The organism is Sulfuricurvum sp. IAE1 (genome assembly GCF_004347735.1).
Lineage (GTDB): Bacteria > Campylobacterota > Campylobacteria > Campylobacterales > Sulfurimonadaceae > Sulfuricurvum.
The window spans coordinates 1-57671 of record NZ_SLTI01000042.1 but is presented as its reverse complement, the minus strand read 5'-3'; the positions used below and the strand labels follow the sequence as shown (position 1 = coordinate 57671).

Sequence of the window (57671 nt, the reverse complement as noted above, 5' to 3'; positions counted from 1 at the left end):
GTCACCACGGCCCGATCATGGTGGCCAACCTGATTGCGCAGATGGAGAAAAAAGAGTTGACCCAGAAATTCGACGGCTATACCGTTTGCCCGCTCAAGACGCAGTACGGCAAGATCATCCTCGCCGAGTTCAACTACGAGGGGGCGGCTCCTTCGTTCCCTCTCGCGGTGGGCGAAGAGCGCTGGATCTGGTGGGCGTTCGACCTCTACATGCTCAAGCCGATGTACTGGCACCTGATGATGCGGGGATTGATGTAAGATGGCGCGACGGGTGCTGCGCGAAATGTTCCTGTTCGTCGCCGTCTTGACGATTATGGCGTTGATGCTTCATCCCGATCTTCTCATCGCTCCGGCGGAGCGGTATGAGCGGATGCACGCCTCGGGCAGTTGTTTGCATCCTTTGCTCTATGCGGGGGGAATATACCTTCTTCTCTCCCTTCTCCGCGGCATCCGCTATCTTCTTTCTTCTTTTTTTACCAAAAACGGCTGAAATACCGTCCCATTAGAATCAGTGATGATCCTCGTCGTGGGCGTGCTCGAGAATCTCCTGCACGGCTTCTTCGCTCACTTCGACGATCTCTTCGACACGTCCTTCGAATACAAGATTTTTTCCCGCCAGAGGATGATTGGCATCAAGGGTAGCATGTCCGTCGGCAATGGCAGTGACAACGTAGAGGACCGTGTCGTCGGGATTTTCTTCGATGTAGCCATCAATCTCCATTCCCACTTTGATCTCTTCGGGGAGCTCGTCGAGCGATTCGGTAAGGACGAGATTGGCGTCGAATTCGCCGAACGCCTCGGCCGCGGGGATCTCGACGCGGAAAGTGTCGCCGACTTTTTTCCCCTCCAGCGCCTCTTCGAGAGGTTTGAAAATCTGCCCGTATCCGCCGTGAAGATAGATGAGTTCCTGGCTATCTTCGAGGAGGTTGCCTGAGGTTTCGCTGAGGCGGCAATCGAGGGTGACGATGGTGTTTTTCGTGATGGTCATGGGGTTTCCTTAGGCTCATGGATGGGAAGCAGAATCGGATTGAACGCTTTGGTCGAAATTATAGCGTGTTCCCCGATCGTGAGGCGTGAGGCTTCTTCCGCCGCCGTAACGGTGCGAACGATAGAAGAACCTACCAGCAGCGTCACGACGCAGACGGGGAAATCCTCCTCGATTTTGAGCACTTCTCCGACCAGCTGGAGTTTGCCGCTGAGGGTTTGGGAGCTGAAAAACTCCATCGGCGGACACACCCGGACGATACGGCCCCTCTCTACGGCGGCGAGACGCTCGGAGAGTCTGACCGTCTCGGCGATGTCGTGGCTCACCAGCAGTGTACTGACTCCCATCCGTTCGTGGATCAGGGAGAGTTCGTTTTGGAGTTTGGCACGCATGGCGGGATCGAGCGCGGAGAGAGGTTCGTCCAGCAGCAGGATTTTCGGACGGCGTACGAGGGCGCGGGCGAGGGCAACGCGCTGTTTCTGTCCTCCTGAGAGGGTGTCGGGACGGCGTGCGGCGAGGTTTTCAAGTTCGACCAGCGTTATGAGCTCGTCCACCCCTTTTTTCTGCTCGGCGGTTTCGGCGGCAAAGAGGAGGTTTTCCCGTACGCTCATGGTGGGGAAGAGGGCGTAGTCTTGGAAGACGAATCCCACGCTCCGTTTCTGCGGCGGGAGATTGATCTTCCGGTCCGAATCGAACCACGTTTCGCCCGCTACTTCGATCCGGCCGGTATCGGGAGTTTCGAGTCCCGCGATGCAGCGCATCAGGGTTGTTTTTCCGGCACCCGAGGGGCCGAAGAGGGTCAGGAACTCCCCACTGCCGATCGAGAGGTTGAAAACCGCCTCCATCGGTCCCTCGGCGGTATTGAGGTGTTTGGTAATATTGATCAATATCATCGGATGCCGCCCAGGGATTTTTTGTTAAGGGTGTAGACGAGCAGCAATATCGCAAACGTCACCGCGAAGAGGGTGAGTGCGTATTGGTGAGCCATCGCGTAGTTGAGCGACTCGACCTCGTCGTAGATTGCGATCGAGGCGACGCGGGTCTCGCCCGGGATATTCCCACCGATCATCAGGATCACGCCGAACTCGCCGACCGTATGGGCGAACGCGAGGACAGTCCCCGAAATCAACCCGCTTCGGATCATCGGCAAGACCACCCGCGTCATCGTTGTCAGTTTCGATTTGCCCAGCGTGTAGGAGGCTTCGAAGACGGAGCGCGGAACCCCGGAGAGGGCCGACTGTATCGGATGAACCATGAAGGGGAGGCTGAAGAGGACCGAACCGATCACGAGCCCCTCGAACGAAAATGCCAGCCGTATGCCCTGTTCGGTTAAAAACTCCCCAAGAGCCGACGCGGGGCTGAACGCAAGGAGAAGATAAAACCCCAGGACCGATGGAGGAAGGACGAGCGGCATGGAGACGATCGTCTCGACGACGCTTTTGAAGCGCACGGTGCCGTATGCCAAGTATGCGGCGAGCGGAATCCCGATCAGCAGGAGAATCAGCGTCGTGACGGATGCCAGTTTGAACGTCAGCACCATCGTTTGAAAAAAATCAGCTTCCATGCGTCTCCCTGAGCAGCGAAATTTCAGAGGGCTGAACCATCCAGCCGACGTTATCCCCTTCACGGATATCGAGGGAATGGAAGGTAAGTGTCGGCACCAGCGCACGGACGGTCGTATCGCGGTAGGAGAGGGTAACGTGGGAGAGGATGATTCCCCTTTCGATTGTCCGGACTCTTGCGCGCGCGCGGTTTGCGGTCGAAGCGGCCGTTTCCGGGGAGAGGATGACTTCGGTTTCTTTGAACGCTACGGTGACGTCCGCACCGACGGTGGCGTCGGAGACTTCGGCGAGAAGGAGATGAAAAGTGTCGTCCCCGACGGCGACGCTGAGTATGCTGAGGTGCTCGGAAGCGGTGATGGCGGCAATTTTGGCAGAGAGAATATTCATAACGGCTCGATCCTCACTTTGATATCGGCAGGTTGTGCACTGTAGGGCGATGAGGTGACGATCATATCTACCCCCGTCGCGGCGTACTCGGCGATGTTTTTGGCACTGATCCCTCCGGTGGCAATGAGGGTCATGCGGGGATAATCGGCACGGAGGATGCGTACGGCATCGGCGAGCTTGCTAAGGGGAAATTTTTCCAGCTGGAGAATGTCGGCTCTGAGGCGGGCAAATTTGAGCGCCTCGGCGATGTCGGCGGCTTCGATGACGATTTTCTTTTCGGGATTGGCTTTTTTGGCACGGTTGAGCGCTTCGGCAAATGCCTCTTCCGCAGGGAAAAAGACGCGGTGATAATCAAAGATCAGTATGCTTTCCGAAAGTCCGAGACGGTGAGCGATCCCGCCGCCCGATTCGACCGCTTTGATGGCGATTTTTTTTGTAAACGGGGTCGTTTTGCGGGTGGTGGCGACCACTATATCAGGATTGATACTGCGTGCCAAGAGTACCGCTTCACGGGTATAAGTGGCGATCCCGCTTGCGTAATCGAGGAGGTTTTGCACGGACTTCCAGATACGGTGTATCGATCCGGCTTCGCCGTGCGCTTCGAGAAAAACGCTTTGGGGCGGGACGAGCGAGCCGGATTTGACAAAACCGTCGATCTCCAATCCGTACAGTCCGCACAAACGCACTGCCTCTTCCATGCACGAGACGACGAGAGGACGCTCACGGGTCGCGAAGGTGATGCGCGTGCGCTGGTCATTGATTCCTAATGAAGCGGTGGTCAGGTCACCGTAGGGGACGTCTTCGGCGAGGAGTGCTTCGAGTTCAGCGTCGTTAAGAAGGATCATTTTGAGGTCTCCCATGCGATAAAAGCCCAGCGCACCGGACGCGGCGGACGGTTCTCGCCGACAACGATCCGGTTGTAGTATTCTCTGGCTTTGTCCTGCTGTTCTTTCTCCAGACTTCCGATGCTCCAGATCAGCGATTGGACGAATTCTTCTTCGCTGCCGGCGCGCACGCTGCCGCGTCCGGTCTCGATGTAATCGACGCGGGGGAGAAATCCCGCTTTGTACAATAGCAGGGGGATATACCAGTAGTCGGGTTTTGTTCTGACCGTTTTGCCGATGTAATCGAGGATATTCATGTCGACGAAGCTGCCGCCGACTTTGTAGGTGAGATAACATGCTTTGGAAGCGATAGCGGACATTTTAGAGAGTGCCGCATCCAGATCGGGGACTTCCATCGAGCGTGATGCCACGGCGACGTCGACGGGAGGCAGAGCGCCCCAGTCGTCTTCCCAGCCCAGATGGTAGGTCGTGATGTTGGTGATCCCTTCGCGCGCGGCGTATGCTTCGAGCTCGTCGAGCATGCCGCGCGAAAAGTCGACGGCGATCACGTGTCTGGCCTTTTTGGCCAGCGGTACGCTCAGCGCTCCGGGACCGCAGCCGATGTCGAGTACCGTTTCGTCTCCGTTCAGTTTCATTCGCGAGATGAACTCTGCCACATACGGACTGTTGATCGTCGATTGCGCCATATCTGAGGATTTTTCGTCCCAGTCGCTGCTGCTTTTGGATTTGAAATCGGTGGCGGCTTTGTGCTTGCGGTACATCTGCGCGAAATCGATGGGTTCAAGAAACATTCATGGCCTTTTTTGATATTTTATTATATCGAAAACGATCCGTTACCCGGATAGTCAGTATGGGCATTCTTTAGCCGGTTTGGCGTATTCGGGATTGTTGACGAAGGTCGTATCGCTTAGGACATCGATAAAAGCGATGAGGTCGTCGATTTCCTGATGATTCAAGGTTAGATTGATTTTCAAATCATGTTTCCGGATCGCATCGGCAAGTGTTTTGGCGCTGCCGTCATGCCAGTACGGAGCGGTCAATGCGGCGTTTCGCAAGCTCGGCGTTCGGAAGAAGTTTTTATCTTTCAGATTGCCCGTAACATCGGAAAGACCGTAGTCTTGTATGCGGTTCTCGGGTTCGGGATTTTTGGGCTGTACATCATGAAAATCATCATCACTGAATAGGGGAGCGCTATGGCACGTGTTGCATTTCGCCGCTCCGAAAAAGAGTTTTTCCCCCGCACGAGCCTCTTTTGTCGGCAATGGAAGATTTTTTTTACTCACGCGATCATAGAGTGAATCGTAAGAGATGAATGTTTTTTGAAAGCTTTCCAATGCTCTGGAGACGGTACCGATATGGATTGAGCCTTTTTCTTTTGGGAATGCGCGCAAAAAGAGTTTTTGATAGCACTCGTTTTGACCCAGCCGTTTGCCTATTTCAGCCTCATGGCCGTTCATACCCATCTCGACAGGGTCGGTTCCCCGCATCGGCATCAACGATTGCTCCGCCAAGCCGCTGAGGCGATTGTGCGCCCATGTGAGGTTTTTAAACGCTCCGATGTTGGCGAGTCCGGGGACGTTGCGTTTACCCGGATCGTCCAATGCCCCCGGATGGACTTGGTTACCGTCGGCAAAAGCACGCCGTTGTTCATGACAGGTAGCGCACGACATCGTGCCGTTGATCGAGAGATCCGCTTCGTAAAACAGCCGACGTCCCAGCTCGATTTGGGCTTTGCGCTCTGCGCTCATTTGGGGTGATCGGGCCTGCAACGCCGATTGGGCGGCGAGCAAGCCGATTACGATGGTAATGATCGTTCGTGTCATGGCTGTTGGCTCATTTGAGTTTGGTGACCAAGATGGCACTTGTCGTATCGGCTCCTGCGGAGAGCTGGAGGGTATAGGTGCCCGCTTCAAGTGCATAGTCCACCATTTTACGTATCCCTGAATAATCCGGTCCGTGGGAGTGTGCGACCGATTGTGATCCTTTGGCATCTTTGACCATCTCGATCCACGATGCGTTGGCCAGCACTACACGATAAAGCCCTTTTTCTTTGAGGATGATTTGAAACATCCCACCATAGCTCACGCTTCCCCCTTCGTTGGTTGGTCGGGCTACGTATTCGATTTTCGGAGTCGGGACTAAACCGACAAGCGATGCGGTATTGAGCGTGAGGGTTGCATTTGGAAGCTCTTGGGGATTTTTGGCTGAACCCACATAGGAGAGAGCTTTCCACGCTGAGAGTTCACTCGGCAGAACCGCCTCTTTTGCGAATAAGCTTGTAGCCAACAATAGAATGAGTAATCCGTTTTTCATGGTAATTCCTTGGTTGGATTAAAATTTATAAATCAGGTTTGCGAAAAATTCGCGTCCGGCGACCGGAAAGCCCAAATCGTATTGGACGAATTTGTCCGTTAGGTTTTTTACACCCGCTTCAGCCGTGATCGTATCGGTTGCTTTGTAGACTGCTTTGAGGTCAAAAGTGGTAAACGTAGGGCTGATGACGTAAGAGCCGTTTTGGATCTGGTCGTACGTCCCTTTACGGAATTTCATATCTCCGTAGATCGAAAATCCCGCGCCGAGATCGCTTTGGACATAGGCAAAAATTTGATGTTTCGGTACATCGGTCCGTTTCACGCTTTCATCGGTTTTGTTTTTCACATTGATATACGCGTAATTCCCTCCGGCTTCGAGAGTATCCGTTTTGTATTGAACTTCCAATTCGACGCCGCGATGATCGAATGTTCCGACATTCTGATTTTGCAGTAATCCGGTAGGGGCATGGGTCACGCTCTGGATTGCATCTTCGACACGCGTGAAATAGCCGTTTAGACGCGTCGATACCGATCCAAGCTGTTTTTGATAACTGAGCTCGTAGTGTGTCGCGATTTCATTCTCAAGTTCGGCATTGGGAACGGATGTTCCAAGTCTTCTCGAATATCGGTCTTTCATTGAAGGGAGATAGGTTTTATGGGATACGCTGGCGCGGATTTTCGATGTCGAATCGGGAGAATACACGAGTGCGGCTTCAGGATTGAAAGCGCTTTGCGTTTTGAGAGCCAGCATGTCAAGATACGCGGTATTGGTGTCATAGATTTTATCGGCGGTACGTCGGTCGTAACTGATCCCCCCTAGAATTTGCCATTGGGATGACAGTGTATAGACATCTTCAAGACCGAACGAAACGGTATGATCTTCATAGTTTTCGGTTAATGTCTCCGCTCCCGTTGTCTTGCTGATATCGTAACCGTCATGAACATCTTTTTTATAGTTTGCCGATGCGGTCAGAAAGTTGTTATCCAGCTCCACCCCGTATTCCATGCGGGCTCCCGCACTGTAATCGTCGTATTTGGATTTAAAGCTCGAACCGCCGGTAAAGGTTTGGAAATTCGCATTGTTATAGTTGTAGAGCGAATTTTCAAATTTGTCATAGTAAGCCATGGCTTTTAAATAACTGTTGGAAAAGTTCTTTTGACCCGTAACAAAAATTGACTCTTTGTCCCAGTAGGGCCAATCCCAGTACCGTACCGTATTGTAAACGGGGTTAGTACTTGGCGGTTGTTGTTTCTGGCCGTTTTGGTTGGAGTAGCCCAGTGCGATTTCACTTCCGTCATCGGCGATGTATCCGGTTTTAAAACTGACCTTATAGTCTTCGGCTTCGGAACGGAGACGCTTGCCGGCAGGCTGTGAAGCACTACCCGCATAATCGTCGCTGAGGCGGTAGTGGTTTTGATCGCTGTAGACTGCCCCAAGTTGCGCATAGATATGATCTTGGCGTGTGCCGATGTTGATCGATGCCACGCGGCGTGAAAGATCGCCGTCACTGTCTAGCACCATGCCCGCTTTGACTTCGCCTTCAAGCGCTTTTGTCGGTTTTTTGGAGATGATGTTGACGACGCCGCCCATCGTATTGGCACCGTATGCGACGGAGGAATACCCTTTAGCAACGTCGATTTGGGCAATATCGGCGGTGAGGAAACGGTCATAATCGAAGTTTCCGTCATAGGGAACATAGACCGGGATACCGTCGATAAAGACTCCCACCCGTCTTGCTTCGAAGCCGCGTATGCTGACCGTCGTTTCATTGCGGGCTCCCATCATACCGAGGCTTATACCGCTGATGTTGTCCAGGGCATCGGCTACGCTTTCACTGTTTTGCTGAGCGATTGTTTGTGCCGTCATTGTTTGTTCAAACGGGCTCTCCTCGATCGGAGTGTTGAGGACATTGACCTGTCCCAGCGTAAAAGTGTCGGCCAGAACCGCCGAAGCGGCCAGCGACAGTAGCAGCACGTGTTTTTGCATCATTTTTCCTTGAGTTTTATATTTTGGAATAGCTCAAATTGAACGCGATAGGAATATTCAATTCAACGGTTTTACCCAGGGCAGGGTAATCACCGCTGAGGCTGAGTATCGTATGGAGCGCTTTTTCATCCAGCAGTTTGCTACCGCTCGTACTGCTGATTTTTGCGTTATCGACGGTTCCGTCGGAGTTGAGAATGAAAAAGACCGTCACAACCCCTTCAAGGCGCAATTTGCGTGCAATGGAGGGGTAAACGACGGCTTTTTCGATCATAGCCCGGATGTGTCCCAATGCCGCACCGCTGATGTCATTGCCCTGTGCGGGCGGTTTTGGTAATTCGTGAACGGGTGCAGACAACGTTGGATGAGGAGAATCGATACGTTTGGCAGACGGTGACGAAGCCGGCATCGGGAGCGAAGCTAGAGGCGCGGACGCCTCAGGGGACACCGAAGAAGTAGATGGCGGTGTCCCCTCAAGCGTCTTGGCAAAGATTTTTTGAGTGGGTTGTATGGGTTGCTGTTGGATTTTAGGGGGCAAAATCTCTGAACGACTGCTTTTGGGTTTATCGATATCTTCCGCTTTTTCATTAACATCACTTAATGAGATAACGATACGTTTCTCAGGTTTGTCAAATATGACCGGATGCGACGTCATAAAGTAGGTAACGGCAAAAAATACCGAGGCGTGCATCGCCAAAGAAGCGGCAAACGATTTGGATTTTAATAAGGAATTGTCACATTGTATCATTTTAGATATAACGTATGAATCGGAAAAAAACATCGAGAAATCCTTTGTTAAAGAATCGGTACCTAACTCTCGGGAGAGAGGCAGGTGTGAGCCACACTCCCGCTGGATTGCCTTGCTATCTGTCATGTGAAGATAAGCGGGGCAATCTCTGTTTAGCGTAATAGGATCATTATTTTTTAGGAATACCGTAACCGTTTGCTTTGAGAATCGCTACTGCTTTGGGCGAGCCCATGTAACGCAAGAATTTTTTTGCTGCGATCTGGTTCTCTGGAGTTGCGTTTTTGAGCCCTACCATTGCCTGGTCGATCGTATTGTAGGCTTTGTCGTCCACTTCAACCCATTTGCCGACATTTTTCATTTCGGGGGAGAGGACGATGGATTTGGCCATAAACCCGACATCGACCGATTTGGAGGTAACGTAGGCCGCAACCTGCGAAATTGACTCGGCGGTGATGATTTTGGGAGCGGCCGCATCGGCGACTTTGTAGTACTTCATGGCATTGATCGCTTCGATGCCATAGGGAGCCGTTTTCGGATTGGCGACGGCAATTTTTTTTACTTTCGGATCGGCGACGACGGTGACTCCTTTGGAAAGATCCGCACCGGTATCGCTCCACAATACGAGTGTGCCGTAGGCATAAACCTGTGCCGGAGTTGTCGTATAGGCTCCTTTTACGAGTTTGGAAGGGAATTCGACATCGGCGGAGAGAAACGCGTCGTAGGGCGCGCCGCTCATGATCTGCTGGGTCAGTTTCCCCGATGCGCCGGTGATGATTTTAACATTGATCCCGGTCTCTTTGGTGAATTCGCGGGTGATGTCGTCGAGGGCATATTTGAGGTTGGCAGCGGCGGCAACGGTGATCGTCTGGGCTGCCATCGCCGAGGCAAAAGCGAGCGACGCGAGAACGATTTTGAGTAATTTCATATCAACTCCTTGGTATTCTTAATGATATAACGATAAATCCAGACCGAATATTGCAAAAACGGTTCGCGAAAAACGGGACATTTTCGTTATGTTTTGTAGGATATAACGAATTATAGAGGAATTTTCTTAAACTTTTATGTCATGAAACTACAGTCCGATGATGATATGGCTTGGCGAGATGAGGGCGTAGGCGTTCATTCCTTCGCAGAGTTGGGCGGCATCTTTGGGATTCATCAGGGCAACCAGTTCCGTAAACAGGTCGAGCGAAAAGGTGATTTCGTCCGTTTCATCCTGCGATTCGATACGCGTGATACTCCCCTTGAGACAGTTCATCGTCTCACAGTTTTTCGGAGGAGTCGTGACGATAGTGACATCGCTGGATTTGATGATGGCGTAGAGATCGCATCCTATCGTTAGACCCATGTTCCGGATCGATTTGAGGGTGATGATCGAGCGTATCGTATGGCTTCCGTTCAATGAAAGGGTGAGAAGACCGTTCAGCCCGCGCTCCTCGATCGAAAGGAGAGTTGCGGGAAGCTGGTTGCGCGCGCTGGTGGTGAGAAACGTGCGTCCGAGGATTCGGGCGAGACGTTCGGGGTCGTCCCCGGCCTCGGAAAAGCGGTCGATGAACTGGCGGTGCAGTTCTCCTAAACGGCGAAACGTTGCGATCAGCTCATGCGCGTAGGGGGTCAGTTTTGTCCCGCCGCCCCCTTTGCCGCCCGTGGTCCGCTCTATCAGGGGCTGATCGGCCAGGAGATTCATCCCGTTGATCCGCTCCCAGGCCGCTTTATAGCTCATTTTCATCGCTTTGGCCGCAGCATGGATGGAACCCGTTTTGTCGATGGTTTCGAGCAGTTCGATCCGTCCCGCGCCCAGAAAACTTTGCCCCTCTTTCGTGAGCCAGAAACGTCCGTCGATCTTCACGCTATTCCTCGGTCACAGCTTCTTTGGGAACGTAATTGAGCAGCTTCTTGGCGACGCTGACGGGACAGAAAAAGAAGAGCTCGAACATCGGGGTGATGACCGTCGTGTTCTCGTCGATAATGTCGAATGCCTTGAAACTGAATCCGGCTCCGTCGGCTTCGTTGTTCATCGCGACGGTAAAGGTGAGTGGGGAGAGTGAACGGAGCATATTTGTTACGTTTTTATAATTTTTGTCTTCGCTGGAAGCCATAAGGTTGGCATTTCCCTCTTTGCGGGCATTGAGCCGTGTGCTCAGCAGGGAAAGGTTGTCGCGGTGGATGTTTTTGTTCCACTTGATCAGCCCTTTGGGAAAACGCAGCAGCGCTGTTTTGGATACCAAAGGATGGGGAGAGGTACGGTGAATCGTCTCGAGGAGCTTCAAAAACGAATTTTTTCCGCCGATAGCCGAAGCATAGCCGAGAAGCTGATCGCGAAGGAGAATTTTCTCAGCTTCGTTGAGCTGATGGAGAGGGCACATTAAGAGCCTTTGCATTAAGATAAGCCATTATAGCGGTTTAATACAAAAAACTTTGGCGCATGGCGGGTTCGATCTCTTCGGGCGTATATCGGCAGGCGAGAAAAAGATGATTGGCCAGAACCCCCTGTGCCAGCAGCATGTCCGATCCGTCTTTGTAGGGGAGGCCGCACGATTTGACTTCCCGAAGGAAGGGGGTCTCTTTCCCGTAGATGACGTCGACGGCCGCTTGCGTGCGGGCAAGCAGTTCTCCCAGCAACCCTGCGGGGATCGGCAGTTCGTCATCCGACAGTCCTGCGGAAGTGGTGTTGATGAGCATGCCGTAGGAAGCGGGTGAAAATTCGTCCCACGCGTAGGCGGCGAACCCTTCGTTCCTGAAATATTCCAGTCGCGCTGCCGAGCGGTTGAGAACCGTGACGTCGATCCCTTTGGCACGCAGGGCCACGGAGAGGGCGCGTGCGGTTCCTCCCGCACCGAGAATCAGCGCGGAGCGCACCTCCCCAAACGATTCGATAGCCCGGATAAAGCCGTCGGCATCGGTATTGTAACCGATCAGGCGGCCGTTTTCGAGGACGAGCGTATTGACCGCCTTGACCATTGACGCGATACCGCGTACCTCGTCGCACTGTTCATAAGCCGACTCTTTGTGGGGAACGGTGACGTTGGCACCGCTGAGGGCTTTGGCAAAAAACACGTCGCGCAGCTCCGACCCGTTTTCGAGGCGGGTACGTGTATAGCACGCATCGATACCGAGCTTTTTGAAGACATTGTTGTGCATCAGCGGAGAGCGCGAATGGCTCACCGGATCGCCGAAGATCGTAAAAAGTTTCATCGGGGTTCGAGCAGATCGTCCAGGGTACTGGTGAGGGCACCGAGTTTGTTGGTGACTTCGAGGTATTCGAGCTCATGGACCGAGTCGGCGACGACGCCCGCACCGGCTTGCAGGATCACTTCATCTTCCTTGATGAGGGCGGTGCGGATCGTGATCGCACTGTCCATGTTGCCGTCGAATCCGAAATAGCCGATGGTTCCGCTATAGAATCCCCGCTTAACCCCTTCATACTGCGCGATCAGTTCCATCGCGCGGATTTTCGGCGCACCGGTCATCGTTCCCGCGGTAAAGACGGCGGCGAGGAGGTCGAACATGTCTTTATCGTCGCGGATCGTCGCGTAAACGTCCGAGACGATGTGCATGACGTGCGAATAGCGCTCGACGTGCATCATCTCTTCGACCCGCACCGTGCCTGTTTTAGCAACCCGCCCGACATCGTTGCGCCCAAGATCGATCAGCATCAGGTGTTCCGCAAGCTCTTTGGGATCGGAAAGGAGCTCTTCTTCGAGTTCGAGGTCGCGTTGTTTCGTGCCGCCCCGTTTGCGGGTTCCCGCGATGGGGCGCAGCAGGATCTCTCCGTCACTGAGACGTACCATTACCTCGGGGGAACTTCCGACGATATTGAAATCTTCAAACTCCATCAGATACATGTACGGAGAAGGGTTTTTGAGCCGGAGGATGCGGTAGAAACTGAACGGATCGACCTGCGCATGCCGGATGTAGCGGTTGGTCATAAGAATCTGGAAGACATCGCCGCTTTTGATCATCTCTTTGGACTTGTCGACCATCGAGAAAAACTGCTCTTTGCTAAAGATGAACTCGCCGCCACGGTCATTTCGGATCGGTGCGAGCGGAGTATAGGTATACGGTGCCTTCAGCGCCGTTTCGATTTCGTCGAACCGCGCGATAAAACCGTCGACACAGCTGAGCAGTGTAATCGTCGCGGTTTTATGCGAGATGACAAACGTGAGCTTGGGGAGAATCAGGTCCATGTCGGGGATGTTGGTCTGGTCCAGCAGATTCGACATCGATTCTTCGAGTACGGGTTCGAAAACCTGTACCATGTCGTAACCGATGTAGCCGATGAAACCGTCGATGTATCCTATACCGAGTTCACGCGCCCGTTCCCGGTATGCTTTTTGGTCGAGGGCTGAATAATACTCTTTCAAAAAGGCAAAAGGGGAGGAGTCAAATGTCTGCCGCATACCCGACGTATCGGTATAAACGGTTTTCTTATCGGCATAGGTGAGACGCTCGCGCCCCCCGATGACGATAATCGTGTAATTTCCTTCGCTGCTTCCGGCACTTTCGAACAGAAAACTGACTTCGCCGGGAAAAAGTTTTTTGGCCTTTTCGTATACGGCGATGGGTGCGAACTGGTCAAGCGAAAAACGGCGGGAAGTGATCACATTACCCCTTTACGATGTACGCGCCGGCTTCGATGTTTTTACGGACGGTGCCGATAACGTCGCGTGCCGCTTTTTCACCCTGAAACGGCCCTACGAGTACTTTTGTCGCCGCGCCCGAGGGGACAGTGGTATATTTCAGGCCACTGGCGTTGAGGCGGTCGAAGAGGGCCTTGTTCGGTTCTTTGGTAAATGAGCCGACCTGAATGTAATAGGTGCCGCCGGTTGCGGCGGCTTTCGGCGCATCCGCCGTTTTCGGTGCTGCGGTTTCCGTTTTGTCGGCGGTTTTCGCCGGTGCGGGCTCGGCCGTTTTTGCCGCAGGCTGAGCGGCGGGTTTGGCCGCAGCGGGCGCCGTGGCGGAAACTTTTTTCGCTTCGGCCGCTTTTTTCGGCTCGGAAGGCTTGACGCTTTTGATCGTCGGCGTCGCTACCGTTGCGCTCTTGGCTGCCGGTTTGGGTTCGGCTTTAGGGGCCGCTACGACGGTCGGGGTTTTGGGCTGCGTCGCGGGCGCGACGTTCTGACGTACCGGAACCGCGGGGGCGGCAACCGGAGCCGGTGCCGGTGCGGGAGCTGCCGCAGGCTGGACGGTTTTTTCCTGGACGGGAGCGTTGTCGAATGACTCCTGTTTGATTTTTTGGGCGATTTGACCCAAATCCTGAGCGGGAGCGGTGGTGTTGCTTCCCTCTTCGATCACTTCGACCGGCTCGAACAGCGGATCATCGATGATTTCGGTTGGTGCGGATGGTTCGGGAGGAATCGCGGCATGCGGCGGCTGCTCTTCGCTTTCGCTTTTGAGTGAGTTCATGATAACCAGTACGATGATCAAAACAAGGGTCAGCGTCGCTATCGCGAGCAAGAGCTTTTTGCTGTTTGAACCCGAACCGCTTTTGTTCAGGATGATATCGTTGAGCTCGTTTTTTTCTTCCATTAAAGGTTTTCCTTCTGAGTTTATCGGTTACATGTGCTTCGACCATGAAGCTCCGCGCTCTTTGGCGTAGACCTCATAGGGAAGATTGAGGATATTGTACTCGATCGGTAAATCGAGGGTAGGGAACATCCGCCATTGTTTGGGCTGCTTGGCAGCCAATTTCAGCGAAATCATTTTACCCAGTTGATTGGCTTCTTGTAAAGTTGTGTGCCCCTTATGGATGTAGACGTGAAGATGCCCCGGGGTTTTTGTTTCGAATGCGGTGAAATTGATGAACCCTTCCTCCCGCAGCAGCAACTGCGTACGGTGGTAGAAGCGTTGCGGATCGGTCCCGTTGTAATCGATGACGATGTTTTCTACTTTGTCGAATTTGTTTATCAGTGAATGGGCGACGGTAATCTGCCCTTTGAGGTGCTGATCGATGACAGACTGGGTCAGGGTTTTGTCGATGCGCTCGTATTTGTTGTAAAAAGTACGCCCTTTGAAATCGATTTTATTGACGACACTGTCGTGTTTGAGCCAATAATGGTCCGTAATCATTTTGATGAGTTTCATGTCCATCGAGGTCACAGGGTATCCTTTGTTTACTGATGCGATCGTACCACGGTTTTCTCCCGAGGGGGAGAAAAAAAAGGGCAATTTTTAGGCAGCTTTCTTAATAGGTGGGCTGTTTGTAAATGACGAAGTTTCTCGCCAGCGCCTGAAGTTCAGCTTTGATGGCGGCTTGTTTCTCGGTGTTTTCGATATCGTCGAGAACGTCGGCGATGCGGTTGGCAATCAGCTCGAACTCTTTTTCTTTCATCCCGCGTGAGGTAAGGGCAGGGCTTCCGATACGGACGCCGCTGGTGACGAACGGGGAGCGGGTTTCGCCGGGAACGGTGTTTTTATTGACGGTGATCCCTGCACGACCGAGGGCCGCATCGGCGTCTTTACCGCTGAACGGTTTGTTCAAAAACGACACGAGTACGAGGTGGTTGTCCGTACCGCCGCTGACGATATCGTATCCGCGCTCCATCAATACTTTGGCGAGGACTGCAGCATTGGCTTTGACCTGCTTGGCGTAGGTTTTCCACTCATTTGAGAGATTGTGCTTGAACCCGACCGCTTTGGCCGCGATGACGTGCACAAGCGGTCCGCCCTGAAGTGCCGGGAAAATGGCCGAATTGATTTTCTTGGCGATCTCTTCGTCGTTGGTCATAATCATACCGCCGCGAGGTCCGGCGAGGGTTTTATGAGTTGTGGTGGTGACGACATCCGCATACGGGAACGGACTTGGGTGTTCTCCGGCACATACGAGACCAGCGATGTGGGCGATGTCGGCGAAAAGGATCGCTCCGACCGCATCGGCGATTTCGCGGAATTTTTTGAAGTCGATTTCGCGGGCATAGGCCGAAGCGCCGCACACGATGATTTTGGGCTGGACGATTTTGGCGATGTCCATGACGCGATCGTAGTTGATGCGGCCGTCAAGCTCGACGCCGTATGAAAAGCTGTGGTAGTTTTTGCCCGAGAAGCTCACTTTCGAACCGTGGGTCAGGTGCCCGCCGTGGCTCAGGTCCATACCGAGCAGTTTATCACCCGCCTGAAGAAGCGCGGCGTAGACCGCACCGTTTGCCGATGAACCCGAGTGGGGCTGGACGTTGGCATAATTACAACCGAACAGTTTGCACGCGCGGTCGATCGCCAGCTGCTCTACGCCGTCGGCGAATTCACACCCGCCGTAGTAGCGTTTCGCCGGGTATCCTTCGGCGTATTTGTTCGTAAATACCGATCCCATCGCTTCCATAACGGCCGGGAGGGTGAAGTTTTCCGATGCGATCATTTCAAGGTGATCGGTCTGACGTTCGAGCTCTTGCTCGCACAGGGCATAAATTTCGTTGTCAAATTCTTTGAGGAAACTCATTCTTCTTCTCCGTGTTGGTTTTGATTGTGGTGCAGCGGTTTCATCGCCGGGAAGAGCAATACGTCCCGGATGGAATGCTGGTTGGTGAGCATCATGACAAGGCGGTCGATGCCGATTCCCTGGCCCGCGGTGGGCGCCATGCCGTAGCTGAGCGCCGTGACGAAATCTTCATCCATCTCGTGCGCTTCATCGTCGCCCGAATCTTTGGCGGCCATCTGGGCTTCGAAACGCTCCAGCTGGTCGACCGGGTCGTTGAGCTCGCTGAACGCGTTGGCGATTTCTCGCCCCGCGATGAAAAGCTCGAAACGGTCCGTCAGTTCAGGGCGCTCGTCGTTGCGGCGCGCGAGCGGGGAAATTTCGACCGGATAGTGGGTAATGAACGTCGGGTTGATTAGCTTGTGTTCGACAAATTCGTCGAAAAGCTCGCCTTGCAGCTGTCCCAGGTTCATGGTGGCATTGGCTTCGAGATTATTGGCTTTGAGGAACGACAAAATCGCCTCTTTGTCGTTCACGATTTCCTCGGGGACGCCGCCGATGACACTGAGGCTTTTGACCAGCTCGATTTCAGTGAAGCAGGCGAAATCGACTTCCAGTTCGCCATAGGGGAGACGCTTGGGAAGGTCGAGGTGATCGAAAAGGTATTCGAAATATTCTTTGGTGATGTCGATCAGGTCTTTGTATGTTTTGTAGGCCCAGTAAAACTCGATTGACGTGAATTCGGGATTGTGGGTCGCGTCCATCCCTTCGTTGCGGAAGTTCCGGTTGATTTCGAAAACCGCTTCGAACCCGCCGACGATGAGGCGTTTGAGGTAGAGTTCCGGGGCGATCCGCAGATAACGGTCGACGCCAAGCGCGTTGTGATGGGTGACGAAGGGCTTGGCGTTGGCACCGCCCGCGATCGGGTGCATCATAGGCGTTTCGACTTCAAGGAATCCCTTATCTTCAAAGAAACGGCGGGTAAGGCTGATCACTTTGGAACGGATATGGAACGTCTTGCGCACTTCGGCGTTCATGATAAGATCGAGGTAGCGCTGGCGGTAGCGCATCTCTTTATCCTGGATCCCGTGGAATTTTTCGGGCAGCGGGGAGATCGCTTTGGTCAGGATTTTGAGACTGTCGGCGTGAAGGGAGAGCTCGCCTTGCTGCGTGACGAACGGATAACCGCTCACTTCGACGATGTCGCCCACTTCGACGAGTTTTTTGAACACGTCGTTATAGAAACCTTCGGGAAGATTGTCCCGCGCAACGTAGACCTGGAGCATTCCGCTTTCATCTTCGATCTTCAAAAAGCTCGCTTTACCCATCAGGCGGAAAAGCTTGATCCGTCCGGCGACGGTGTAGTGGCGGTGTTCGTCGCGTTTTTCCTCTTTCTGGAAAAGATCGGAGTTGACGTTATGGTATTTTTCGATCGTCGTGTTGCGCTCGGAGTGATTGGCGTACGGATCGATCCCCAGTTCCCTCAGGGCCTGGGCTTTTTCGATCCGCTGCTGTACGTATTGGTTTTCGAATGCCAATGGTATTCCTTTCTTAGTTTTTGGATTTGTCCTGGCAGGCTTTGCAGATGCCGTAAATCTGCATCGAGTGTTCCTGCATTTTAAAGCCAAGCGCTTCGGCGATTTTTTTCTGGCGCTCTTCGATTTCGTCGTCGACGAATTCGGTGATCGTTCCGCATTGCGTGCAGATCAGGTGGTCGTGGTGGTCTTTGGCCCCCAACTCGTATTTTTTCCCCTGCGCCCCGAACGAGAGCGACGTGACCATCTCCGAATCTTCCAATAGTGAGAGGGTACGGTAAACGGTTGCGATTCCCGTGTTGAGATCAGGATGTTTTTCCTGTATCAGATGATGCAGCGCTTCGGGGGTGAGATGCTCGTCGGAATTGTACAGCATCTCGAGAATCACTTCACGCTGGATCGTGAATTTCAGTCCGTTTTCCTTAAGGAGCTGCTTGAAATCGCTCAAGAGCTTGTTGTATTCGACCGTACGTTCGGTAAAATCGGTGTAAGAACCCATATGCTTATCGCTCCTCGCTGGTTTGATTGGCGTCGACGGTGGCGTTGGCGTCGGTAGTATTCGCATCGCTCGCGTTGCCGTCGAGAATGGCTTTGAGATCGTCGGTTTCGATGTGGAGAATGAAATTTCCCGTCGCCATCATCGGTTCGTAAAAGAAACTCTGCGCCATCTTCTCCTCGAAATTTTCGCGAATTGCCGTCACGCTGAAAAGGGCGTAGACGATGATTGAGAGGATGAAAAAGAATTTGCTGCTGCCGACGACGAAGCCGAGAATCTGGTCTAGCGTTCCCAGCCCGCTAAGGGTGCTGAGACGTTTGAAACCGCTACCGAGCGCTACCATCAGGAGCCAGAAGATCCCGAGTGCGAAGACAAAGCCCATCAGGTTGATCGCCGTGGCGGTTTCGAAATGAAAAACGGTATCACTGAGGAAATGGCCGATGATGCCGCCCAGATGCGATGCGACGAAAACGCCACCTACGATCCCGACCATCCCGAAAACTTCTTTGGAAAAGCCGTTCAAAAGCCCTTTAAGCCCCAGCAGCAAAACGATAGAGGCGACTGCGACGTCGAAATAGTTCAAGTCCATCAAAACTCCGTTTCCAAACGGTCTTTGCCGTTGTTTTTAGCGCGGTAGAGCGCCGCGTCGGAACGCTCGATGATCGCGTCGAGGGTATCGTTTGGAACGATTTGCGTCAGCCCGATGCTCAACGTGACGGCGATCTGCTGGTTCTGAAACAGGGGCTTGTTGTTACGGCACAACGAAAGCAGGCGTTCGCCGACCAGACGGGCTCCCGCTTCGTCGGTGCGGTTGAGGAGGATAATGAACTCTTCCCCGCCGAAACGGTAGACGCGGTCCCCTTCGCGAAGCGCTTTTTTCAAAAGCTTGGCGATAAAAATGAGCACCTTGTCCCCCGCGATGTGGCCGAAACGGTCGTTGATCCGTTTGAAGTCGTCGACGTCGATCATCAGGGCAAAGATATCGTAAGGGGCACTTTCGCGGGCGAGGATCGGTTTGAGATGCTCCTGGAGGGCATAACGGTTGTACACCTTGGTAAGCGGATCGAGCGTTGTTTTCATCTCAAGAGTCTTAACCTGCTCCATCAGGCCGCTGATGACCTGGTTTGCCCGTGAGACTTCGTCGCTGAGATGGGACTGGATGTCGTTGAATTTTTCGGTAATTTTGTCAAAATTGATCAATTCGTCGTCGTTGGTTTCGGCCAGCAGCGAACCGTGGTCGGCCGTGATCTTTTCGAAGTTTTCATTCGTTTGCGAATAGGAGGTGACGCTTTGAAGCGCGAGTTCTTTGTACCCTTCGAAAGTACCTTCCGAACGGTACTGCTGAAGATCGAATTCACCCGATGTATACGATTCGAGCACTTCGTGCAGGGCGGCTTCGGCGAGCTCGGAAAATTCGGAAGAGGCAAGGGTGGCCTGATTGTTGCTCAGGGATTCCAGCCGTACGGAGAGCTCTTTGCAAAAATGGAGTAGGAAAGGGTTGAAACGGCTGTTGTCCATTCTCGGCCTTTGGTGAAATGTTCGATCGGTCAACTCCCGCTTGAGCGGGTCGGCCTGGTGAAAAAAGGCGCTCTTTGACCCTTTTACAAGTCGGGCAAGCCCCCTTTTATAATTCCCGCCATTATACTTTTTCAAACATAAATCTAAGATTTGGTTCTTCCAATCAGTCCCTTTTTAGATTAAAACGATACAATTCACAAAGACAATAGAACCGCGATGCGTAGACGCAGGTACGAGGAGATTAACGAATGAATACGTGGACACGATCCAGCTGGAGAACAAAACCGATCAAGCAGCAGCCGGTCTATCCCGACCAGGCCGCTTTGGAAGAGGTCGAAGCGGTTCTGCGCAATTATCCTCCCCTTGTTTTCGCCGGTGAAGCCCGTATGCTGAAAAAAAGCCTTGCCGACGTGTGCGCTGGAAAAGCGTTCCTGCTGCAGGGGGGCGACTGCGCCGAGAGCTTTTCGGAATTTCACGCCACCAACATCCGCGATACGTTCAAGGTGATGATGCAGATGGCGGTCGTCATGACGTTCGCCGGCGGAGTGCCGGTCGTCAAAGTCGGGCGCCTGGGCGGCCAGTTCGCCAAACCGCGCTCGTCCGATACCGAAACGTTCGATGGCATCACCCTTCCCAGCTACCGCGGGGACATCATCAACGGCGTCGAATTCAGTGCCGAAGCACGTGTTCCCGATCCCCAGCGCATGGTTCAGGCCTATAACCAGTCGGCGGCGACACTGAACCTTTTGCGCGCGTTCGCATCGGGCGGACTGGCCGATTTGAACCAGGTGCATGCGTGGAATCTCGGATTCGTCGGACAGAACGAAATGACCAAAAAATACGATGAACTGGCACGCCAGATCGACGATTCGCTCCGTTTTATGGCGGCATGCGGAATCATTTCCGAAAATTACCGGACGCTTCGCGAAACCGATTTCTATACCTCCCACGAAGCGCTGCTGCTCAATTACGAGGAAGCGTTTACCCGCCAGGATTCCCTGACGGGCGAGTGGTACGACGTTTCGTCGCACATGCTCTGGATCGGTGACCGTACCCGTCAGCTCGACGGCGCGCACGTCGAATTCATGCGCGGCATCCAGAACCCCATCGGGGTCAAAGCCGGTCCGTCGATGGATCCCGACGACCTGGTACGCCTCTGCGACGTTCTGAACCCCGAAAACGAAGCAGGACGGCTGAACATCATCGTTCGCATGGGGGCGGATAAAGTCGCCGAGGGAATGCCCAAACTGATCCGCGCAATCGAGCGTGAAGGGAAACAGGTCGTCTGGAGCTGTGACCCGATGCACGGCAACACGATCACGAGCAACGGGTACAAAACGCGCCCGGTCGATTCGGTCCTGCGTGAGATGAAGCAGTTCTTCCAGGTCCACAAATCCGAAGGGACCTACGCGGGGGGAGTGCATCTTGAAATGACGGGTAAAAACGTCACCGAATGTCTGGGCGGGTCGTTCGAGATTACCGAAGAAAACCTCAAAAGCCGCTATCACACCCACTGCGATCCGCGTCTCAACGCCGACCAGTCCCTCGAACTCGCGTTCCTCATCGCCGATACGCTCAAAGAAGCGCATCGCTGATCCTCTTTTTTCACAGACATGCCGCACCGTTGCGGCACTTCTTTTTTTTTTACATCAAATTGTTGTTTTTTGAAAAACGGTTTTATTTGGCCTGGCAGTGAGGACAGATTCCGGTGATGACTACCGATACATCGTCGGCTTTGTAGCCTGCGATATCGAGTCCCGGATCTTTGAGAAGTGATGCAGGATGCATCGGAATGTCTTTGAGTTCGCCGCACTCTTTGCAGACGACGTGGGCGTGCTGGGCTTTTTCGATTTCGTAACGGGTTTTGTACCCCGCCACTTTCACTTCCCGTATCAGGCTGACGTCCATCATGCTGTGGATGTTTTTGTAGAGGGTGGCAAGCGAGATGGAAGCGAATCTCTGGAGAATGGAATGGTAGAGCTCTTCGATGGTTATATGACCCGCCGAATGCATCAGTTCGATGATGGCAATGCGCTGCGGTGTCGCTTTGAGACGATGACGTTTAAGGAGCTCTTGATGTTTCATAATCCGCGATTATAGAACATAAAAAGGGAAAAAAGGGATAAAGAAGGGAGTTAGGGCAAACTTTTGAAACAAAGTTTAAGGTTTCCCCTCAAAAAGGGGAAAATCACATCGTTCCGATAATACGGAGCAATTCGTCGGGTTTGTTCGAGAACTGGATAGCGGTATCGCGGCTGATGAGTTTTTTGCGGAGACACTCGACGATTTCCTGCGTCTGGGTCGACATGTTGGTCTCTTGCTGGTTGAGCTGCATCTGCGAATAGAGTTGATGGACTTTGTCTTCGCGGATCAGGTTGGCGATTGCCGGATTGGTGATCATTACCTCCTGCGCCGCGATTCGACCGCCCCCGATTTTGGGCATCAGGACCTGCGATATGACCGCAACCAGTGAAGTCGAGAGCTGGGCCCGTACCTGAGGCTGTTCGTCACCGCTGAAAACGTCGATGATACGGTTGATCGTCTGGGGCGCGGAGTTGGTGTGCAGCGTTCCAAAGACCAGGTGCCCGGTTTCGGCCGCGGTGAGTGCGGCCTGGATCGTCTCCTTGTCCCGCATCTCCCCGATCAGGATAACGTCGGGGTCCTGGCGGAGGGCGTATTTGAGCGCGGCGGAGAAGCTGCGGGTGTCGGTACCGATATTACGGTGTGAAAAGAGCGACTTCTTGTTCGTATGAACGAACTCGACCGGGTCTTCGACGGTAATGATGTGGCGAGATTCGGTCATGTTGATTTCATTGAGCATCGCCGCGAGGGTTGTCGATTTACCGCTTCCGGTCGGACCGGTGACGAGTATGAGCCCTTTTTCCCGTTTGATGATGCTTTTGAAGATTTTTTTGGCGTTCAAATCATCCAGCGATGGGATGGTGACCGGGATGATACGAAACGCACAGGCGATGTCTTCCATCGTTTTGTAGTAGTTGGCACGGAAGCGGCCTACGTCGGGGATGACGATCGAAAAATCGAGTTCGTTGTACTCCTCGAAAGTCTTTTTCTGCTTCTCGGTCAAGAGAGAGTAGGCCATCTCTTCGATATCTCGGCCGTCAAGAACGGGAAGATTGAGCGCTACGAGCCGTCCGTCGATACGGATCTGGGGCTCGGAGCGGCTGACAAGGTGAAGGTCGGACGCTTTGTAAGCGACGACGCTTTTGAGGAGTTTGTGGATGTCGAGCGGAGCGCCGTTATTGTCCTGCATGGGCGAAAATTCCTTCGTATTGGGATGGATCGAATCCGACGATCAGCCCCTTGGGGGATTCGATAACCGGACGCTTGATCAGGAGATTATGCTCGCTCATCCAGCCGATTTTACCTGAATCGTCGAGTGCAAGCGATTTGAGCCCGAGGGTACGGTAGGTCGTCCCTTTGGTGTTGAAAAGGGTCGATACGGGGACCAGGCGACCCCACTGGGAAATTTTTTCTTTGCCGACCGGAGCCGTTTTGAAATCGTGAAACTCGTAGGGGACGGAATGCGCGTTCAAGAATTGAAGCGCTTTTTTGACGCTGTCACAGTTTTTGATGCCGAATACGCGGACCATCGGTTACTCGATGATTTTCGGTACGATGAAAAAATGGTCCCGTGCGTGCGGTGCGTGTGCGAGAATGTCGTCGTTGACGTTACGGTCGACGGTACCCGTGTCTTCGCGAAGGCGCGTCGAAACGTCCGACATCGCGAACGTCGCGTTTACCCCTTCCGTATCGAGTTCTGCGAGGTTATCGACGAACGAGACGATTTCGCTAAGCTGGGCGATCATTTCGGCGCGGTGTTCCTGCGGAATTTCGAGATAGGAGAGTTTTTCGAGTCGCTGTAAAAGGGTTTCGTCGATTTGCATGGTTAACCTGATTCGTGATAAATTTATGAAAATAATTGTAGCGAAAAAATCGGTTTACGAAACTTTAACATTGGCTGAGCTATCATTACCTTTTAAGCGAAGGCAAAAATCAGGAGTTATTTTGAGTCTGAAAGAAAACATGGACGCTCTCAAAGAGGAGCTCAATTCCGAAGAGAAGTTTCTGGAAAGCGCGATCAAAACCGAACGCTTCATCAAACGGTACCAAAAACCGCTGATTGCGGGAGTCGTATCGCTTCTGTTCGCGGCTACGGGTGCAATCGCCTATCAGGCATATACGGAAGCAAAAATCGAAAGTTCGAATGCGGCGCTCAATACGCTGTTGCTCAACCCGGGGGATAAGAGCGCCGAAGCGACGCTCAAAAACGACAATCCCGCTTTGTACGACCTGTGGAAGCTCAGCCGCGGAATCGCCCAGAACGACCCGCTCATTCTCTCTTCGCTGAAAAACTCCGAAGCCTTCGGTGTCGCCGACATCGCTTCGTATGAGGCGGCGATCATCAAATCCGATGCGGCCGGATTGGAGAATTACACGAAGCGCCAGGGCGCGCTCTATAAAGACCTGGCACTGCTCGAACTCGCCGTCCACGCTCTCGAACAGGGCAATACCGCGCTGGCGCATCAGAAAATATCCCAGATCGGGGAAGAATCGCCCATCTATCAACTGGGGCAGTCTCTGTCTCATTACGGAGTCAAATAATGAAATTTCCGCTGATTGCCCTGAGTGCCGTTCTGGCCCTATTGTTTAGCGGGTGTTCGCACAAAGAGGTGTACAAACCCGAAGATGTCAAAGGGGAATGGCGCAATGCCGGGCGCCTTAGCGATTCCATCGCCCAGGTGACTTCTACCGCCGCGTTGCTCGAAAACGGAGTTCTCCTTGCCAAAGACGGTGAAAAACGGGTCAAACTCCCCGAGGGATACCGTCTGCTCAACGGCGGCTCGGAATGGATCGTGACCGAAAGCCCCGAGCGCAATCTCGTCCTTTTCTCCTCGGAGGGGGGAGAAGGCAAGGTGACGTTTGAATTCAAGCGGGGAGTCGCCGCCGCATCGGTTCAAGACGACATTCTGGCCGTGCTGTTTGCAAACAACGAGATGGCACTTTATTCGCTGGAATCGAAAAAGTTACTTTTCAAAGAGGCGTCGAACGCATCGGTCGCGGTAGATTCACGCATCGCCAACCCCTATTTTCTCAAAGAGCTGGTACTGTTCCTGACGCTTGACGGTAAAATCGTCATCGTTAATTCCCAGACCAAACAGGTGCTCCGCTCGGTCGTCGTCAGCTCCGAAGAGTATTTCAACAACATCGCCTATCTCAACGTCATCGACAACAACCTCGTCGCATCGACCGGATACGGTGTTTTGGCGCTGTCGCAAAAAGAGGCGCGCGAGAAATACGACATCCGAAACATCGCCTACACGAGTGAAGGTATCTGGCTGACGACGAAGCAGGGGGAAGTGATCGCCCTGTCGCCTTCGCTGCAGTTCCGCGCCAAAAAGAAATTTCCTTTTGCCCATTTTGTAGGGATCAGCGTCCAGAACGACCGCGTTTACGTATTGGAAAAAGAGGGGTACATGATCGCCCTGACCAAAAACCTTCTGGCGTACGACGTGTACGACGTCGATCTCCAGGAAGGGGACCGGATTTTCGTCGGCGACGGCCGCTTTTATTTCGACGACCGCTACATCGCTGTTCAGTAATGTCGGGAGAGCTTGACGCTTTTATCGAATATATCACGGTCATCAAAGCGCTTAGCCCGCGGACGATCGAGGCGTATTCGGGCGATCTGAATGAGATCGAAAAAGCGACGGGCAAAAGCCTCACACAGGTCGATTCCGCCGATGTGTTCGCATTGCTGGGATCGATTCCCAACAAACGGACGCTGAACCGGAAACTTTCGTCATTCAATTCATTTCTCGATTTCTGCCACCGCAACCGTTTCGACTCTCTTTCGTCGAAGTTTTCCCTTTCCAAAATCCCGAAAAATCTTCCCAAATACCTCACCTACGAAACGATACAGTCCGGACTTGAACGGATCGATCGAAGCGACTGGCTCGGACTCCGCGATTACGCGTTGCTACTGTTTCTCTACGCGACGGGGATGAGGATCAGCGAATGCCTCGATGCGCAGGAAGGGGACATCGAAGGTGAATGGCTACGGATCCGCCACGGGAAGGGGGAAAAAGAGCGCTACGTCCCGATCGCCGAGGAAGCGATGAAGGCGCTGCGCGCGTATCGCGACGCCTGCCCGTTCAACCGTCCGCTGCTTTGGCTCAATTACCGCGGCGAACCGCTCAGCCGCGTATCGGCCTTTAAAATCACCCAGAAATATCTGGATACTTCTCCTCATGCCCTGCGCCATTCGTACGCTACGGTGCTGATTCTCGGAGGTGCCGATCTGCGGGTCGTGCAGGAGCTGCTGGGGCACGCCTCGCTGCTGACGACGCAGATCTACACCCATGTTCAGAAACAGAACCTCCAGGATACGGTCCGGGAGTGCCATCCGATGGAAAAGGATTGATTTCCATCAAGCGATAATCGCATGGGTACTGGTATGATCCGCTTAAAAAGGAGTTACCATGCATCTGGCTTCATTTACGTCCGACATCGTTTACGGCGACGCCCAACCCGTCATTACCCCTCTCATCGATAGCGGCTTTACCAAAGAGATCCGGATCGTTTTTCGTGCGGGTCAATCGATGAAAGCCCATAAAACGTCGTTTCCGATTACGGTAATGATCGTATCGGGCAGTATCGATTTCGGGGTGGGCGAGGAACGCTTTACGCTCAAATCGGGAGATGTGATCGCGCTGGAAGGGAACGTCATGCACGACCTTAACGCCCCGGAAGATTCGATTGTCCGATTGAGCCTGCACAAGGGCGACAGCGTCGCGCGGGTGAATTCCGTACTTAAGTTATAATGTCGGCATGATTTTATGCGACGTCGGCAACACATCGGTTGATCTGTATCGGAACGGGAAACGAACCAAGCATTCCGCCGATACGTTCGACCCCTTTTCAATCAGTGAAGAGGTTTATTTCATCAGTGTCAACGCGGCGTTCGATCGGCGGGTAGCGGGTTTGGTAAACTGGCACGATCTGCGTGAATGCGTCGTGTGGACCAAGTATTACCCTACGATGGGAATCGACCGAATCGCGGCGTGCGAAGCGATAGAGGAAGGGGTTGTCGTCGATGCGGGGAGTGCTATCACCGTAGACGTGATGCGCGGGGGAGCCTATCAGGGGGGATTCATCGCTCTGGGGCTCAGGGCAGCGCAGGAAGCATACGGGCGTCTCTCTCCGGCGCTGGACGTGTCATGGAACTTTGAGGTTGATTTGGCTAAAATGGCGAAAAATACCCCGGATGCCGTGACGGCAGGTTTTTTGGCTCCTTTGATCGCGCAGATACAAAGCCTTGGAAAACCGGTTCACCTGTGCGGCGGCGACGCAAAGATGTTAAGCCGTTTTTTCCCGGATGCGGTCGTCGATGAAGAGCTGGTCTTCAAGGGGATGAAAAAGTTAATCGAAAAAGGTAGAGTATGCTAAGTGTCGCACTCCCAAAAGGGCGGATAGCCGATGAAACGCTGGAAATTTTCGAATCGATTTTCGGCAGCGGATTCAAATTCGACGACCGCAAACTGATTCTCCAGACCGAGAATTTCAAATTTTTGCTGGTACGCAACCAGGATGTCGCGACGTACGTCTACCACCAGGCGGCGGATATCGGCGTCGTCGGCCTTGACACCCTCGAAGAGCAGGGGCTTGACGTCATCCGTCTGCTGGACCTTCAAAAGGGAAAATGCCGTATCGCCATCGGGATGCGCTCGGGTGAAAAGCCCGATTTCACCAAAAGCGAGATCAAAGTCGCGACGAAGATGGTCAACATCACGAAGCGTTATTTTGCCGAGCGTGCCGTTGCTGCCGACATCATCAAGCTCTACGGCTCGATCGAACTCGCCCCGCTGGTCGGACTCGCCGACATGATCGTCGACGTGGTCGAAACGGGAAGCACGATGAAACAAAACGGTCTGGAAGTGGTGGAGACGATCATGGAATCCTCGACCCACCTGATCGCCAACAAAAACAGTTTTTTTGAGAAAAAAGACGAAATCCTCGACATCTACGGAAAAATCAACACGCTCCTCTACGGCGAAAAATAATTCACTATCGGTTAACAATCGGGCCGTACAATTGCCCGATAAATCGAACCGAAGGAATTATTCATGTCCATCCCATCCTTTTCCGCTTTTTCATTACCGTTTCTTCTTTGCGGTACGTTGCTTGCATCGGAGAGTTTTTCGACCGTCGAATACGTCAAAGTGACCCGTTCCGCACCCGTCTATGCGACGGTCCAGGAAGAAATACCTGAAGAACGGTGTTATGACGTCCAGGAAGCCGTCGAAAGCGGCGGCGGAATGAACAACGTCGTCGGTGCGGTAGCCGGCGGTGCGCTCGGAGGTGTGCTGGGGCACCAGATCGGCGGCGGAACCGGCAAAACGGTCGCGACCGTCGGGGGTGCCGTCCTGGGAACGCTGGCCGGGCAGAAAGTCGCCGGCAGTTACGGCGGGGGGAATACTACCTCGTACCGTACCGTCCGTAAATGCGAAACGCACAAAACGTACAAATCGCGCCAGGTGCTCAGCGGTTATACCAATACCGCCCTTTTTAAAGGAAAACAGATCAGCGTACAGAGCGATCAGCCGCTCAAAGAGATTCCCGTCACGGTCACTTACAGTTACTGATTTCCCCCCTTCTTTGGGGGTTTCACCCCCTTCCTAACGCTCCCTTTAAACTTTTTTTGTTACAATAAAGCATTATTTTCTTTGAAATCAGGAGTCTCTATGGCACTCAAAGTGGCGATTAACGGCACAGGAAGAATCGGAATTATCGTAGCTAAAATCATCGCAGAACGCAGTGACATCGAGCTGGTCGCGCTCAATACGACCGCAAAACCCGACATGCTTGAGTATCTGTTGAAATTCGACAGCGTCCACCGCGGTATCGATGCGAAAGTGATCGACGACCAGACGATCCAGATCGGCGGCAAAAAGGTCCGTATGTTCAACGACCGCAATATCGACAACGTCGATTTCGGCAGCGCGGGCGCCGAAGTAGTGATCGAATGTACGGGCAAATTCCTGGATCAGGAGAGCTGCGCCAAACACCTCAAAAACGGCGTAAAGAAAGTGATCATGTCCGCACCCGCCAAAGATGACAGCCCGACGTACGTTTTCGGGGTTAATTCGGATCAGTACAAAGGGGAAGCGATCATCTCCAACGCCAGCTGTACGACCAACTGTCTTGGGCCGATCACGAAGGTTCTCGACGATGCGTTCGGAATTGAAAACGGCCTGATGACGACGATCCACTCGTATACGAACGACCAGAACATTCTCGACGTCAAACACTCCAAAGATCCCCGCCGCGCGCGTGCCGCGGCGATGAACATGATCCCGACCTCTACGGGTGCGGCCAAAGCGATCGGCAAAGTGATGCCGCATCTGCAGGGGAAACTCAACGGGTACGCGATGCGCGTTCCGACGCCGGACGTTTCGGTCGTCGACCTTACGGTCAACCTGAAAAAAGAGGTGACCAAAGAGGAAGTCCATGCGGCATTCAACGCCGCGGCGCAAGGCGCTTTCAAAGGGCTCATCGAGATTGACAACGACAAGCGGGTTTCTTCCGATTTTATCGGCAGCACCTACAGCTCGACCTATGTTCCGGACATGACGAGCGTCGTGGACGGCAATACCGTCAAAGTACTGGCATGGTACGATAATGAATGGGGGTACAGCAGCCGGCTTGTGGACATGACGGTTCTCATCGGAAACCGCTGATGCTCCGCTTCGTCAACCACTTCAGCACGAAAAACATCGACCCCTTTACAATCGAAAAAGGGTACGAAGCCCTTCGGTTCGAAGCCCAAAGCGGGGAAGTGGGCTATTACGACCTTCCGCGTGCGTCCCAGCCGCTGGTCGGGGAAGTGGAGGCTCTGCGTCCCGCAATCGATAAAAAATACAACACAATCGCGGTGATCGGGATCGGAGGCTCGTCGCTTGGAATCAAAGCGATCGAACGCCTCCTTCGCCCCGGCACCCCGAACGCCAAAAAAATCGTTTACCTCGAAAACTCCGATCCTATCAGCGTCAGCCAGGTAATTTCTCAGATCGACAAACCCCGGACCCTTTTCATCGTCATTTCCAAATCGGGCAGCACGGTAGAGACCCTCTCCATTTTCAAACGGGTCATCGTTGCGTTCGATCTGAAAGTCGAACATTCCGACCAGGTGATGGTGATCAGCGACGAGGGGTCGGTTCTGGCGCAATATGCGGATGAAAACGGTTTGCGCCGTTTCGTTATCCCCTCCAATGTCGGAGGACGCTTTTCGGTCCTCAGTGCGGTCGGAATCGTCCCGCTCACGCTTGCGGGGTTCGATACCCTCGAAGTCCTCAAAGGGGCCGAGGCGTTTTTGGAACGTTTCTGGGAACGCAAAGAGGATCATCTGCTCCAAAAAGCGGCGTACTACGTCACCAACGCGCAGCGTTTTCCGATGAACGTCCTCTTTGCTTATTCCGATACCTTCGAAGAGTTCGGAAAATGGATGGTGCAGCTGTGGGGAGAATCGCTGGGAAAAAGGAACCGTCGCGGCGAGAGGGTAGGGCTAACGCCCATCGCCCTCATCGGATCGGTCGATCAGCATTCGTTTTTGCAATTGATCGTGCAGGGGCCGCTGAATAAAACGGTCACCTTCATGCACATCGCCGAATCCGAAGAATCGCTGATGATTCCCCAACTTTCGCTTCGCTACCTTGAAAAAAGCGACTTCGTTAACGGTCACTCGTTCAACGAACTGATCAACGCGCAGTGCATGGCGACAATGAAAAGCGTGATCGAAAGCGACGTCAGCGTCGACGATATCGAATGGAAAAAAATCGACGAACACTCCGTCGGGGGGATGATTATCTATTACGAACTGCTTACCTCCGCCAGCGGCGCGTTGTTGGAAATCAACACGTACGACCAACCCGGCGTTGAGCTTGGAAAACAGATTCTGGAAGGGTATTTCAGAGAGTAGAGCGAACGGGCCGTTTTAGGCCAGATTCGCGCGTTTCATCAGGTCGTCTTCGGACTCTTTGATCAGGTTGTCCAGCAGGCCGAAAAGCTCGTGGCTTGCGTCTTCCATCGTTTTGAAATTGTTGAGTACTTCTTCTTGATGCTCGATTGAGCGGTCTTCCCCTTCGATGAACACCATATTGGTATGCACCATTTTGTGTACCACTTCATGCGGCTTTTCCATCGGTTTGAAACTGCCGAGGTGCCCGAAACGGTCATGCCCTACGCCGCCGTCATACCACTGGCCAAGGCGGCAGTTGTGATGATCGGAAAACTCGGTCTCTTTTTCACCGTTGACGATCGATTTGTAAGCGTTCGATTTAAAGATAATGTGGTCGATTTTCGCCAGCGTGACAAACGTCGTATTTTCGATGGCGGTTGCCTGGGTCGCCGTGCTTTGGGCGTCACGATTGAACGTGTAGAGCGTCTGGCGGAACGATTCGATCGAGTGGCTCGATTCGTTGGCGATTTCGTTCATGTCTTCGGAGTTCGAATAGATCTCGGTAGTATCCTGCTGCAGGGTCTGAACGGCGATGGCGATCTCTCCGGTCGCTTTCTGGGTCCGTTCCGCCAGTTTGCGGACTTCGTCGGCAACGACCGCAAACCCCCGTCCGTGTTCCCCGGCACGTGCGGCTTCGATCGCGGCGTTAAGGGCGAGGAGGTTGGTCTGGTCGGCGATGTCTTTGATCAGGTTCACCACCGAGCTGATCTCGCTCGTTTTTTCATTCAGCGAGTGGATCGCATCGGCAGAGGTCTGGACCAGTTCGATCAGGCGGCTGAGTTTGCTGATGATCTCTTCGAGTGCGTTGACCGTCTGCGAAGAGTTGTCGGACGTGGCCTGGCTGATCTCAACGATTTTGTGGAGACGCAAAATCGTGTTTTGCAAATCGTGCTGGATCACTTCGAGCCCCCCGCCGACGCCGGAACCGATTTTGCCCAGGGCACTGTTGAGGATCGATTTCTGGACGTGCAGGTAGTTGCTGTGCATCGCGTCGATCGCTTTGTTGACGAAGGCGCTTGCCTCTTTGAACTCGCCCTGCAGGCCCTGAACGAGAATCCGGCGGTGGAATTCGTCGCGGCTTGAAGCTTCGACGCTGGCGCGGATTTCGCGGATGAACACTTCGGTCTGGTCGAGCATGTTGTTGGTATTCCAGCACAGGTCGTTGAGCTCACCCTGATCGGTGATGTGCGTGATACGGTTTTCGAGGTCCCCTTTTTCGGCGCTTTTGATGACGGCGGCCACTTCATGGATCGTCTCCTGCGCTTTTCGGATGTTGATGAAGACGAACCATGCAAGGGCAAAGTTGAAAAAATTGAGCAGGCGGACCCAGCTCCAGCCGTAGAGTACCATTTCCAATACAAGCGCCACGATAAAAAGAATGATCGACGCGATATTGGCGTACTGGACTTTAGAGAGAGAGGATAAATTCGTCATACGACATTCCTTTGTCTTTGAGGATTTGGTTCAGCGCCGCTTCGGATGCGGCGATCCCTCCGCTTTTTTCCTTTTGAAGAAGGGCCGCATAAAGAGGTTTGATCGCGTCGAGTGCTTTTTGGGTCGGTTTACGGCGGACCGAGTGATAATTACTGATCTGACGACCGGCGTCGAAAGAAGGGGTGACGTGGGCGAAAACCCAGTAATAATCGCCGTTTTTCGTTTTGTTTTTGACGTAGGCGAAAATCTCTTTCCCGGTCTGGATGCGGCTCCACAGGAGTTTGAAAACCACGGCCGGCATCTCTTCGTGGCGGAGAATGTTGTGGGGCTTGTGCATCAGTTCATGTTCCGTATAGCCCGACATTTTGATGAAAAGGGCGTTACCGTAGGTAATTTTACCTTTGAGGTCGGTCTTGGAAACGATAAATTCGTCTTCCCCGAACGTTAGCTCTTGATTGGCCATAAAAATCCTTCTTAAGCATTATAATTTATCATAATTGTCTTTATCAGTCTAACAGCCATAACCTGAAATTTCTCCCTTTTATGGGACGATTTTTGAGTTTTTGGTAAATTTTTTCCCCAAGGGAACGGGGAAGGGCGACGTAGCTCAGGTGATCGAGCTGATCGATCTTTCCGATCTGCTCTTTCGTAAGAGCGCATTCGTGGATGAGGGCTCCTACGATATCGCCGGCGCGGAGTTTTTCTTTGCGCCCGGCATCGATGCACAGTGTCTGCATCGAGGTGCGCGGAAGCGGCTGTTGCGCTGCATCGCCAAGAGGTTGGAGGGGGAGATCGATCCCGATCGCCCGCAACAGCGTTTCATCGTCGCACAGGGTGATCGCAAGGCCGCTTTTCCCAGCGCGGCCCGTACGGCCGATACGATGCACATAGCGCTCTTTCTGGGTCGGTACGTCGTAGTTGATGATGGCATCCAGTCCGTCGATGTCGATGCCCCGTCCGGCAACGTCGGTCGCTACGAGCGCGGTGACGCTACCGTTGCGAAACTGGATGATCGCTTCGTTGCGGTCGAACTGCTCCATATCCCCGTGAAGGGCGAGCGCATGGATGCCAGTCTTGTTCAGCGCATTGCACAGTTCATCGGTCTGGATTTTCGTATTGCAAAAAATCATGACGCCCGAGAGATCATGGGCCGCCATGATCGAAGCGACCGCCGAGGGCCTGTCGCCGGTACAGCGGTAGGCGATCTCGTCGATCCCGGGAAGCTGAACCGGGTTTTCGGAATGGATAAAAACGGGATCTTTGATTATCGTCGAGGCCAGGGAGAGGATGGTCTCGGGATAGGTCGCCGAGAAAAGCAGATGCTGCGCATCGCGCTGAACGTACTCCAAAATCGCACTGATGTCCTCGATGAACCCCATGTCGATCATATGGTCGGCTTCATCCAGTACCGCAGTGTTGACCGCTGAGAGGGAAAGAGCGTCGATCTGGAGCAGTTTCAGAACCCGTCCGGGGGTTCCGACGATGATATGGGCCCCGTGTTTGAGAGAATGGATCTGTCCCCGCATCGGCACCCCGCCGCAAAGACTCAGTACTTTGACGTTGCCGATTTCGGACGCGAGCGAACGGATCGTTTTGGCAACCTGTTCGGCCAGTTCCCGGGTAGGGCACAGTAAAAGGGCCTGGACTTCGAACCGCTTGGGATCGATCTTTTCGAGTACCCCCAGCGAAAACGCAAGGGTTTTTCCGCTTCCGGTCGCGGAGCGGGCGATGACGTTTTTTCCTGCCAGAATGGAAGGGAGCGCATCGCTCTGAATCTGGGTCATCGTTGTAAAACCGAGGCGTGAAAGGGCTTTGAAAAGCTGCGGACGTAAGGGAAGGGAATCAAATGGGGACATGGGTGTGCTTTGCGTACTAGATATGCCATTATAACATATCGGGCTTTCCCTCGGGGAGGGAAAGGGGGGAAGAGTTATACGGCTTTGATCGTGACGCCGTATTTTTCCTCGGCGACGTTACGCGCTTCGAGGTGGTAGTTGTTGATCTCGTTGAAGTTGAGATATTTGTATACGTCATCCGCTTTCCCGGCGAGTTTCTCGGGAACGATGCTCATGTACTCTTCTACCGTCGGGATACGTCCGAGTTTCGCACAAACGGCGGCAAGCTCAGCAGAACCGAGGTAAACCTGGGTCCCTTTTCCGAGGCGGTTGTCGAAGTTACGGGTCGAAGTCGAGAATACCGTCGAACCTTCACGGCTGGAAGCCTGGTTACCCATACAGAGCGAACATCCAGGTACTTCCGTCGTAGCGGCGACTGCTTTGTAGACGTCGTAGTAACCTTCGTTAATGAGCTGCTGCTCATCCATACGGGTCGGCGGAACGATCCAGAATTTCTCGACGCCGATTTTACCTTCGCCGCGCATGACTTCACCCGCCGCACGGTAGTGGCCGATATTGGTCATACAGCTTCCGAGGAAGACTTCGTGGATCGTGTCGCCGGCGACTTCGCTGAGAAGTTTGACGTTATCCGGGTCGTTCGGGCATGCGACGATCGGTTCTTTCATTTCATTGAGGTCGATTTCGATGATTGCGGCGTATTCCGCATCCGCATCCGGTTCCATGAGCGTCGGGTTGGCCAACCACTCTTTCATTTTGTCCGCACGGCGCTGAAGCGTACGCGCGTCTTCGTAGCCGTCTTTGATCATTGCTTCAATCAAGGTGACGTTTGATTTGAGGTACTCGATGACCGGCTCTTTGTTGAGGCGCACGGTACAAGCCGCCGCTGAACGCTCCGCAGAAGCATCAGAAAGTTCAAATGCCTGCTCGACTTTCATGTTCGGCAGACCTTCGATTTCAAGAACACGTCCGTTGAAAATGTTTTTCTTCCCTTTTTTCTCGACGGTCAGGAGCCCCTGCTGAATCGCATAATAAGGGATCGCGTTGACCAGGTCGCGAAGGGTGATGCCCGGCTGCATTTCGCCTTTGAAGCGAACCAATACCGATTCGGGCATTTCAAGCGGCATAGAGCCGGTAACGGCTGCGAACGCAACGAGACCCGAACCCGCAGGGAAAGAGATACCGATCGGGAAACGGGTGTGGCTGTCGCCGCCGGTTCCGACCGTATCGGGAAGAACCATCCGGTTCAGCCAGCTGTGGATAACGCCGTCACCCGGACGAAGCGCTACACCGCTGCGCGTAGAGATGAACGCAGGCAACGTCGCGTGGAGTTTCACGTCGGAGGGTTTCGGATACGCCGCCGTGTGACAGAAAGACTGCAATACGAAATCGGCAGAGAAACCCAGAGCCGAGAGCTCTTTGATCTCGTCGCGCGTCATCGGTCCGGTCGTGTCCTGGCTTCCGACGGTGCTGGTGATCGGTTCACAGTACATACCGGGGCGAACACCTTCCATACCGCATGCTTTACCGACCATTTTCTGTGCCAGAGTGTAGCCTTTGCCCGTATCGGCAGGCTGGATCGGCTGAGCGAAGATCGTTGCCGGTGCCATTCCCAGGGCTGCACGTGCTTTGGCAGTCAGACCGCGACCGATGATAAGGGGGATACGTCCGCCGGCGCGAACTTCGTCTTCGATGGTATTCGGGCGAAGGCTGAAGGTTGCGATCTGCGTACCGTTTTTGGTAATGGTTCCGGCTTTGGTGTCGATTTCGAGCACGTCGCCCGTTTCCATCTGGGTAACGTCCGCTTCGATGGGAAGAGCGCCGGAGTCTTCACAGGTTGCGAAGAAGATCGGAGCGATAATACCGCCGATGACAACCCCGCCGGTACGTTTGTTGGGGATACCTGGGATATCTTCACCCATGTGCCACTGGACCGAGTTGGCGGCCGATTTACGGCTTGATCCGGTTCCGACGACGTCGCCGACGTAAGCAATCTGCATCCCTTTTTGTTTCAGTTCGGCAATTTTCGCGATCCCTTCGGGCATTTTAGCCGAGAGCATCGTCGTCGCGTGAAGCGGGATATCCGAACGGGTAAACGCGGCGCTCGCCGGAGAGAGGTCATCGGTGTTGGTTTCGCCCGGGAATTTGAAGACGACGACGCTGAATTTTTCGGCCAGCGGTTTTTTGCTGGTGAACCACTCCGCATCGGCCCATGACTGGAGAACCTCTTTGGCGTATTTGTTGGTTTTGGAAAGTTCGACGACGTCGTTGAATGCATCGTACACGAGCAGCGTGTGTTTGAGCTGGTCGGCCGCTTCCTGTGCGAGCGCGTCGATCGAGAGAGCATCGATCAGGGGTTTGACATTGTAACCGCCGACCATTTTTCCGAGGATCTGAATCGCAACGATTTTGTGGTCATTTGCGTCGATGTCGCTTGAGTCAGCCAAGAAAGCTTTTTCCTGCCCCTGAACGATCTGGTGAAGGAATGCCGCTTTGACGTGAGCACCGTCGTCAACGCCGGGATTGACACGGTTGGCCAGCATATCGACCAGCTCGGCGTTTTTCGATTTTTCCGCTTTGATCAGTTCGATCAGTGCGGTTACCTGCTCTTTTGTGAGTGGAAGAGGCGGGATACCCTGTGCGGCACGCTCCGCAACGTGCGCTTTGTATTCGTCCATAAAAGCCATGGTGACTCCTGTGTCAGTTAATTTTGAGTCATTATATCAGGAAAAAAAATCGGTTTTTTAGATATGTTACGAATATACCCATTTATTTTAAAAATTGCTCTTCAAAGTGTTTATTTTGGTAACATATTGATTTTGTTAAAAATAGGATCCCGTGAAATGATTCGTAGAAAGTAGGTAAAAAAGTTACATCTATACAAAAAATGAGGCTGAAAGAGGCGATCCCCGAAAGGGATCAGAAAGGATCGTCGGTGATGATGTCGCGGTTGCCTTTGGCGTTGGGAGCGGAGAGGATGCCGTTGTTTTCAAGCTGTTCGATCAGACGGGCTGAGCGGTTATAGCCGATCTGCAAACGGCGCTGGAGATAACTGATCGAGGTTTTTTGCTCCGAGAGGACGATGTTTTTCGCTTCTTCGTAGAGTTCGTCGAGCTCTTCGTCGTTTCCTCCGCCTGAGGCCGAAGCCGCCGCTTCGTCGGTGTCGCGCAGAAAACGGCGGTCGTAATCGGGTTCGCGCTGGGCTTTTAGGAATTCGACCACTTTCTCGATCTCGGTTTCAGTACTCCACGGTGCGTGGAGGCGGACGAGACCGCTCATGCCCGGAGGGGTGAAGAGCATATCTCCCCGCCCGAGCAGCGATTCGGCCCCCTGGCCGTCGAGGATGATTTTACTGTCGATTTTCTGGCCTACCTTGTAGCTGATACGGGAAGGGAGGTTGGCCTTGATTAGCCCCGTGACGACGTCGACGCTCGGACGCTGGGTCGCGACGATCAGGTGGATGCCGCTGGCGCGGGCCATTTGGGCTAGACGGGCGATCGAGTACTCGACGTCCTTGCCGCTCGTCATCATCAAGTCGGCGAGTTCGTCGATAATGACGACGATATAGGGGAGGGGTTCGTAACCTTCTTTTTTCGCTTTTTCGTTGAAGTTCTCGATGTTTTTGGTGCGCGTCTCGCTCATCAGTTTGTAGCGGCGCTCCATCTCATACACCATGTTGCTCAGTGCCGCGATCGCCTCTTTGGGCTTCGTGATGACGGGGGTAAGAAGGTGCGGTATGTCGTTGTAGATGGAAAATTCGAGCATTTTCGGGTCGATCATCATCAGTTTGAGCTGGTCGGGAGAGTTTTTGTACAGAAGACTCAGGATCATCGCGTTGATTCCGACGCTTTTGCCGCTTCCGGTGGTTCCGGCGATGAGGAGGTGGGGGAGTTTTTTGAGATCGGTGATGAACGGTTTGCCGACGATGTCTTTTCCGAGTACCAGCGTCAGCGGCGAGGCCGCCTCTTTGAAAAGCTGGCTTTCGAAGAGCTCGCGGATGTAGATGGTCTCGACGCTTTTGTTGGGGATCTCGATCCCGACGACGTCTTTGCCGGGAATCGGTGCCTGGATGCGGATCGTCTGCGCCCGCAGCGCCATCGCTAGGTCATCTTGAAGGCCAAGGATTTTCGATACTTTGATGTTGGCGGCGGGTTTGAACTCGAACGTCGATACAACCGGGCCGGCATAGGTACGTACGACGTCGCCGTCGATGTTGAAATGTTTGAGTTTTTCGATCAGGTCTTTGATTTTGTCGTCGAGTTCGGCTTCGTCGATCCCGTTTTGTTTTTTCGGAGGGTATTGGAAAATATCGATCGGCGGGAGTTTGAAATTTTTGGGTTTCTCGGTAACGCCCCGGTCGATCTGCTCGAGCAGCATTTTATTCTCTTCGAGCTCGTCGACGACGATGGCCTGCTGTTTGGATTCCTTCACTTTTTTGGCCATGGTGAGGATCGTCGATTCTTTCGGATGCTCTATGGAAGGTTGAGGGGCGGGCTCGACCAAGGCGGCGGAAGGAAGCGGTGCGGGCTCAGGGGGAGTTTGCTGAACGATAGGCTCGGGGTCGACGTGAAGCGGTTTCGGTTCTGAAAACGGCACCTCCGCGGTCTCTTCGATCGCCTTTTGCATGACGGGAAGTTCGGGCGCACCCTCATTCGTGTCGATGAAGGACGGGAAGGTTTCAGCCGTTTGGGGGGTGAGGCTCTTGGGAGAAGCAAGCGGCTTTTCCATGTATTCTTTGATCGGCTCGGCGAGTTCGGCAAGGCTTTGTTCCATGACGACGATGACCGATACGGCGACGAGCATCAGCCACAGCACCCACAATCCGAACGTTCCGATGTAAACCCCCAGAAAATCGACGATGCTGCCTCCGAAAGCGCCGCGGTAGGGTCCTTCGACCACGAGTGCCTGAAAAAATACGAGGGCGAAGAAGAGAAGGGCGAAAATCCCCGCCATCTCAAGTCGGCGGTGTAGTCCGCCGTCGTACTTGTGCCAATAAAAAAGGGGAACCATCAGCAGCAGTAGATAGGTATAGGCGACGTAGCCGAAAATATGGACGTTGTAAGCCGCAAATGAGGCCCCGTATGCGCCGATGACCGATGCGCTGCCGATGATCGTGGCGATGCCCAGATAAAAAAGGATGCCGAATCCGGCAATAAATAACGTATCGCGTAAAATGGGATGTTCCTTACCGAGGATCTGAAAAGTAGGCTGATTATAGCAAAAAAGGGGAGAAACCCCGCTTTTTTGACATCCGTTAGAGATATTTGACGAGTGAGAGTTCGGAAACTTTTGATATGCTCGAGAGCATCGCCTGATAATTGAGTTGCAGCTGCTGCATTCGCAAATGCGCTTCGGCGATATCGGTATCGATGACGTCCGCGCGAAGGGTCGTCGCACTCATGATCAGCATATCGGTCCGTTCCGAGGCACCGAGCAGGGTTTGCGAGTAGGTTCCCGCTTCCGTCTGCATCCGGGTCGTGTGGTCGCTGAGATCATCGATCATCGCGATCGCTTCTTCGATCCCGACATTGCGAGGATCGATGGTGTCGGTCCCATCGGCCTTGTACTTACCTTGTTCCACGGCCTGGATCACCTCTTCGAGGCGGGCGAAGAAGTCGTTTTTCGGATCACGCACCGTCAGGGCGCTGTTGGCGTTGAAAACCAAAGAAGAACCGCTGTTGCTCGTGGTGTCGGTGCCGGGATAGGTATCGGAGGTATCGTCGTAGAGCGAAACCGCCGCCTGGGTGTCGGTATAGACTTTATCTTTGATGACGACCCGGCCGGCGTAATCGAGCGTCGCGGACGAACGGGAATTGGCCGTTGTGATGGCGGCATCGTACGCGGCGGCGCTGTTGGCGGCGGGGAGAGAGCCGCTGACGGCCATGTTGACGACATCAAGAAGCTGCTGGTAACTCATGGTGTCCGCATTGGCGGTTGTCCGTGCGGTGTCGGCGTTGTAGACGTTGAAGGTCGTGATCGGCACCCCGCCGACCGTTCCGCTGACCGAAGAGGCGGCAGCCAGATTGATTTGTAGGTCGTATGCGACACCGTAGATGTTTTTACCCTGAAGGTTGAGGGTCGTTCCGACAAGCGTGTTGGTCGCGGGATCGACCCCTGCGGCGTCAAGCAGTTTGGTCGTCGGCTGTGCCACCGAATTGTCCGATTTGACGATCTGCGGAACGTTGGAAATCAGGCTGGCTCCGTCTTTGACGAAATTGGTCCGGTCGTAATTGATCCCTTCGATCGTGTTGAGCGTTCCGGTCGGGGTGGAAAACCCACTGCGGGTAAACTCTTTGACAAACAGCGGATTAACCCCGATGTTGGTAAAGTCGGTTGTTCCGGTCTGAAGATTGTCGATATTGGTGACGTTGGCCGCACCGCCGCCGCTGAAGTCGACCGCGCCCACCATGTGGAAGTCGAGTTGGCTGGAACCTTTGACTTTGTCGATGATCTGAAACTGCCCGCCGGCATTGATTTTGATTTCGACCTGATTGCCCAATGGCGTAGCCTGATTCGGATCGTACGCCAGAGCGATACGCTGCATGAGGTCGTCGACGGTTTCGGTCATATCCATCTGAATCGCCGATTTAAAGGCGGTTCCGTCACTGCGTGTCCCGTTGATGTAAAAGTAGGTGGGTTCGTCTACCGCATCCCCGTCATCTCCCATCAGGTCGCGAATGCTGCTCTGGGGAGTGATGACGTTATTCGTCAGAAGACTGTGATGTTCCATGTTGGTCGTGACCGTACGGTTGACGACGCTCTCTTCACCCAAAAAGAGCTGTGCACCGGTAAGGTTGTATTTTTGGGTGACGCCGGTTCCCATAAACGAGGTGAGATCCTGGTCGTTCCCCTGGTAGACCCCTTTTTCGTCAATCGGTTTAACCGAAGTCGCGGTTCCCGAAAAGAGATATTGCCCCCCGATCGAACTGTTGGCAAGGGAGATGAGATTTTTTTGGAGCCCGCGCAATTCTTTGGCAATCGCCTGAAGACTGGTTTCGGAATGGATTTCGTTGGCGGCATAGATCATTTTGACTTTGACCTGTTCGAGTTTTTCGACGATCTGACCGATCGTGGTATCGGTCTGGGTCGAAAATTTGTAGCCGTTGTCGACACTGTTGCGTATTTGAGACAGGGTCGTTATTTCGCCGTCAAGACGGAGCGTATCGACAAAAATCGTCGGATCATCGTGGGCATACTGGATGTTGAGGCCCGAGGAGATCTGTTTGCTCACATCGAAGAGCTGACGGTTGATCTTGCTGTTTTCGCCGTAAATGTTGTTGTAATATGCGGAAGCGGTAATTCTCACGTCCAATCCTTTTAGGCTTGCTTGGGCTACCAAAGCAAGAAAAGTTCCATGTACTCAATATCGGCAAAAACACAAATCAGATTAGAAACGGCAGTGAATCGTTTTTTACTCAGCTTTAAGCAAAGCGACCCTATAATTCCACCTCTTCACAGCATGCCAGTGTGGTGAAATGGTAGACACGACGGATTCAAAATCCGTTGGCAGCGATGTCGTGGCGGTTCGAGTCCGCCCACTGGTACCACCCCTTATTCCAAAACAATCCAAATAAGTCTATAAAACGCCTAAAATACGAACATTTAACGAGTTTTACTGTCTATGGTAATCTATGCTAATTCACCCCTGTCTAAGAATTTTAGGGATAGGATTAGGGATACAAATTTTCAAGCTATCCCTATCTTCGAAGAGGTATCCCAATGGCTCGTAAAACGCTTCCCCTCTCAGATAAAGAAATCAAAAATGCAAAACCGAAGGAAAAAGAGTACAAGCTGTTTGACGGCGGAGGACTGTATCTGGTTGTTCAACCGAACGGTTCCAAGGGTTGGCGTTTAAAATATCTTTTCCATGGCACTGAAAAACGTATATCTTTGGGAACCTATCCGGCTGTATCCCTGGCTGACGCCCGTGAAAAACGTGAAGAGCTCAAAAAACTTGTCAAATCAGGGATTAACCCTTCAGAAGAGCGAAAAGCTGTAAAAGAACAAGTACGGCTTGAACAGGCCAAATCCGCAAATACGTTTGAAAATATTGCTTTGGAATTTTTGGAAAAGCAAAAATTGCGTCTGGGTGAAAAAACGTATCAGAAAAAAGAAGGCCGTTTCAAGAATCATATATTCGGTCCGATCGGTTCTAAAAATATCGACGAAATCAAGATACAGGATATTTTGGACATCATCCGTCCGATCGAAGCCAAAGGGCAGAATGAAACGGCGCACCGTGTATTGAATTTGATCAATCAGGTGTATCAATACGGATTGACTGTCGGACGTGTGGCGCATAACATAGCAGCGGATATCAACCCGCGTCTGGCCTTGGACCCGATCGTCGTCAAACATATGCCTACCATTGTCGATCCGAATGTCATCAAACTTTTTCTTCAAGGGATCGATCGCTACGGCGGAACACTGGCAGTGAAAACCGCTTTGCAGCTGATGCCCTATGTTGCGCTTCGCCCCGCCAATATCCGCTCGGCAGAGTGGAAGGAATTTGATTTTGATAAAAAAATCTGGCGTATACCAGGTGAGAAGATCAAAATGGGATCAGATCATTACATACCGTTGACTGACAGCATGATCAATATTGTCAAGACAATGAAGCCTTTGACCGGGCAGGGCAGGTATGTGTTTTGTACACAGACAAAAGGCAAAGATCATCCATTAAGTGAAAATACTCTGACTAAAGGAATCCGTACCGTTCTGAAAAATGAAAATATCGATGCTGATATGGTCAGCCATGGAGCCAGATCGATGTTCAGTACCCTGGCGTACGAACATTTCCAGGATCATAAAATGATTTCTGAAGTGATAGAGCGTCAATTGGATCATCGTGAACGGAACAAAGTCAAGGATGCTTACAATCACGCTGAGTATTTGAACGAGCGCCGAATTTTGATGCAATGGTGGAGTGATTATCTCGATCGTCTGAAACAAGAGAATGCTTGATGATATGGTTAGGGATACTAATTGTATCTATGTATGATACAATTAACCCATGCAAACGTATCAAACCTATATTTGGCAAAACAGCGATTGGCCACACTTTACCTATGAGCTGACAAAGTTTCATGGGCTTCTGCAAGAGATCCGATACCAGCAGGGATTGCTGGAAGGGATATCCAAAGGGCTGAGCCAGGAACACTTGTTGGAGATGCAAAGTGAAACCCTGGCCCTCGATGCCATCACGACATCCGAGATCGAAGGCGAAATCCTCTCCCGTGATTCGGTGCGCTCCTCCATCTTTAAAAAGCTGGGTATTGCCAGCGAGATACAGGACCGGTCCACCGCCCAGACGGACGGGCTCGTCGATATCCTCCTCGATGCTTCTGCCAATGCTTCCCAACCCTTTAACGAAGATCGGCTTTTTGGCTGGCATGCGGCCTTGTTTCCGACCGGCTATTCGGGGTTGCACAGAATCAATGTCGCTTCCTACCGTGGCGATGAACCGATGCAGGTGGTATCGGGCCGTATCGGAAAAGAGAAAGTCCACTACGTTGCACCGCCGCGTGATAAAGTTGAAGAGGAAATGCACCGGTTCTTCGATTTCCTCGAAAACCACAACGATGAAAACGGTTACATTCGTGCAGCCATTGCCCATCTGTGGTTCGTTATTATCCATCCTATGGACGATGGGAATGGACGTATCGCACGGGCACTGTCGGATATGATCCTGAGCCGCACTGAAAACAGTCCTATACGTCTGTATTCGATGAGTGCAGCAATCAATGAGAACCGTCGAAGCTATTATGACGTTTTGGAACAGACGACGACAGGGTCGATGGAGATCACCGCCTGGATCGGATGGTTTTTACAGATCGTTCTCACCGCGCAGCAAAACGCCCACGGAACCATCGAAAAAGTTGTAGCCAAAGCACGGTTTTGGCAGCTACATATACATGATGATCTCAACCCTCGCCAGAAGAAAGTGCTTAACCGTCTCCTCGATGCTGGCAAAGAGGGATTCGAAGGGGGAATCAACGCCCGGAAATACATGTCGCTGTGCGATTGCAGCCGGGTCACCGCAAGTCGCGATCTGAGTGATCTGTTGGAGAAGGGGTGTATCCTCAGCCGTGGGGCAGGGGGACGGAGTACCAGCTATGATGTTAACTGGTAATAAGATAGGCATTCAATGGCCTATTTTACACTGAATCTTTCTATATAGATTCAAAACTCTTAATAGTGTCTTTTTAGTAAGTAATTACAAGCTAAACTAAAAAAAATATTCGAGAACAATTTTTTAAAAATAGATAGAAAATTTGGAGAAATAATGGACGTAACACAACTCAACTGGCTTACCAACTTTATCTGGGGGATCGCAAACGATGCATTGCGTGATCTCTATGTGCGGGGTAAATATCGTGACGTTATTTTGCCTATGACGGTGCTTCGCCGTCTTGATGCGGTTTTAGAGCCGACCAAACAGGCTGTGTTGGACATGAAAAAAATGCTAGACGATGCAGGTATCACGAATCAGGACGAGGCGCTTCGACAGGCAGCGGGTCAGGCGTTTTACAACACTTCTCCTTTTAACCTCCGTGATCTGAAAGCCATCGGCAATGCACAGCGATTGAAATCTGATTTCGAGGCATATCTGGACGGCTTTTCACCCAATGTACAGGAGATCATCGAGAACTTCGAATTCCGTAACCAGATTCCCCGTCTCTCAAAAGGTGATGCCCTGGGAACGCTGATCGAGAAGTTCCTCGATCCGGCTATCAATCTCGCCCCCACTCCCGTGCTCAACGGTGATGGATCGATCAAGCTTGCAGCTCTTGATAATCATGCCATGGGGACAATGTTCGAGGAGCTGGTACGTCGTTTCAACGAAGACAACAACGAAGAAGCCGGGGAACACTGGACTCCACGTGATGCGGTGAAGCTGATGACGCGTCTTATGTTCGAGCCGATCGCACAGACTATCGTGCCGGGAACCTATCAGCTCTACGACTGTGCCTGTGGTACCGGGGGGATGCTCACCGTTGCCGAGGAAACGCTTCAGGAGCTCACAGTGGGCAAGGAGATCATAACCCACCTCTACGGTCAGGAGATCAACGCCGAAACCTACGCGATCTGTAAATCCGACATGATCCTCAAAGGCGAAGGGGCAGAAGCGGACAATATCGTCGGGGGCCCGGAGCATTCGACCCTATCTAACGATGCATTTCCGGCCAAAGAGTTTGACTTCATGCTGGCCAATCCCCCTTATGGGAAAAGCTGGAAGAGTGATCTGGAACGGATGGGAGGCAAAGACGGCATTGTCGATCCCCGCTTCGTTGTACAGCACAAGGGCGAAGAACTCTCGCTTCTCCCTCGCTCCTCCGATGGGCAACTGCTTTTTCTAGCCAACATGGTCGCCAAGATGAACCACTCCACCCCGATGGGAAGCCGTATTGCTGAAGTTCATAACGGCTCAAGTCTTTTTACAGGAGACGCCGGTCAAGGGGAGAGTAATATCCGCCGTTACATCATCGAAAACGACTGGCTAGAGGCGATCGTCGCTCTGCCACTTAAGCTCTTTTACAACACCGGTATTGCCACCTACGTCTGGGTTATCACCAATCGCAAGCCAGAACATCGTAGAGGGAAAGTGCAGCTCATCGATGCGACCAGCCGTTTTAAACCGCTACGTAAAAACCTCGGTGAAAAGAACTGCGAGCTGAGTCCTGAAGATACTCGTGCTATCGTCGATATGTATCTGAATTTCGAGGAGAGCGAAGAATCCAAACTCTTCGACAACGAGGCGTTTGGTTACTACAAAGTCACTGTCGAGCGCCCCTTGCGTCTTGTGGCACAGTTGACACCGATGGCGATCGAATCACTCGCATACGCCAGCGGAGATACCGAGATCCGCCAGAGCCTCCATGAACAATTCGGGGATGTTTTGTACGAAGACTTTGGCCGTGTGTACAAAGAGGTCGCCAAGACGCTTGAAAACTGGGGAAGTGAAGAAGACGATGAGGCCAAAGGGCTTCCTGAAAAGATGAAGAAAAAGCTCCTCGACGCCGATACATGGAAACGGGATGCGAAACTGGTCAAAACAGCTGAAATATTGCGCGAAGAGTTGGGAGGAGAAGTGTTTGGAGACTACAACATCTTCACCGATGAAGTAGAGCGGGTGCTGAAAAAACGCGTCATCAAGCTCGCAGCAGCGGAGAAAAAAGCACTCCTTGGTGCCGTCATCTGGCGGGATGAAAACGCTCCAGCCGTCATCAAAAAGATCCACAAAAAAGGCTCTGTAGCCGATCCGATCCGTGGGCTGTATGAAGCGGTGATCGATGGGAAAAATGTCGTCGTCGAGTATGAGAGCGATACGGAACTGCGTGACAGTGAGCAGGTTCCGCTGCTCGAAGAGGGGGGTATCGAGGCGTTCATCACCCGAGAAGTGCTTCCGTACGCTCCTGATGCGTGGTACGATGAGAACAGCATCAAGATCGGTTACGAGATCAGCTTTACGAAACATTTTTATAAGCCCAAACAGCTACGCAGCCTCGAAGCAATCAAGGCCGACATCATGGCCTTGGAACACGAAAGCGAAGGGATGCTGCGGGAGATCGTAGGATGAGTCTGTCGCGATACGAAGCCTACAAGCCAAGCGGCGTAGCGTGGCTGGGGGAGATTCCGGCGTATTGGGAGATGAGACCTCTTAAATCGATAATCAAAAAATCTATTGGAGGTGTATGGGGGAAGGATCCAACGAATACAAATTCAGATATAGTCTGTCTTAGGGTTTCAGATTTCAATTTTAATCAAGGTATTTTCAAGACATCCAAGCTAACAAAAAGAACAATATCTACCTCGGAGCAAAATGGTCGTCTTTTGCAAAAAGGTGATTTAGTGATTGAAAAATCAGGAGGTGGCGAAGTTACAGCTGTTGGCAGGGTAGTCCTTTTCAATCATGATTTTCCAGCAGTGTGTTCTAATTTTACAAATAGACTCGTTATTGTTGATCAGGTCCTTTCAACTTTTGCTGCAAAACTTTTTCAAACATTGTTTAGTTGCAAAGTCAATATTAAACATATCAAACAAACAACTGGTATACAAAATTTGGATTTAAAAAGCTATTTCACTGAACAAATAGCTGTACCCCCTCTCCCAGAACAAGAAGCCATCGTCCGCTATCTCGATCATGCTACGCATAAGATCGATCGCACGGTGCGGGCGAAGAAAAAGCTCATTGCCGCCCTGAACGAACAAAAGCAAGCCATCATCGCCCACGCCGTCACCCGAGGGCTCGATCCAAATGCACCGATGAAAGAGAGTGGCGTAGCGTGGATTGGGGAGATTCCGGCGCATTGGGAGATGAAACGAGGAAAAGCACTTTTTAGAAAAAATAATCGTCCTATATTGCCAGAATATGATGTAGTAACTTGTTTTCGTGATGGAGAAGTTACATTACGAAAAAATCGCCGAACAACAGGCTTTACCGAGGCTTTGAAAGAGATAGGCTATCAGGGTGTAAATAAGGGCGATTTGGTAATTCATGCAATGGATGCCTTCGCGGGAGCTGTTGGGGTTTCTGATTCTAATGGGAAATGTTCTCCCGTGTATGCTATTTGTTCTCCAATTGCAGAGGTTTTTCCAAAATATTACGCGCTTATTATCAGAGAAATGGCACGAAATCAATGGATTGCAGCTTTATCAAAAGGCATAAGAGAACGTTCTACTGACTTTAGATTTGATATGTTTGGAACTCAGCACTTACCTGTACCTCCTTTTGCTGAACAAGAAGCCATCATCCGCTACCTCGATGAGGAAACGACCTCTATCGACAAGGCAATCGAACTCTCCAAAAAAGAGATCGACTTGTTGCAGGAGTACAAAACCCGCCTGATCGCCGATGCTGTCACCGGCGCGGTGGATGTGCGCGAACTGGCGAAGGAATTGCCGGAAATTGTCGAAGAAATCGACGATGAAAACATCATAGATGAAACGGACGATGAAGCCGTAGAAGAGATGGAAGAGTAGGCGATGTTCGATCGAAATGGAAATTTATGGAAGCACTTAAGACGCTATGGTGTTTTGTATTCTGGTTTTGCCATTTTTGAAATCATTTTATACTCCTTCTATGAACATGACAATCTACCAGATGGATTTGTCGATACGTTACGCGATTTTATGATCGCACTGTTGACTATCCTGATCCCTTTTGCGTTGGCGATGTTTGGAAATTTGCTTTCTGTCAAAAGTGATGATCCGGGACGTGAGTTTCATAAGCTCGATCTTCATGTTATGATCGATTTGGTTTTCAAATTTAAACTTCTACTGATTGCTGTTCTTATTGCATTTACTTCACTTTTATTTATGAATTCCTCTTCATGGTTTTTATTCAATCTATGGGTAATTTCTGTTGGTATGATAGGGATGATTTTGCTTAATTGTTATCTGTGGGTAAAGGGACAGGAATGGGTTTTTCGGCTTCAGTATTTACAAGATAATATCATCAGTGATGATGTTGTAGAAGTGTGGAAATCGGTTTGGAGTTCAAAAAACATACCAAGAAATTACGAAGACTCAATGATTGAAATATATACTAGAGTTGTTGATGAAGCTGTGCATGATAATCCTGCTCAAGCCCAATCACTGATAGGCTTTTTATCTGAATATGTGGAAGATCGATATGATTATCATCTGATTAAAATTTTTCCTCATGTATTGAAATGGCATTGGATTAGCTATCAAAAAAGTTATGATGACTCTGATAAAGCCTGGCAATATGATCAGCCCCAATATGCATTACAAGAGTTGATTGGACTAGTACAATTTAGATTGGCAAAATCGAGTTTGAATTCCAAGTTTTACAAAGAAGTAAAAAAACATATTGACAAGCACAAAGAAGAAAACAGTGAGTATTGCGAAATTCTTATCCGACTTATTTTTGATAAATTAATAGAGATAATTGAGCATATTGATAGTAGCAGAAATTTGTGGCAGGGATTCCCTTCGGATTGGAAAATCACTGTTGATAATTTGAAAACCACCTATGAATCCCATCAATTGTTGGAAATATTTATTCAATGGGGTTGGAACAGATTTAATCAAACAGAGCAATATGACAAGGTGCTCGCGGATGTAGCTAAAAACCTTTTTCCAGATATAGAGCCGATTACATGGGCTACTTTGCTTATCACATTTTTTGTTGACGATGTCAGAACTGCAATCAAAACACCTTTGGGATTTGGCGGTAGTGGACGAGTCTACAGTGGAATGGTTTCAGACGATTATGATTTTATGGCAGTGCATGAAGCTGAAGAACAACAATTTCGTGCAAACACATATCAAATGGCAAAATATCTTTATAGATACTCTAATACTGCTCGACTTGAAGAAGATATTTCTATATTGGAACATATAGGTATACAAGTAGATCAATATGAGGAAATACGCCGTCAGCGATTATTACGTATTTTGAGAGACTTATTAGCTATTCAGAGGGGGAATGATGCCACTGTTCCAGAGGAAATGGAAGAATGAGTTTTAACTGGCATGCGATAAAGGCATTAAATGGATCTCAAAATACCGGTTTTGAGGAATTTTGTTGTCAGCTTGCCAGATCAGAATCACCAGATAATGCACAGTTTGTCCGCAAAGGGACACCGGATGCTGGAGTTGAGTGTTACTGCATACTTGAAGATGGAAAAGAATGGGGATGGCAAGCGAAATATTTTGAGAATTTTGGGGATTCTCAATGGAGTCAGCTCGATGAATCAGTCGAAAATGCATTGGATAAACATCCTCTATTAGTCAGGTATTTTATATGTGTTCCTCTAGATCGTCCTGATGCTAGAACAGGAAGAGGAAAATCAGCCAAAGAAAAATGGGATGAACGTGTCCTCAAATGGACACAATGGGCCGCTGATAAAGGGATGAGTGTAGAGTTTGTCTATTGGGGTAGCAGTGAATTGCTTGAACGACTCATGGATCCACAGCATGCTGGAAAACGAAAATTTTGGTTTGAATCCATCGGCTTAGATCAAGAATGGTTTGAATATCGGTTAGCAACTGCCATTAGTACAGCTGGCCCTCGGTATACACCTGAGATTCATGTCGATCTACCCATTGCACAAGAATTCCAAGTTTTTGGTAGGACTATAGAGACATTTCGCAGGATCAAGGTTCTTTTGAAAGAACTCAAGGATAAAAAAAGAAGCTTTGAATACAGTCTTCGAAAGATTGATAAAGGTACTTTACCTGCGCCAACCGAAGGTTTCCTTGAAAGAATACATAATGTTGAAATGAAGCTTCGAGAAGTTGTTTATCAGCCTGTAGGAATTTTACCTTTTGGGCAAATTGCCAGACAAATCGCTGAAGCACTGGAATATTCGTATGTCATCGAAGATGCATTTGATAAATGCGATAAAGAACAGCAGGCTTTAGAGCCAGAGAAAGATTACCGATACAGTAAAACCAAATGTGGAGACATCCTCAGTAGTTTACGCTCACTAGAACATGAGCTTCGTAAAGTAAAAACGATTCTAGAAGATGTTGACAAAGTCGCCTCAACATCACTGTTGATCTTGCAAGGCAATGCAGGAACAGGGAAAACTCACCTATTATGTGATCTTGCAAAACAAAGGATTGAGAACAATCAACCGACTGTCTTGTTAATGGGGCATCAATTCACAACTCTTGATTTTCCATGGAACCAGGCGAGATACCATCTTGATTTGCCGCCAATGACACTGGAAGAATTTGTGGGTGCACTTGAGTCGGCGGCAGAAGCTGCTGATTGCAGAGCATTGATCTTAATCGACGCTATCAACGAAGGTTCAGGACGAGAACTTTGGCCAGCTCATTTGGCTGCATTTTTGTCTGTCGTTGAGCGATCTCCTTGGATAGGGATGGTGCTCTCTGTAAGAAGTTCATACACAGATATCATTTCAAAAGAAATTTTGGAAAGTGCTTTTTCACTTATGCATTATGGATTCGAAGACAATGAGTATGATGCAGTCAAGACATTCTTCATGCATTACGGCCTTGAATTGCCTTCAGCGCCTCTACTGTCGCCTGAATTTAGAAATCCGTTATTTTTGAAAACATTATGCAGTGGATTACAAGCAAGCGGGGAATGTCGGTTGCCTCGTGGTTTGCATGGGATAACAGCTATTTTTGATCTTTATCTGTCTGCTGTGAATAAAAAACTTGCCGAACTAAAGGAATTGGATTATCGGGAAAGCAAACGGCTTGTGCAAGCTGCAGTGCAATCGCTTGCTCAAAAAATGGTAGAGCTTGACTCTCGATGGATCGATATAGATATTGCAGAAGAGACAATCAATGCGTTACTGCCAGAACGTAGTTATGAAAGGTCGTTATATCGAAAGCTTATAGTTTCAGGAATCATCGGCGAAGAGATGGTTTGGCACTCGGCTGACGAAAAAAAAGAAGTGGTCTACTTTGGCTATGAACGACTCGCTGATCATTTGATAGCAAAATATTTGCTTGATACGCATCTAGACACAACTGATCCTGGATTGTCTTTCAAAAAGGGCGGAGGCCTGCATTTCTTGCTCAATGAAAAACATCGAAATGAAGCTGGCCTTGTCGAGGCACTTTGTATTCAGGTACCAGAAAGAACAGGGTGCGAACTGATATCACTTGCTCCAAGATTTATAAAATATTGGGGTATCCAAGGTGCCTATTTTAACAGCGTCATTTGGCGTTCACCTAAAGCTTTTAACGATGAATCTCGCGAACTTTTCGGAAAACTCATCAGGAATGCGTATCAAGAACGTGAGGCTTTAGATGCGCTCTTAGTAGTAGCTATTATTCCTAATCATCCATTTAATGCTTTACTTTTACATAACAGGCTGCAAAAAGACTCGATGCCCGATCGGGATTCATGGTGGAGTCTTTATCTGCACAAAAGTTGGAGCTACAAAGGAAGCGCCTATAGAGTTGTTGATTGGGCTCTGTCGTTAGCGGATAATAGTACAGTTGAAGACGATGTCATAGAACTTGCATCGATAACTCTGTCTTGGTTTTTGTCCAGCTCCAACCGATATTTGAGGGACAGAGCAACTAAGGCGCTGGTCAACCTACTAACAGGAAGGTTGAATAAGGCAAAAGCCCTTGTCGATCGATTTGCCGAAGTGAATGACCCCTATATAGCTGAAAGAGTATATGCCGTTGCTTATGGAGTGGCAATGCGAAGCAATAATGGTGAAGAGCTTAAGGATCTTGCTCAGTCTGTTTATGCTCATGTTTTCGCTGACGGGAATCCCCCTGCACACATTTTATTGAGAGATTATGCAAGGGGTGTTATTGAAAGAGCACTCTGTCTGAAAGCAGACATCGAAGTGAATGCTGAATTGATCAGGCCACCATATTCGAGTATTTGGCCAAATATTCCGTCTGAAGAGGAGATCCAACCGTTTTTACCTGATTGGTCCCGAGGATCGCATGACAGTCGTGAAAGCGAATGGTCTCGTAATCGTATTGGAAGTTCCGTGATAAGTGATGATTTCGCTCGGTATGTAATTGGAACAAACTCATGGTCGACAGATTTTTTGTCTTTGAAACTAGATGAGCCGGTTTGGCGATCTCCTGATGAACAACTCGAGCAGCTCATCAAAGAGTTTGCTCCGAAAGAAGTTGAAGCTTGGAAAAAGTTCAAACCCATGGATGAAGCTCTCAAAAGCATTGAAGTTCAAAAGATGTTTCTACGGGTTACCCAGGAACAACTTGATGATGAGATAGGTGAAGAATCAAAAGATGACGAGTTAGATCAAGCCCAATCTAAACGAGATGAAGCATATGAAGAGTTGAAAGAAAGCTTAACAGAAGAGCATCAAGTTAGTCTTGAAAAGATTATAGAACTGAAAAATTCTGGTTCGCAACGTGCTCCAAAATTTGATCTCAAACTAATCCAACGATATGTTCTTTGGCGAGTTTTTGATTTAGGATGGACGACGGAAAGATTTGGTGAGTTTGACCGTTTTGAGATCGGCTACCATGGGAGGGATGCTGCAAAAGCTGAAAGGATAGGTAAAAAGTATCAGTGGATCGCTTACCATGAAATTATGGCTTATTTCGCCGATCATTTTCAAATTAGACAGGAACATCATGGTGTGGACAAAGACCATAAATATGTTGGTCCATGGCAAATTGGTTTGCGAGATATAGATCCATCAGTGACACTACAATCAACTGTAGGAGGAACCTCTTGGAAAGGGCATGACACCGCATGGTGGTGTTCAGAATCATTTGATCGATGGAATAAGGAAATGGCGCCAGAGGATTGGATCAAAGATAGCAAAGAATTACCTAATATTAAACAAATACTTTGTGTGACAGATTCCAATAAAATAAGTTGGTTCAATGTTCATGGTTATTTTAATTGGCAGATGCCGACAAGTATCGATGACGAACCAGAAGAATCGGAACGACGTGAAATTTGGTATATTACAAATGCGTATCTCATTCATAATCAAGATGTAGATAAATTTTTAAAATGGGCCAAATCTGTAAATTTTATGGGAAGATGGATGCCTGAAGCACAAGAATATTACGAGCAGTTTTTTGGAGAACATAAATGGTCACCTGCGGCCCAATATCATCAAGGTCCTTATTTTAATTATCTTGGATGGACTTATCCAGGCAAAGGTTGTCCAGTCTTGTTGCATGTGGTAAGTTCAAAATATACTGGAGAGAATAGTAGCTTTGATTGTTCAATTGACGATGGATTTAGTTTATATTGCCCAAGTGAAGAGATAATTGAAAAACTCAAACTGACTTGGAATGGAGAAGATGCTGAGTTCCTTGATCATCAAGGAATGTTAGCTACATTTGATCCTACAGTCAGGTCAAAAGGGCCCGATTCTTTACTAGTTCGCAAGGATTTAATCGAAACATTAAATGAACGGGAAGGTATAACATTGTGTTGGTCGATAATAGGCGAAAAAAGAGCTTTTGATACTGAAATCTCTTCGCGGTTGCGGTTTAATCATACCAACTATATACACGGTGCATATGTGTTCAAAGATGGGAATATTGAAGGTTTTACCCAAACAAGTGTTGAATTAATTGATGACAAGGAAATAGAATGAGCACTGATACTACCGAAAGAGGTCTGGAAAATATCATCGAACGGGATATGGTTGTACTTGGGTGGAAAAAAGGATCACCTGGTGAGTACAACCGCGATTATGCCGTCGATCTCGTTCAGCTGACTTCTTTTATCCAAGAAACGCAGGAAGATTTGATCAAAGCATTTGATCTGGAAAATGACTCTCCGACTCGTCAGAAATTCCTAGCCCGTCTCCAGGGAGAGATCACCAAGCGGGGTGTCATCGACGTGCTGCGCCAAGGTATCAAACATGGGCCGCATCATCTCGATCTCTACTACGCCATCCCTTCGGTCGGCAATACCAAATCTGCTGAGCAGCATTCCAAAAACCGCTTCAGCCTCACCCGTCAGCTTTGCTATAGTAATGATGCTACCCGTTTGGCGCTTGATATGGCTATCTTTATCAACGGTCTACCGTTCGCTACCTTTGAACTCAAAAACAGTTTGACCAAACAGACGGTGGAAGATGCTATATGGCAATACCGCACGGACCGAGATCCACGGGAACTGATTTTTCAGTTCGGCCGCTGTGCGGTCCACTTTGCCATCGATGACGCGCAGGTAATGTTCTGTACGCATCTGATGGGCAAGGGCTCGTGGTTCTTGCCATTTAACAAAGGGTATGACGACGGAGCCGGGAATCCACCCAATTCAAATGGCCTAAAGACAGATTACCTTTGGAAAGAGATTTTACGTCCTGATAGTCTGTGTAATATCCTGGAAAACTTTTCTCAGATCGTTGAAACCAAAGATGAAAAAACGGGCAAAAAGAAGCGCGCTCAGCTCTGGCCTCGTTATCATCAGCTAGATGTTGTCCGTAAGCTTCTCGATGATGCAGTGAACAGCGGTGTGGGTAAACGGTATCTGATCCAACACAGTGCCGGAAGCGGTAAATCTAATTCCATCGGATGGTTGGCGCATCAGCTCGTGGAACTCCAAAAAGAATCGAAAAAGATATTTGATTCAGTCATCGTCATCACTGATCGCCGAATTCTGGACAAACAGACCCGTGATACGATCAGAGGCTTTGCCGGTGTAGGCTCCATTGTCGGTCATGCGGAGCGATCAGGCGATTTGCGCCGTTTTATCGAAGGCGGGAAAAAGATCATCATCTCGACGATCCAGAAGTTCCCATGGATCATGGATGAGATTGAAGACAACGGAGGCAGACAGTTCGCCATCATTATCGATGAAGCTCACTCCAGTCAAGGTGGACGTAATTCTCAGGCGCTTAGCGCTTCACTCAGTGACGATCCCGAAGACGATATCAATGATGCATTGGAAGCTCGTATGAAAGCGAGAAAGATGCTCACCAATGCGAGCTATTTTGCTTTTACCGCAACTCCGAAGAACAAGACATTGGAAATGTTCGGCATCCCCTATCAAGAAGGTGGCGAGACCAAGTTTAAACCATTTCATGGCTATACGATGAAGCAGGCGGTACAGGAGGGATTCATTCTTGATGTTTTGAAATACTACACCCCTGTCAACAGCTATTACAAGCTCATTAAAACGGTCGATGTAGATCCCGAATTTGACACGAAGCGAGCCAAGAAAAAATTACGTCGTTATGTCGAGAGTCATGAGCATGCCATCCGGCTGAAAGCGGAGATCATGATCGATCATTTTCATGAACAGGTCATTGGTTTGCGCAAGATTGGCGGTGAAGCGCGGGCGATGGTGGTCACTAACGGTATTGAGCGTGCTATTGAGTATTTCCACGCATTTAACGGATATCTCACAGAGAGAAAGAGTCCTTACAGGGCGATCGTTGCATTTTCCGGAGAGCAGGAATATGGCGGAGAGAAAGTGACGGAAGCTTCACTCAACGGCTTTTCATCTAATGACATACCAAACCGCATTCAAGAAGACCCCTATCGGTTCTTGATCTGTGCCGACAAATTTCAGACGGGATATGATGAACCACTGCTGCATACAATGTATGTCGATAAAACATTGAGTGGTATTAAAGCGGTTCAGACACTATCGCGCCTCAATCGTGCCCACCCCAAAAAACATGATGCTTTCGTATTAGACTTCATGAATGATCAAGATACTATCAAAAATTCATTTGCAGATTTTTATAGAGGGACCGTCCTAAGCGGTGAAACTGATCCCAATAAACTGCATGATCTCAAAGCAGATTTAGATGGTCACCATGTGTATACAGAGTTCCAAGTAGGAGAACTGGTACGGCTGTATCTCGAAGGCGTTTCAAGAGAACGGCTGGATCCAATCCTCGATGCATGTGTAGCTGTCTACAATAAAGAGCTCGATGAAGACGAACAGGTAACATTCAAGGGGAATGCAAAGGCGTTTAACCGTACGTATTCCTTTTTGGCATCCATACTACCTTATACCAATGCTGATTGGGAAAAACTTTCGATTTTCCTCAACTTTTTGATTCCAAAGCTCCCATCCCCGATTGAGGATGATCTTTCAAAGGGGATTTTGGAAACGATTGATATGGATAGCTACCGGGTAGAGAAAAAAGCAGTCATAGAGATTCAGTTGCCGGATGAAGAGGGGGTACTTGAGCCTGTACCAGTCGGCGGAAGTGGTGGGACAGCAGAACCCGAGCTCGATCGCCTCTCCAATATCCTAAAAACCTTCAATGATCAGTTTGGAAACATACCTTGGAGTGATTCGGATAGGGTTCATAAACTGATCACCGAAGATATTCCGGCCCGAGTGGTTGCTGATGCTGCCTTCCAAAATGCCATCAAAAACACGCCGCATACAGCACGGATTGAACATGACAAAGCGTTGGCACGAGTCATGGTATCGGTTTTAAAAGACGATACGGAACTGTTTAAGCAATTCAGTGACAACCCTGAATTCAAACGATGGATGGGGGATATGATTTATGGGCTTACGTCGAGCATGAGTTATAATGGTTCTATGGGAACTTAACGCTTGAGGGCATCAATCAAAGTTGAGCGTTTCACTTCAAATGTCCGACACACCGCCGCTTTCGACATTCCGTTGTTCAGAGCTTCCAAAATAGCATCCATCTTCTCTTGAGGGATCGCTCGCGGTCGTCCGCCGATCCGACCCCGCTTCTTCGCGGCAGCCAATCCGGCATTGACCCGTTCTTGAATGAGTGAGCGTTCAAACTGTGCCAGTGCTCCGAAGACATGGAACAGTAGTTCACCTGATGGGCTGGATGTATCCATCCCCTCTGTGAGAGATTTGAATCCGACCCCTTTGGATTTGAGCTGGTTGACGATTTCGATCAGGTGTGGGAGTGACCTCCCAAGGCGGTCAAGCTTCCAGACTACGAGTATGTCTCCTGATTTGACATACTCCAGTGCCTGTGCCAAACCGGCACGGTCATCTTTGGAGCCGGAAGCCTTGTCTTCAAAAATATGCCGCTCATCCACCCCGGCACTTATCAATGCATCACGTTGAAGATCGGTACTCTGCCGATCACCGTCAGTCGAAACGCGCATGTATCCTATCAGCATGTCGGAAAACCTCAAATTTCAGT

52 protein-coding genes, 1 tRNA gene and 1 pseudogene (1 of these 54 running past the window's edge) are annotated in these 57671 nt (G+C 50.9%); 20 read left to right on the top strand and 34 right to left on the bottom strand.

Translation table 11 applies throughout. From position 1 onward, the window contains the following. Together E0765_RS05455 and E0765_RS05450 are read left to right on the top strand one after the other, a co-directional pair. Positions 1-257, top strand: partial view of an FAD/NAD(P)-binding oxidoreductase gene (locus E0765_RS05455; RefSeq protein WP_132812212.1) — the final stretch only. The gene continues 1171 nt to the left of window position 1, outside the view; 257 of the gene's 1428 nt are visible here — the last part of the coding sequence; the start codon falls outside the window, past its left edge; the stop codon is at positions 255-257. A 1-nt stretch (position 258) separates the two neighbouring features. Next, the gene (locus E0765_RS05450) at positions 259-489 is read left to right on the top strand and encodes a hypothetical protein (protein ID WP_132812211.1); all 231 of its coding nucleotides are present in this window, start codon (positions 259-261) and stop codon (positions 487-489) included. 18 nt (positions 490-507) lie between these two features. On the opposite strand, the gene E0765_RS05445 is transcribed toward E0765_RS05450, so the two are convergent. From E0765_RS05445 to E0765_RS05345, 22 genes are all read right to left on the bottom strand, one after another. Beyond that, positions 508-987, bottom strand: a complete 480-nt coding sequence (locus E0765_RS05445) for a peptidylprolyl isomerase (protein WP_132812210.1) — start codon at positions 985-987, stop codon at positions 508-510. After that, positions 984-1877, bottom strand: a complete 894-nt coding sequence (locus tag E0765_RS05440) for a sulfate/molybdate ABC transporter ATP-binding protein (RefSeq protein WP_132812209.1) — start codon at positions 1875-1877, stop codon at positions 984-986. Before E0765_RS05440 ends, E0765_RS05445 begins: the two co-directional genes overlap by 4 nt. Then, positions 1874-2548 (bottom strand): molybdate ABC transporter permease subunit, encoded by a 675-nt coding sequence (gene modB, locus E0765_RS05435; protein WP_132812208.1) that lies wholly within the window; start codon positions 2546-2548, stop codon positions 1874-1876. Before modB ends, E0765_RS05440 begins: the two co-directional genes overlap by 4 nt. After that, positions 2538-2933, bottom strand: coding sequence for a hypothetical protein (locus E0765_RS05430; RefSeq protein ID WP_132812207.1), 396 nt, complete (start codon positions 2931-2933; stop codon positions 2538-2540). The genes modB and E0765_RS05430 overlap by 11 nt, the downstream gene beginning before the upstream one ends. Then, positions 2930-3778: a ModD protein gene (gene modD, locus E0765_RS05425; RefSeq protein WP_165921679.1), complete on the bottom strand. Its 849-nt coding sequence runs from the start codon at positions 3776-3778 to the stop codon at positions 2930-2932. Before modD ends, E0765_RS05430 begins: the two co-directional genes overlap by 4 nt. After that, complete coding sequence (locus E0765_RS05420; protein WP_132812205.1) at positions 3775-4569, bottom strand: class I SAM-dependent methyltransferase; 795 nt, start codon at positions 4567-4569, stop codon at positions 3775-3777. The genes modD and E0765_RS05420 overlap by 4 nt, the downstream gene beginning before the upstream one ends. A 54-nt stretch (positions 4570-4623) precedes the next feature. Then, positions 4624-5601, bottom strand: coding sequence for a cytochrome-c peroxidase (locus E0765_RS05415; RefSeq protein WP_165921678.1), 978 nt, complete (start codon positions 5599-5601; stop codon positions 4624-4626). Positions 5602-5611: 10 nt separating this feature from the next. Continuing rightward, positions 5612-6091, bottom strand: a complete 480-nt coding sequence (locus tag E0765_RS12475; protein ID WP_165921677.1) for a hypothetical protein — start codon at positions 6089-6091, stop codon at positions 5612-5614. 18 nt (positions 6092-6109) lie between these two features. Then, positions 6110-8077, bottom strand: a complete 1968-nt coding sequence (locus tag E0765_RS05410) for a TonB-dependent siderophore receptor (RefSeq protein ID WP_132812203.1) — start codon at positions 8075-8077, stop codon at positions 6110-6112. Positions 8078-8093: 16 nt separating this feature from the next. Beyond that, complete coding sequence (locus E0765_RS05405) at positions 8094-8855, bottom strand: energy transducer TonB (protein WP_165921676.1); 762 nt, start codon at positions 8853-8855, stop codon at positions 8094-8096. Between the two features lie 136 nt (positions 8856-8991). Next, positions 8992-9747 (bottom strand): molybdate ABC transporter substrate-binding protein, encoded by a 756-nt coding sequence (gene modA, locus E0765_RS05400; RefSeq protein ID WP_132812201.1) that lies wholly within the window; start codon positions 9745-9747, stop codon positions 8992-8994. A 147-nt stretch (positions 9748-9894) separates the two neighbouring features. Then, a complete protein-coding gene (locus E0765_RS05395; RefSeq protein ID WP_132812200.1) occupies positions 9895-10671 on the bottom strand; it encodes a TOBE domain-containing protein in 777 nt (258 codons plus the stop codon). A 1-nt stretch (position 10672) separates the two neighbouring features. Next, positions 10673-11188 carry a hypothetical protein gene (locus E0765_RS05390; RefSeq protein WP_132812199.1) on the bottom strand — a complete coding sequence of 172 codons (516 nt, stop codon included), beginning with the start codon at positions 11186-11188 and terminating at the stop codon, positions 10673-10675. A 37-nt stretch (positions 11189-11225) separates the two neighbouring features. Then, on the bottom strand, positions 11226-12017 hold the full coding sequence (locus E0765_RS05385; protein WP_132812198.1) for a shikimate dehydrogenase: 792 nt from the start codon (positions 12015-12017) through the stop codon (positions 11226-11228). Further along, positions 12014-13426, bottom strand: a complete 1413-nt coding sequence (locus tag E0765_RS05380; RefSeq protein WP_132812197.1) for an anthranilate synthase component I family protein — start codon at positions 13424-13426, stop codon at positions 12014-12016. The genes E0765_RS05385 and E0765_RS05380 overlap by 4 nt, the downstream gene beginning before the upstream one ends. 1 nt (position 13427) lies before the next feature. After that, positions 13428-14351 carry an SPOR domain-containing protein gene (locus E0765_RS05375; RefSeq protein WP_132812196.1) on the bottom strand — a complete coding sequence of 308 codons (924 nt, stop codon included), beginning with the start codon at positions 14349-14351 and terminating at the stop codon, positions 13428-13430. Between the two features lie 27 nt (positions 14352-14378). Further along, a complete protein-coding gene (locus tag E0765_RS05370) occupies positions 14379-14921 on the bottom strand; it encodes a DUF1882 domain-containing protein (RefSeq protein WP_132812195.1) in 543 nt (180 codons plus the stop codon). Positions 14922-15006: 85 nt separating this feature from the next. Continuing rightward, positions 15007-16254: a serine hydroxymethyltransferase gene (locus E0765_RS05365; protein WP_132812194.1), complete on the bottom strand. Its 1248-nt coding sequence runs from the start codon at positions 16252-16254 to the stop codon at positions 15007-15009. After that, positions 16251-17768, bottom strand: coding sequence for a lysine--tRNA ligase (gene lysS / locus E0765_RS05360; RefSeq protein ID WP_132812193.1), 1518 nt, complete (start codon positions 17766-17768; stop codon positions 16251-16253). Before lysS ends, E0765_RS05365 begins: the two co-directional genes overlap by 4 nt. 13 nt (positions 17769-17781) lie before the next feature. Continuing rightward, entirely contained in the window at positions 17782-18264 is a 483-nt protein-coding gene (locus E0765_RS05355) for a Fur family transcriptional regulator (RefSeq protein WP_132812192.1), read from the bottom strand. 4 nt (positions 18265-18268) lie between these two features. Further along, a complete protein-coding gene (locus E0765_RS05350) occupies positions 18269-18850 on the bottom strand; it encodes a CvpA family protein (RefSeq protein WP_132812191.1) in 582 nt (193 codons plus the stop codon). Next, positions 18850-19779: a GGDEF domain-containing protein gene (locus tag E0765_RS05345; protein WP_132812190.1), complete on the bottom strand. Its 930-nt coding sequence runs from the start codon at positions 19777-19779 to the stop codon at positions 18850-18852. Before E0765_RS05345 ends, E0765_RS05350 begins: the two co-directional genes overlap by 1 nt. 248 nt (positions 19780-20027) lie before the next feature. Between E0765_RS05345 and E0765_RS05340 the strand changes: the two genes are divergently transcribed. Further along, positions 20028-21374 carry a class II 3-deoxy-7-phosphoheptulonate synthase gene (locus E0765_RS05340; protein WP_132812189.1) on the top strand — a complete coding sequence of 449 codons (1347 nt, stop codon included), beginning with the start codon at positions 20028-20030 and terminating at the stop codon, positions 21372-21374. A gap of 82 nt (positions 21375-21456) precedes the next feature. Here the strand turns inward: E0765_RS05340 and E0765_RS05335 are convergent, their stop codons facing one another. The 4 genes from E0765_RS05335 to gatC all read right to left on the bottom strand — a co-directional run bounded on the left by E0765_RS05335 (position 21457) and on the right by gatC (position 23684). Next, positions 21457-21864: a Fur family transcriptional regulator gene (locus E0765_RS05335; protein WP_132812188.1), complete on the bottom strand. Its 408-nt coding sequence runs from the start codon at positions 21862-21864 to the stop codon at positions 21457-21459. Between the two features lie 103 nt (positions 21865-21967). Beyond that, positions 21968-23050: a type IV pilus twitching motility protein PilT gene (locus tag E0765_RS05330; protein ID WP_132812187.1), complete on the bottom strand. Its 1083-nt coding sequence runs from the start codon at positions 23048-23050 to the stop codon at positions 21968-21970. Continuing rightward, positions 23037-23390 carry an arsenate reductase family protein gene (locus tag E0765_RS05325; RefSeq protein ID WP_132812186.1) on the bottom strand — a complete coding sequence of 118 codons (354 nt, stop codon included), beginning with the start codon at positions 23388-23390 and terminating at the stop codon, positions 23037-23039. Before E0765_RS05325 ends, E0765_RS05330 begins: the two co-directional genes overlap by 14 nt. Positions 23391-23393: 3 nt before the next feature. Further along, positions 23394-23684 (bottom strand): Asp-tRNA(Asn)/Glu-tRNA(Gln) amidotransferase subunit GatC, encoded by a 291-nt coding sequence (gatC, locus tag E0765_RS05320; protein ID WP_132812185.1) that lies wholly within the window; start codon positions 23682-23684, stop codon positions 23394-23396. 121 nt (positions 23685-23805) lie between these two features. Here gatC and E0765_RS05315 point away from each other — a divergent pair, with 121 nt between their 5' ends. The 9 genes from E0765_RS05315 (at position 23806) to E0765_RS05275 (ending at position 30775) form a co-directional block, all read left to right on the top strand. Beyond that, positions 23806-24402 carry a hypothetical protein gene (locus tag E0765_RS05315; RefSeq protein WP_132812184.1) on the top strand — a complete coding sequence of 199 codons (597 nt, stop codon included), beginning with the start codon at positions 23806-23808 and terminating at the stop codon, positions 24400-24402. Then, positions 24402-25400 (top strand): PQQ-binding-like beta-propeller repeat protein, encoded by a 999-nt coding sequence (locus tag E0765_RS05310; protein ID WP_188109927.1) that lies wholly within the window; start codon positions 24402-24404, stop codon positions 25398-25400. The genes E0765_RS05315 and E0765_RS05310 overlap by 1 nt, the downstream gene beginning before the upstream one ends. Then, positions 25400-26221, top strand: coding sequence for a tyrosine-type recombinase/integrase (locus tag E0765_RS05305; RefSeq protein WP_132812182.1), 822 nt, complete (start codon positions 25400-25402; stop codon positions 26219-26221). Before E0765_RS05310 ends, E0765_RS05305 begins: the two co-directional genes overlap by 1 nt. Before the next feature lie 58 nt (positions 26222-26279). Next, on the top strand, positions 26280-26621 hold the full coding sequence (locus tag E0765_RS05300) for a cupin domain-containing protein (protein WP_132812181.1): 342 nt from the start codon (positions 26280-26282) through the stop codon (positions 26619-26621). 7 nt (positions 26622-26628) lie between these two features. Beyond that, positions 26629-27246 (top strand): type III pantothenate kinase, encoded by a 618-nt coding sequence (locus E0765_RS05295; protein ID WP_132812180.1) that lies wholly within the window; start codon positions 26629-26631, stop codon positions 27244-27246. Continuing rightward, the gene (hisG, locus tag E0765_RS05290; RefSeq protein ID WP_132812179.1) at positions 27240-27860 is read left to right on the top strand and encodes an ATP phosphoribosyltransferase; all 621 of its coding nucleotides are present in this window, start codon (positions 27240-27242) and stop codon (positions 27858-27860) included. The genes E0765_RS05295 and hisG overlap by 7 nt, the downstream gene beginning before the upstream one ends. A gap of 63 nt (positions 27861-27923) precedes the next feature. Then, entirely contained in the window at positions 27924-28442 is a 519-nt protein-coding gene (locus tag E0765_RS05285; RefSeq protein ID WP_132812178.1) for a glycine zipper 2TM domain-containing protein, read from the top strand. A gap of 99 nt (positions 28443-28541) precedes the next feature. Then, entirely contained in the window at positions 28542-29537 is a 996-nt protein-coding gene (gene gap / locus E0765_RS05280; protein WP_132812177.1) for a type I glyceraldehyde-3-phosphate dehydrogenase, read from the top strand. Continuing rightward, entirely contained in the window at positions 29537-30775 is a 1239-nt protein-coding gene (locus tag E0765_RS05275) for a glucose-6-phosphate isomerase (protein ID WP_132812176.1), read from the top strand. Before gap ends, E0765_RS05275 begins: the two co-directional genes overlap by 1 nt. Before the next feature lie 15 nt (positions 30776-30790). Here the strand turns inward: E0765_RS05275 and E0765_RS12690 are convergent, their stop codons facing one another. From E0765_RS12690 to E0765_RS05245, 7 genes and pseudogenes are all read right to left on the bottom strand, one after another. After that, positions 30791-31141: a CZB domain-containing protein gene (locus tag E0765_RS12690; RefSeq protein WP_255417871.1), complete on the bottom strand. Its 351-nt coding sequence runs from the start codon at positions 31139-31141 to the stop codon at positions 30791-30793. A gap of 42 nt (positions 31142-31183) precedes the next feature. After that, a pseudogene (locus E0765_RS12685) lies at positions 31184-31801 on the bottom strand (methyl-accepting chemotaxis protein); the annotation flags it as partial. A 421-nt stretch (positions 31802-32222) separates the two neighbouring features. Further along, positions 32223-32711, bottom strand: a complete 489-nt coding sequence (locus tag E0765_RS05265; protein ID WP_132812174.1) for a PAS domain-containing protein — start codon at positions 32709-32711, stop codon at positions 32223-32225. Between the two features lie 43 nt (positions 32712-32754). Further along, the gene (dbpA, locus tag E0765_RS05260; protein ID WP_132812173.1) at positions 32755-34104 is read right to left on the bottom strand and encodes an ATP-dependent RNA helicase DbpA; all 1350 of its coding nucleotides are present in this window, start codon (positions 34102-34104) and stop codon (positions 32755-32757) included. A gap of 74 nt (positions 34105-34178) precedes the next feature. Further along, positions 34179-36788 carry a bifunctional aconitate hydratase 2/2-methylisocitrate dehydratase gene (gene acnB, locus E0765_RS05255; RefSeq protein ID WP_132812172.1) on the bottom strand — a complete coding sequence of 870 codons (2610 nt, stop codon included), beginning with the start codon at positions 36786-36788 and terminating at the stop codon, positions 34179-34181. Positions 36789-37020: 232 nt separating this feature from the next. Beyond that, the gene (locus tag E0765_RS05250) at positions 37021-39222 is read right to left on the bottom strand and encodes a DNA translocase FtsK (protein ID WP_188109929.1); all 2202 of its coding nucleotides are present in this window, start codon (positions 39220-39222) and stop codon (positions 37021-37023) included. 133 nt (positions 39223-39355) lie between these two features. Continuing rightward, the gene (locus E0765_RS05245) at positions 39356-41407 is read right to left on the bottom strand and encodes a flagellar biosynthesis protein FlgL (RefSeq protein WP_165921675.1); all 2052 of its coding nucleotides are present in this window, start codon (positions 41405-41407) and stop codon (positions 39356-39358) included. A 155-nt stretch (positions 41408-41562) separates the two neighbouring features. Between E0765_RS05245 and E0765_RS05240 the strand changes: the two genes are divergently transcribed. From E0765_RS05240 to E0765_RS05205, 8 genes are all read left to right on the top strand, one after another. Then, positions 41563-41648 (top strand) — tRNA-Leu (locus E0765_RS05240). Positions 41649-41820: 172 nt separating this feature from the next. After that, positions 41821-43065, top strand: coding sequence for an integrase arm-type DNA-binding domain-containing protein (locus E0765_RS05235; protein ID WP_132812170.1), 1245 nt, complete (start codon positions 41821-41823; stop codon positions 43063-43065). A gap of 49 nt (positions 43066-43114) precedes the next feature. After that, a complete protein-coding gene (locus tag E0765_RS05230; RefSeq protein WP_132812169.1) occupies positions 43115-44233 on the top strand; it encodes a Fic family protein in 1119 nt (372 codons plus the stop codon). 153 nt (positions 44234-44386) lie between these two features. After that, the gene (locus E0765_RS05225; RefSeq protein WP_132812168.1) at positions 44387-46681 is read left to right on the top strand and encodes a class I SAM-dependent DNA methyltransferase; all 2295 of its coding nucleotides are present in this window, start codon (positions 44387-44389) and stop codon (positions 46679-46681) included. Further along, positions 46678-48084: a restriction endonuclease subunit S gene (locus E0765_RS05220; RefSeq protein WP_132812167.1), complete on the top strand. Its 1407-nt coding sequence runs from the start codon at positions 46678-46680 to the stop codon at positions 48082-48084. Before E0765_RS05225 ends, E0765_RS05220 begins: the two co-directional genes overlap by 4 nt. A 3-nt stretch (positions 48085-48087) precedes the next feature. After that, a complete protein-coding gene (locus E0765_RS05215; protein WP_132812166.1) occupies positions 48088-49590 on the top strand; it encodes a hypothetical protein in 1503 nt (500 codons plus the stop codon). Then, entirely contained in the window at positions 49587-54161 is a 4575-nt protein-coding gene (gene avs2 / locus E0765_RS05210; RefSeq protein ID WP_132812165.1) for an AVAST type 2 anti-phage system protein Avs2, read from the top strand. The genes E0765_RS05215 and avs2 overlap by 4 nt, the downstream gene beginning before the upstream one ends. Continuing rightward, positions 54158-57094 carry a type I restriction endonuclease subunit R gene (locus E0765_RS05205; protein ID WP_132812164.1) on the top strand — a complete coding sequence of 979 codons (2937 nt, stop codon included), beginning with the start codon at positions 54158-54160 and terminating at the stop codon, positions 57092-57094. Before avs2 ends, E0765_RS05205 begins: the two co-directional genes overlap by 4 nt. On the opposite strand, the gene E0765_RS05200 is transcribed toward E0765_RS05205, so the two are convergent. After that, a complete protein-coding gene (locus E0765_RS05200) occupies positions 57091-57648 on the bottom strand; it encodes a recombinase family protein (protein WP_132812163.1) in 558 nt (185 codons plus the stop codon). The genes E0765_RS05205 and E0765_RS05200 overlap by 4 nt on opposite strands. Positions 57649-57671 lie beyond the last annotated feature (23 nt).

Bases quoted from the DNA above. Each gene is read 5' to 3' on its own strand.
- E0765_RS05200 (WP_132812163.1), bottom strand. From the start codon at position 57,648: ATGCTGATAGGATACATGCGCGTTTCGACTGACGGTGATCGGCAGAGT.
- E0765_RS05330 (WP_132812187.1), bottom strand. From the start codon at position 23,050: ATGCAGGACAATAACGGCGCTCCGCTCGACATCCACAAACTCCTCAAA.
- E0765_RS05355 (WP_132812192.1), bottom strand. From the start codon at position 18,264: ATGGGTTCTTACACCGATTTTACCGAACGTACGGTCGAATACAACAAG.
- E0765_RS05215 (WP_132812166.1), top strand. From the start codon at position 48,088: ATGTTCGATCGAAATGGAAATTTATGGAAGCACTTAAGACGCTATGGT.
- E0765_RS05440 (WP_132812209.1), bottom strand. From the start codon at position 1,877: ATGATATTGATCAATATTACCAAACACCTCAATACCGCCGAGGGACCG.
- E0765_RS05225 (WP_132812168.1), top strand. From the start codon at position 44,387: ATGGACGTAACACAACTCAACTGGCTTACCAACTTTATCTGGGGGATC.
- E0765_RS05300 (WP_132812181.1), top strand. From the start codon at position 26,280: ATGCATCTGGCTTCATTTACGTCCGACATCGTTTACGGCGACGCCCAA.
- E0765_RS05235 (WP_132812170.1), top strand. From the start codon at position 41,821: ATGGCTCGTAAAACGCTTCCCCTCTCAGATAAAGAAATCAAAAATGCA.
- modA (WP_132812201.1), bottom strand. From the start codon at position 9,747: ATGAAATTACTCAAAATCGTTCTCGCGTCGCTCGCTTTTGCCTCGGCG.
- E0765_RS05345 (WP_132812190.1), bottom strand. From the start codon at position 19,779: ATGGACAACAGCCGTTTCAACCCTTTCCTACTCCATTTTTGCAAAGAG.
- E0765_RS05420 (WP_132812205.1), bottom strand. From the start codon at position 4,569: ATGTTTCTTGAACCCATCGATTTCGCGCAGATGTACCGCAAGCACAAA.
- modB (WP_132812208.1), bottom strand. From the start codon at position 2,548: ATGGAAGCTGATTTTTTTCAAACGATGGTGCTGACGTTCAAACTGGCA.
- E0765_RS05405 (WP_165921676.1), bottom strand. From the start codon at position 8,855: ATGTTTTTTTCCGATTCATACGTTATATCTAAAATGATACAATGTGAC.
- E0765_RS05365 (WP_132812194.1), bottom strand. From the start codon at position 16,254: ATGAGTTTCCTCAAAGAATTTGACAACGAAATTTATGCCCTGTGCGAG.
- E0765_RS05350 (WP_132812191.1), bottom strand. From the start codon at position 18,850: ATGGACTTGAACTATTTCGACGTCGCAGTCGCCTCTATCGTTTTGCTG.
- gap (WP_132812177.1), top strand. From the start codon at position 28,542: ATGGCACTCAAAGTGGCGATTAACGGCACAGGAAGAATCGGAATTATC.
- E0765_RS05265 (WP_132812174.1), bottom strand. From the start codon at position 32,711: ATGGCCAATCAAGAGCTAACGTTCGGGGAAGACGAATTTATCGTTTCC.
- E0765_RS05220 (WP_132812167.1), top strand. From the start codon at position 46,678: ATGAGTCTGTCGCGATACGAAGCCTACAAGCCAAGCGGCGTAGCGTGG.
- E0765_RS05445 (WP_132812210.1), bottom strand. From the start codon at position 987: ATGACCATCACGAAAAACACCATCGTCACCCTCGATTGCCGCCTCAGC.
- E0765_RS05305 (WP_132812182.1), top strand. From the start codon at position 25,400: ATGTCGGGAGAGCTTGACGCTTTTATCGAATATATCACGGTCATCAAA.
- E0765_RS05295 (WP_132812180.1), top strand. From the start codon at position 26,629: ATGATTTTATGCGACGTCGGCAACACATCGGTTGATCTGTATCGGAAC.
- E0765_RS05340 (WP_132812189.1), top strand. From the start codon at position 20,028: ATGAATACGTGGACACGATCCAGCTGGAGAACAAAACCGATCAAGCAG.
- E0765_RS05205 (WP_132812164.1), top strand. From the start codon at position 54,158: ATGAGCACTGATACTACCGAAAGAGGTCTGGAAAATATCATCGAACGG.
- E0765_RS05375 (WP_132812196.1), bottom strand. From the start codon at position 14,351: ATGGAAGAAAAAAACGAGCTCAACGATATCATCCTGAACAAAAGCGGT.
- modD (WP_165921679.1), bottom strand. From the start codon at position 3,778: ATGATCCTTCTTAACGACGCTGAACTCGAAGCACTCCTCGCCGAAGAC.
- E0765_RS05285 (WP_132812178.1), top strand. From the start codon at position 27,924: ATGTCCATCCCATCCTTTTCCGCTTTTTCATTACCGTTTCTTCTTTGC.
- E0765_RS12475 (WP_165921677.1), bottom strand. From the start codon at position 6,091: ATGAAAAACGGATTACTCATTCTATTGTTGGCTACAAGCTTATTCGCA.
- E0765_RS05275 (WP_132812176.1), top strand. From the start codon at position 29,537: ATGCTCCGCTTCGTCAACCACTTCAGCACGAAAAACATCGACCCCTTT.
- acnB (WP_132812172.1), bottom strand. From the start codon at position 36,788: ATGGCTTTTATGGACGAATACAAAGCGCACGTTGCGGAGCGTGCCGCA.
- E0765_RS05450 (WP_132812211.1), top strand. From the start codon at position 259: ATGGCGCGACGGGTGCTGCGCGAAATGTTCCTGTTCGTCGCCGTCTTG.
- avs2 (WP_132812165.1), top strand. From the start codon at position 49,587: ATGAGTTTTAACTGGCATGCGATAAAGGCATTAAATGGATCTCAAAAT.
- hisG (WP_132812179.1), top strand. From the start codon at position 27,240: ATGCTAAGTGTCGCACTCCCAAAAGGGCGGATAGCCGATGAAACGCTG.
- E0765_RS05385 (WP_132812198.1), bottom strand. From the start codon at position 12,017: ATGAAACTTTTTACGATCTTCGGCGATCCGGTGAGCCATTCGCGCTCT.
- gatC (WP_132812185.1), bottom strand. From the start codon at position 23,684: ATGCAAATCGACGAAACCCTTTTACAGCGACTCGAAAAACTCTCCTAT.
- E0765_RS05310 (WP_188109927.1), top strand. From the start codon at position 24,402: ATGAAATTTCCGCTGATTGCCCTGAGTGCCGTTCTGGCCCTATTGTTT.
- E0765_RS05335 (WP_132812188.1), bottom strand. From the start codon at position 21,864: ATGAAACATCAAGAGCTCCTTAAACGTCATCGTCTCAAAGCGACACCG.
- dbpA (WP_132812173.1), bottom strand. From the start codon at position 34,104: ATGTCCCCATTTGATTCCCTTCCCTTACGTCCGCAGCTTTTCAAAGCC.
- E0765_RS05390 (WP_132812199.1), bottom strand. From the start codon at position 11,188: ATGTGCCCTCTCCATCAGCTCAACGAAGCTGAGAAAATTCTCCTTCGC.
- E0765_RS05325 (WP_132812186.1), bottom strand. From the start codon at position 23,390: ATGGTCCGCGTATTCGGCATCAAAAACTGTGACAGCGTCAAAAAAGCG.
- E0765_RS05430 (WP_132812207.1), bottom strand. From the start codon at position 2,933: ATGAATATTCTCTCTGCCAAAATTGCCGCCATCACCGCTTCCGAGCAC.
- E0765_RS05410 (WP_132812203.1), bottom strand. From the start codon at position 8,077: ATGCAAAAACACGTGCTGCTACTGTCGCTGGCCGCTTCGGCGGTTCTG.
- E0765_RS05230 (WP_132812169.1), top strand. From the start codon at position 43,115: ATGCAAACGTATCAAACCTATATTTGGCAAAACAGCGATTGGCCACAC.
- E0765_RS05415 (WP_165921678.1), bottom strand. From the start codon at position 5,601: ATGACACGAACGATCATTACCATCGTAATCGGCTTGCTCGCCGCCCAA.